At 60.9% G+C, this 48,879-nt stretch carries 42 protein-coding genes and 1 pseudogene; 24 read left to right on the top strand and 19 right to left on the bottom strand.

Annotated features, from left to right (window positions below):
• Positions 1-184 precede the first annotated feature (184 nt).
• Complete coding sequence (locus BFQ00_RS03585) at positions 185-1,267, bottom strand: sensor domain-containing diguanylate cyclase (protein WP_065932626.1); 1,083 nt, start codon at positions 1,265-1,267, stop codon at positions 185-187.
• A 259-nt stretch (positions 1,268-1,526) separates the two neighbouring features.
• On the opposite strand from BFQ00_RS03585, the gene BFQ00_RS03590 reads away from it, so the two are divergent.
• Entirely contained in the window at positions 1,527-2,819 is a 1,293-nt protein-coding gene (locus BFQ00_RS03590) for an MFS transporter (protein ID WP_065932627.1), read from the top strand.
• 56 nt (positions 2,820-2,875) lie between these two features.
• Here BFQ00_RS03590 and BFQ00_RS03595 read toward each other — a convergent pair.
• From BFQ00_RS03595 to BFQ00_RS03605, 3 genes and pseudogenes are all read right to left on the bottom strand, one after another.
• A pseudogene (locus BFQ00_RS03595) lies at positions 2,876-3,064 on the bottom strand (aldehyde dehydrogenase family protein); the annotation flags it as partial.
• A 26-nt stretch (positions 3,065-3,090) separates the two neighbouring features.
• On the bottom strand, positions 3,091-4,377 hold the full coding sequence (locus BFQ00_RS03600; protein ID WP_139114961.1) for a hypothetical protein: 1,287 nt from the start codon (positions 4,375-4,377) through the stop codon (positions 3,091-3,093).
• A gap of 77 nt (positions 4,378-4,454) precedes the next feature.
• The gene (locus BFQ00_RS03605) at positions 4,455-5,360 is read right to left on the bottom strand and encodes a tetratricopeptide repeat protein (protein WP_170827529.1); all 906 of its coding nucleotides are present in this window, start codon (positions 5,358-5,360) and stop codon (positions 4,455-4,457) included.
• Positions 5,361-5,637: 277 nt separating this feature from the next.
• Here BFQ00_RS03605 and mexE point away from each other — a divergent pair, with 277 nt between their 5' ends.
• The 4 genes from mexE to BFQ00_RS03625 all read left to right on the top strand — a co-directional run bounded on the left by mexE (position 5,638) and on the right by BFQ00_RS03625 (position 12,230).
• A complete protein-coding gene (gene mexE, locus BFQ00_RS03610) occupies positions 5,638-6,879 on the top strand; it encodes a multidrug efflux RND transporter periplasmic adaptor subunit MexE (RefSeq protein ID WP_065893339.1) in 1,242 nt (413 codons plus the stop codon).
• A gap of 15 nt (positions 6,880-6,894) precedes the next feature.
• Positions 6,895-10,074 carry an efflux RND transporter permease subunit gene (locus tag BFQ00_RS03615; protein ID WP_065884623.1) on the top strand — a complete coding sequence of 1,060 codons (3,180 nt, stop codon included), beginning with the start codon at positions 6,895-6,897 and terminating at the stop codon, positions 10,072-10,074.
• The gene (locus tag BFQ00_RS03620; protein WP_065932631.1) at positions 10,071-11,486 is read left to right on the top strand and encodes an efflux transporter outer membrane subunit; all 1,416 of its coding nucleotides are present in this window, start codon (positions 10,071-10,073) and stop codon (positions 11,484-11,486) included. Before BFQ00_RS03615 ends, BFQ00_RS03620 begins: the two co-directional genes overlap by 4 nt.
• Positions 11,487-11,705: 219 nt before the next feature.
• Positions 11,706-12,230: a hypothetical protein gene (locus BFQ00_RS03625; RefSeq protein ID WP_065932632.1), complete on the top strand. Its 525-nt coding sequence runs from the start codon at positions 11,706-11,708 to the stop codon at positions 12,228-12,230.
• Positions 12,231-12,951: 721 nt separating this feature from the next.
• On the opposite strand, the gene BFQ00_RS03630 is transcribed toward BFQ00_RS03625, so the two are convergent.
• On the bottom strand, positions 12,952-13,977 hold the full coding sequence (locus BFQ00_RS03630) for an AraC family transcriptional regulator (RefSeq protein WP_065932633.1): 1,026 nt from the start codon (positions 13,975-13,977) through the stop codon (positions 12,952-12,954).
• Between the two features lie 168 nt (positions 13,978-14,145).
• Between BFQ00_RS03630 and efeU the strand changes: the two genes are divergently transcribed.
• The 4 genes from efeU to efeO (BFQ00_RS03650) are packed head-to-tail and all read left to right on the top strand — an operon-like array spanning position 14,146 to position 18,367.
• Positions 14,146-14,991 (top strand): iron uptake transporter permease EfeU, encoded by an 846-nt coding sequence (gene efeU, locus BFQ00_RS03635; protein ID WP_065884619.1) that lies wholly within the window; start codon positions 14,146-14,148, stop codon positions 14,989-14,991.
• A gap of 10 nt (positions 14,992-15,001) precedes the next feature.
• The gene (gene efeO / locus BFQ00_RS03640; RefSeq protein WP_065932634.1) at positions 15,002-16,204 is read left to right on the top strand and encodes an iron uptake system protein EfeO; all 1,203 of its coding nucleotides are present in this window, start codon (positions 15,002-15,004) and stop codon (positions 16,202-16,204) included.
• A 13-nt stretch (positions 16,205-16,217) separates the two neighbouring features.
• Positions 16,218-17,522, top strand: coding sequence for an iron uptake transporter deferrochelatase/peroxidase subunit (gene efeB, locus BFQ00_RS03645; RefSeq protein WP_065932635.1), 1,305 nt, complete (start codon positions 16,218-16,220; stop codon positions 17,520-17,522).
• 26 nt (positions 17,523-17,548) lie between these two features.
• Positions 17,549-18,367 (top strand): iron uptake system protein EfeO, encoded by an 819-nt coding sequence (gene efeO / locus BFQ00_RS03650; protein WP_065932636.1) that lies wholly within the window; start codon positions 17,549-17,551, stop codon positions 18,365-18,367.
• 83 nt (positions 18,368-18,450) lie between these two features.
• On the opposite strand, the gene pssA is transcribed toward efeO (BFQ00_RS03650), so the two are convergent.
• Positions 18,451-19,794 carry a CDP-diacylglycerol--serine O-phosphatidyltransferase gene (gene pssA, locus BFQ00_RS03655; protein ID WP_065884615.1) on the bottom strand — a complete coding sequence of 448 codons (1,344 nt, stop codon included), beginning with the start codon at positions 19,792-19,794 and terminating at the stop codon, positions 18,451-18,453.
• A 124-nt stretch (positions 19,795-19,918) separates the two neighbouring features.
• Between pssA and BFQ00_RS03660 the strand changes: the two genes are divergently transcribed.
• Together BFQ00_RS03660 and BFQ00_RS03665 are read left to right on the top strand one after the other, a co-directional pair.
• On the top strand, positions 19,919-20,482 hold the full coding sequence (locus BFQ00_RS03660) for a TetR/AcrR family transcriptional regulator (RefSeq protein ID WP_065884614.1): 564 nt from the start codon (positions 19,919-19,921) through the stop codon (positions 20,480-20,482).
• Between the two features lie 52 nt (positions 20,483-20,534).
• Entirely contained in the window at positions 20,535-21,014 is a 480-nt protein-coding gene (locus BFQ00_RS03665; RefSeq protein ID WP_065884613.1) for a nuclear transport factor 2 family protein, read from the top strand.
• Positions 21,015-21,490: 476 nt separating this feature from the next.
• On the opposite strand, the gene BFQ00_RS03670 is transcribed toward BFQ00_RS03665, so the two are convergent.
• On the bottom strand, positions 21,491-22,648 hold the full coding sequence (locus BFQ00_RS03670; RefSeq protein ID WP_065932637.1) for a PQQ-dependent sugar dehydrogenase: 1,158 nt from the start codon (positions 22,646-22,648) through the stop codon (positions 21,491-21,493).
• A gap of 11 nt (positions 22,649-22,659) precedes the next feature.
• Positions 22,660-22,974, bottom strand: a complete 315-nt coding sequence (locus tag BFQ00_RS03675; protein WP_065932638.1) for a hypothetical protein — start codon at positions 22,972-22,974, stop codon at positions 22,660-22,662.
• A 204-nt stretch (positions 22,975-23,178) separates the two neighbouring features.
• Between BFQ00_RS03675 and BFQ00_RS03680 the strand changes: the two genes are divergently transcribed.
• Positions 23,179-24,018, top strand: a complete 840-nt coding sequence (locus tag BFQ00_RS03680; RefSeq protein WP_065893324.1) for a non-homologous end joining protein Ku — start codon at positions 23,179-23,181, stop codon at positions 24,016-24,018.
• Positions 24,019-24,042: 24 nt separating this feature from the next.
• Entirely contained in the window at positions 24,043-26,568 is a 2,526-nt protein-coding gene (gene ligD / locus BFQ00_RS03685) for a DNA ligase D (RefSeq protein WP_065932639.1), read from the top strand.
• A gap of 21 nt (positions 26,569-26,589) precedes the next feature.
• On the opposite strand, the gene lpxO is transcribed toward ligD, so the two are convergent.
• Together lpxO and BFQ00_RS03695 are read right to left on the bottom strand one after the other, a co-directional pair.
• Positions 26,590-27,489 (bottom strand): lipid A hydroxylase LpxO, encoded by a 900-nt coding sequence (gene lpxO / locus BFQ00_RS03690; protein WP_065893326.1) that lies wholly within the window; start codon positions 27,487-27,489, stop codon positions 26,590-26,592.
• A 266-nt stretch (positions 27,490-27,755) separates the two neighbouring features.
• Positions 27,756-29,048 (bottom strand): Wzz/FepE/Etk N-terminal domain-containing protein, encoded by a 1,293-nt coding sequence (locus BFQ00_RS03695; RefSeq protein ID WP_139114962.1) that lies wholly within the window; start codon positions 29,046-29,048, stop codon positions 27,756-27,758.
• A 382-nt stretch (positions 29,049-29,430) separates the two neighbouring features.
• On the opposite strand from BFQ00_RS03695, the gene BFQ00_RS03700 reads away from it, so the two are divergent.
• The 4 genes from BFQ00_RS03700 to BFQ00_RS03715 all read left to right on the top strand — a co-directional run bounded on the left by BFQ00_RS03700 (position 29,431) and on the right by BFQ00_RS03715 (position 34,405).
• Complete coding sequence (locus tag BFQ00_RS03700) at positions 29,431-29,817, top strand: TIGR03067 domain-containing protein (protein WP_065932641.1); 387 nt, start codon at positions 29,431-29,433, stop codon at positions 29,815-29,817.
• Between the two features lie 222 nt (positions 29,818-30,039).
• Positions 30,040-31,278 carry an MFS transporter gene (locus BFQ00_RS03705; RefSeq protein ID WP_065932642.1) on the top strand — a complete coding sequence of 413 codons (1,239 nt, stop codon included), beginning with the start codon at positions 30,040-30,042 and terminating at the stop codon, positions 31,276-31,278.
• 142 nt (positions 31,279-31,420) lie between these two features.
• Positions 31,421-33,007 carry an ABC-F family ATPase gene (locus BFQ00_RS03710; protein ID WP_082632055.1) on the top strand — a complete coding sequence of 529 codons (1,587 nt, stop codon included), beginning with the start codon at positions 31,421-31,423 and terminating at the stop codon, positions 33,005-33,007.
• A 225-nt stretch (positions 33,008-33,232) separates the two neighbouring features.
• A complete protein-coding gene (locus BFQ00_RS03715) occupies positions 33,233-34,405 on the top strand; it encodes an MFS transporter (protein ID WP_065932643.1) in 1,173 nt (390 codons plus the stop codon).
• Here BFQ00_RS03715 and BFQ00_RS03720 read toward each other — a convergent pair.
• Complete coding sequence (locus BFQ00_RS03720; RefSeq protein WP_065932644.1) at positions 34,399-35,436, bottom strand: alpha/beta hydrolase family protein; 1,038 nt, start codon at positions 35,434-35,436, stop codon at positions 34,399-34,401. The genes BFQ00_RS03715 and BFQ00_RS03720 overlap by 7 nt on opposite strands.
• A 192-nt stretch (positions 35,437-35,628) precedes the next feature.
• Positions 35,629-36,240: an FMN-dependent NADH-azoreductase gene (locus BFQ00_RS03725; protein WP_065884581.1), complete on the bottom strand. Its 612-nt coding sequence runs from the start codon at positions 36,238-36,240 to the stop codon at positions 35,629-35,631.
• Positions 36,241-36,365: 125 nt separating this feature from the next.
• On the opposite strand from BFQ00_RS03725, the gene BFQ00_RS03730 reads away from it, so the two are divergent.
• Both BFQ00_RS03730 and BFQ00_RS03735 read left to right on the top strand, forming a co-directional pair.
• Positions 36,366-37,274 (top strand): LysR substrate-binding domain-containing protein, encoded by a 909-nt coding sequence (locus BFQ00_RS03730; RefSeq protein WP_065932645.1) that lies wholly within the window; start codon positions 36,366-36,368, stop codon positions 37,272-37,274.
• A complete protein-coding gene (locus BFQ00_RS03735; protein WP_065932646.1) occupies positions 37,271-37,633 on the top strand; it encodes an MmcQ/YjbR family DNA-binding protein in 363 nt (120 codons plus the stop codon). Before BFQ00_RS03730 ends, BFQ00_RS03735 begins: the two co-directional genes overlap by 4 nt.
• Here the strand turns inward: BFQ00_RS03735 and BFQ00_RS03740 are convergent.
• Both BFQ00_RS03740 and BFQ00_RS03745 read right to left on the bottom strand, forming a co-directional pair.
• The gene (locus tag BFQ00_RS03740) at positions 37,616-37,999 is read right to left on the bottom strand and encodes a DUF1294 domain-containing protein (protein ID WP_065932647.1); all 384 of its coding nucleotides are present in this window, start codon (positions 37,997-37,999) and stop codon (positions 37,616-37,618) included. The genes BFQ00_RS03735 and BFQ00_RS03740 overlap by 18 nt on opposite strands.
• Positions 37,996-38,826: an undecaprenyl-diphosphate phosphatase gene (locus tag BFQ00_RS03745; RefSeq protein WP_065884577.1), complete on the bottom strand. Its 831-nt coding sequence runs from the start codon at positions 38,824-38,826 to the stop codon at positions 37,996-37,998. Before BFQ00_RS03745 ends, BFQ00_RS03740 begins: the two co-directional genes overlap by 4 nt.
• A gap of 228 nt (positions 38,827-39,054) precedes the next feature.
• Here BFQ00_RS03745 and BFQ00_RS03750 point away from each other — a divergent pair, with 228 nt between their 5' ends.
• The 3 genes from BFQ00_RS03750 to BFQ00_RS03760 all read left to right on the top strand — a co-directional run bounded on the left by BFQ00_RS03750 (position 39,055) and on the right by BFQ00_RS03760 (position 42,025).
• Entirely contained in the window at positions 39,055-40,689 is a 1,635-nt protein-coding gene (locus BFQ00_RS03750) for a methyl-accepting chemotaxis protein (protein WP_065932648.1), read from the top strand.
• Between the two features lie 239 nt (positions 40,690-40,928).
• A complete protein-coding gene (gene pnuC, locus BFQ00_RS03755) occupies positions 40,929-41,492 on the top strand; it encodes a nicotinamide riboside transporter PnuC (RefSeq protein ID WP_065932649.1) in 564 nt (187 codons plus the stop codon).
• The gene (locus tag BFQ00_RS03760) at positions 41,489-42,025 is read left to right on the top strand and encodes an AAA family ATPase (protein WP_065932650.1); all 537 of its coding nucleotides are present in this window, start codon (positions 41,489-41,491) and stop codon (positions 42,023-42,025) included. The genes pnuC and BFQ00_RS03760 overlap by 4 nt, the downstream gene beginning before the upstream one ends.
• Here the strand turns inward: BFQ00_RS03760 and xth are convergent.
• The gene (gene xth, locus BFQ00_RS03765) at positions 42,022-42,816 is read right to left on the bottom strand and encodes an exodeoxyribonuclease III (RefSeq protein WP_065932651.1); all 795 of its coding nucleotides are present in this window, start codon (positions 42,814-42,816) and stop codon (positions 42,022-42,024) included. The genes BFQ00_RS03760 and xth overlap by 4 nt on opposite strands.
• Before the next feature lie 76 nt (positions 42,817-42,892).
• Positions 42,893-44,617 (bottom strand): gamma-glutamyltransferase, encoded by a 1,725-nt coding sequence (ggt, locus tag BFQ00_RS03770; protein WP_065932652.1) that lies wholly within the window; start codon positions 44,615-44,617, stop codon positions 42,893-42,895.
• Positions 44,618-44,806: 189 nt separating this feature from the next.
• Here ggt and BFQ00_RS03775 point away from each other — a divergent pair, with 189 nt between their 5' ends.
• A complete protein-coding gene (locus tag BFQ00_RS03775; RefSeq protein WP_065932653.1) occupies positions 44,807-45,952 on the top strand; it encodes a MalY/PatB family protein in 1,146 nt (381 codons plus the stop codon).
• A gap of 47 nt (positions 45,953-45,999) precedes the next feature.
• On the opposite strand, the gene BFQ00_RS03780 is transcribed toward BFQ00_RS03775, so the two are convergent.
• The 3 genes from BFQ00_RS03780 to BFQ00_RS03790 all read right to left on the bottom strand — a co-directional run bounded on the left by BFQ00_RS03780 (position 46,000) and on the right by BFQ00_RS03790 (position 47,781).
• Positions 46,000-46,215, bottom strand: coding sequence for a TOBE domain-containing protein (locus BFQ00_RS03780; RefSeq protein ID WP_057725249.1), 216 nt, complete (start codon positions 46,213-46,215; stop codon positions 46,000-46,002).
• A gap of 142 nt (positions 46,216-46,357) precedes the next feature.
• Positions 46,358-47,266, bottom strand: a complete 909-nt coding sequence (locus BFQ00_RS03785; protein ID WP_065932654.1) for a FecR domain-containing protein — start codon at positions 47,264-47,266, stop codon at positions 46,358-46,360.
• A complete protein-coding gene (locus BFQ00_RS03790) occupies positions 47,263-47,781 on the bottom strand; it encodes a sigma-70 family RNA polymerase sigma factor (RefSeq protein WP_065932655.1) in 519 nt (172 codons plus the stop codon). Before BFQ00_RS03790 ends, BFQ00_RS03785 begins: the two co-directional genes overlap by 4 nt.
• Before the next feature lie 301 nt (positions 47,782-48,082).
• Between BFQ00_RS03790 and BFQ00_RS03795 the strand changes: the two genes are divergently transcribed.
• The coding region (locus tag BFQ00_RS03795; RefSeq protein ID WP_139114963.1) for a ribonucleotide-diphosphate reductase subunit beta at positions 48,083-48,879 on the top strand (797 nt) is incomplete at its 3' end.

A 48,879-nucleotide genomic window follows, 5' to 3' on the forward strand; every position in this document is an offset into this window, starting at 1 on the left:
GAACCACTAGCAGCCGTTACCGCAGAAACGGATATGTACTCGATCCGATCCAACATCCTGGCCAGCCCAGAGGCCGCCATCGGGGGCAAGCCCCCTCCCACATTTGGATTTGTGGGGTATCAGTAAGATAGTCGTAGGCGGCCAGGCCCAACGGGGGAGCAAGCTCGGCGTCTCGCCAAGATACCTATGTCCCGATAGCCGAAACACACCGCATCGGACAAAACGCCAAACGGTTACCCCCGGCCTTTTTCGACAGATACATCGCCTGGTCCGCCTTGCTGATCAGCCCATCGATCTGCGCCCCATGCTCCGGATAAAACGCCACGCCGATACTCGCGGCAATCTCCACCGTCTGCGTGCCAATCAAAATCGGCGCATTGGCCGCCTGCAACATTCGCTGGAGCAAAGGCTCGCTGTCTTGCGCAGCCTGCAACCCCACCAGCCCGGCCACAAACTCATCGCCACCGAGCCGCGCCAGGGTATCGCCTTCACGCAACGTCGCGTTGATCCGCGCCGCGACAATCTGCAACACCCGATCGCCCCAATCATGGCCGTAACTGTCGTTAAGCGCCTTGAACCCATCAAGGTCAATGAACGCGATCGCCACCTTGTGCTGGTCAACCTTCGCCTTGCCCAACGCCTGGCGCATCCGCTCGGCCAACAGCAACCGATTGGGCAACTGGGTAAGCGCGTCATACCGGGCATCACGTTCCAGCAACTGCAGGCGCTGCTTCATCTGTGTCATGTCGCTGAACAGCGCCACATAGTGCTGGACGTTCCCGTGACGGTCATGCACCGCGCTGACGCTGATCCGCGAAGTCATCTGCCGTCCATCCTTGTGGCCGCTCTGGATCTCACCGGACCAGTGCCCGTGGAAGTCCAGCGCGTTCTTCATCGGCGCATAAAACGTCGCCAACCGACGCACCATGGGATGGGCATTCAACGCTCGCCCCAGCACTTCATCCCGCCCGTAGCCGGTGAGCCGGCTGAAGGCCTCGTTCACGGCGATGACGCGGCCGAACGGGTCGACCAGGATGATCCCGTCGCGGGCGTGGCTGAACACGGTGACGGCCAACTCCGGGCACAGGGTACTGAGGCGACGATCAAGGGCGGCCACGTCACGGGTGGCCGGAGAGGATCGGGAGTCGAAGCCTCGCCGGGCCAAATGGGCGGCCAGGAAAGACAGCGACTTATGCAGTCGGGTCAGTGCCTTCGTAGCGAGCACGGAGTTGAGGCAGTGACGACGGATGAGGGTGCGCAGGTTCATGGCGGGACGCGGTGCTCGTTGCTGCGGTGGAGTTGAGTGCAGGGATTATCAAGACGCAGGCCTGCCGGGGTCTTTGCTCGACCGGACGCAAGCTTTGCGGGAGGGGATGGATGGAAAAATTTTCTTGCGCTTTATGCAATCAACCCTGCGACCTAACGTCGCAGCAAACAGCCCTTGGAAAATCATGCGCAAGCCGTAGAATCCCGCGCTCGTTTGCAGGCGACCGCCTGTTTCGCCGTTCGATTTTCCAGAGGTCTTTATGTCTGCGCGTTTGCTGGCCATGGCGCTGGCGCCCTTGCTGGGGCTGTTCATTGTTGCGCTGGGCAACGGCTTTCTTTCATCCCTGACGACCCTTCGACTCGACGCAGCCGGCGCATCGGCCACGATGATCGGGATCGTGTCATCGGCCTACTTCATCGGCCTGACGCTGGGCGCCGTCTTCAATGACCGGCTGATTCTGCGTATCGGGCATATCCGCGCCTACGGCAGCTTTGCCTCGTTGATCGCGGTGACCATCCTGCTCCAGGGCTTGTTCTACGACACCTGGGGTTGGTTCGCGTTGCGCCTGGTCAACGGCTGGGCCACGGTCGGGGTGTTTCTGGTGATCGAAAGCTGGCTGCTGCTGGCCGGCGATGCCAAGATTCGCGGGCGTTTGCTCGCGCTGTACATGATCGTTTTGTATGGCGCAGGCGTGCTGGGCCAGGCGGCGCTGGGCAGGATCGCCGGCCTGAGCGAGAGCGCACCGTTCATGGTGGCCGGCATGCTCGCGTCGTTGTCGGTATTGCCGATTGTGATCCTGCCCCGGGTATCGCCCCTGCTGGATCAGGTTGAACCGCTCAAGCCACGGCAACTGCTGGGCGTGACGCCGACCGGGCTGGTCGGGTGTTTCGGCTCGGGGGTCAGCATCGCGGCGATCTACACCTTGCTGCCGCTGTACCTGCAACGCGCCGGCCTGAATGTTGGCGACGTCGGCAGCATGATGGCCTGGACGATCCTCGGCGCCATGCTGTTGCAATACCCGGTCGGACGCTGGTCCGACCACAAGGATCGCTTGCAGGTGCTGACCATCTTGGCGGTGGCCTGCACCCTGTTGTCACTGCTGATCGTACTGTTGCCGCTGTCGTCGATGCTGCTTGCGGTGCTGTTGTTCCTGCTCGGCGGCGCAGTGTTCGCGCTGTACCCGGTCGCCGTCAGCCATGCCGCCGACCGCGCGCCTGCCGACGCGTTGGTACCGATGATCCAGGGCCTGTTGCTGATCAACTCGCTGGGCTCGGCCATCAGTCCGATGATGATCTCGCCGGTGATGAACTCGTTCGGCGCCAACGGCCTGTTCTGGGTATTTGCGCTGGTGAACCTGTGCATGGTCACCTTCTTCCTGTGGCGACGCGGCAAGCGCCCCGTTCCGGCCAACCCCGCGCCGTTTGCGGCAGCGGCAACGTTCTCGCCGACGGGCGCTGAACTGCGGGTCACCGAGGATCTGCGCCAGGCGGTGCAGGAACACCCACCCATGATGGATGCATTGAGCGGTGAGCCCGCTCACCCCCAGTCCTGATGTCCTCCGGTTGTCCCGGCCCGCGCGACCGGGACAATCCACGGCTTGAGCAGTGTTCAGGAAGCATCGATCCAGATGGTTTTCAGCTCCGTGTACTGGTCGTGCGCCCAGATGGACTTGTCCCGCCCACCGAAGCCTGACTCTTTGTAACCGCCGAAGGGCGTGGACGCGTCCCCCTCGCCGAAGCAGTTCACCGTCACAATGCCGGCTCGAATGCCCGGTGACAGCTTCAGTGCATTGCGCAGCACGATGAATCTAAGCACGTCAGTACCTACCGATAGGGATCGCCATATTTAAACGCAAACAATTCATCCATGCATTGGGTATACAAAGAAAATTCCGAAACACTGTACTTCTCAAAAAGACTCATGTCATTTTTATCATGAAAACCGTAGCGCCCTGCCAATATATAAAGTGATATCTCGCGGGCATTTAACTTAACCACGTCGGCGTAATCTCGCCCACCCATTTCGATATGCCCGAATTTATTCAACTGCGAATCCAATCCGAAATAATCACTAACCCCCAGCAACCTGGCTTTAAAGGACAGCATTTTGAAATCGTCTAAAGTGTAGAGAATGTCAATCACACAAACAACGTTCGGATCAATCGGAAGTTTTTCTTCGATAAATGCTAAAAAGCGCCTTTTAAGTGCAGCTTTAAACTCAATAAATGCATCCAGCAACCCATCACGACGTAGCGCATCAACCATTGAACGATGAATTCTACAAGCGTCAAAAAAATCCTGCGGATATAGATCATCCGGCAGCGGTATGCTCCATGTACCTAGGCCATCACGGCACTCATACTCCAGCTCCTTTATGATTCCCTCCACTACCAAAGGATCACTTTCTTCCGCAATCTGTACCAGTCTTCCATGGGCGCCTTCAATCACCGCTATGGCGTCAAGCACATTCCCTTTTAATTCCTTGAAACCTTTCGGAATGTCTCCCCACCAATTATTAATAGGTTCATTAAACACAGGAAGAATTGTATCGGACACGCGATCCGCTGCAGACAGCGCCCAAGAAACAAATCGCCTGTTTTTCTCAAAGTCAGCTTGTTTTAATGCCGAATCCATTCTGTTCAAAGCCAGCCTTTTACTGGAAATCAAGTATTCTTTTCTAGACAGCAGATACGAATAAGACACCCGGTATTTCAACCGCCCATTGACGTCCACTAAGTCAAAGAACTCGAACAGCTCCGTGGCAGACACGACGTAAATGGCGGACTCCTCGTCATTACCAGAAAAACAGAGGAGAAAAAATTCCACGCGCGGCTTTCCGTTATTGCCTACCACGTAATCTTTATTGACAAAATGGACCGTATTGGGATTTCCGAAAAATTTAGCCTGAACGACGCCCAGCGCAGGCGCATCTCTATCAAACAAGCTACGTTCGGTAAGACGCCTTTGAATAATTAAATCGGCGCCTTCAATATCGACGGACCGCTCCAATACCCAAAAACGATCCAATAAAAATGCCTTAGCCCGCGCTTCACCAATTCCACCATTTTGCATAGCTTTCAACCAGGCGGGGGGGTCCATATCCATTGCCATACTTCAATAACTCCACAGCTTGATAACCATCCAGCCTTTGTCCTTGATTGGCCTTCCCAGGCGCCCCAACAGCATCCTCAACGACAAGGCTTTCTACCACACATTCCCATCATGCGCTGCGTGTCTTGAGGAGCGAAAACAAGTGGCGCCACTATCTCCTGCACGCCAGAACTGCCGGTCAGCGGCGCGGCTTCGCCCATTGTGATTCGTGACGCGGCTTTCATGATCCAGGTATCCACATTGGCATCACCCGAGCCTTTGATCATCGTCACCTGCGGTGTACCGCTGCCTGACATAAAGCGATAGGAAAGTCGCACGTTCTTTGTCTCGCCCGTGGCATTGACGGCCTCGAACACTTCACGAACCGCCATCCGGCGGGATTGCAGCTTGAGAAAATCCGTCAGCCAGATTTGTTGGTAACGCTTCATTTGTTCTTCTGTAAGCGGTTGCCCTGCCAGCCGAAGACGGTTCATGGCCTGCCACGCTTCGTCGCCACAGTACCGGGTTGCGCCTAAGTAGAGTGCCAACGCGCCAGGCAAATCTTGCGGCCCGCCCTTGCCCTTTTCCATCAAACGCCCCAGCGCCAGCGCGGCATTGTTGCCCGACAGGCGATAGAAGTGGCGTGCCTTGGCGTAGTCCACGGGCTCACCCTCGCCGCGCTCGGCCATTTGGCCCAACAGAACATTCGTGGCCGGTTTTTTCTTGGCGGATGCCACGAACAAGGCGCGGGCCTTGCCAAAGTCTTGATCGACGCCATGCCCGCCCTCCTGATACAACTTGCCCAACATTGCCATGCATGTGGTGTTGCCATAGGCGGCGAAGCGTTCGATGTAACGCAGGTTGTCTGGTTCGAAGGTTTTTTGACCGGCAAGCCACATGCAGCGAAAGCCAACCAGGGAAGAGTCGTAATCACTAGGCCGAACCAGGCTCTGACAGCCCGCGAGGGCTGCGACAAACAATAGAAGAGAAACAGTTTTCAACATGATGTGCATGCGTCCTTGCCGCAAAAACACGCATTATGCCAGCTATCGCCCGCAACCCTATCTCTCGCTCCAAGGTGCTAAGCTTCCTTGCACAGGCCACAACAGTGTTTTCCCATCAAGCACATTGATAGCTCCCTAACTAAAGCCGCAGACTAGGGGGCTGTCTCCGCCGCTTATATCATTCCGAATGATAGTCACCTTTGCTTCATTCGATTCGTGACATACCGCCTCCCCGCGCATGATCCGCCCATCTCAAATACATTGGCGGATGCACCTCATGGAACAGTCACTCAAACATTTGCGCTTGCCCCTGGCGATATTGGCCGTGGTGGTGATGAGCGCGTGCGGCAAGACCCCGGACCAAGCGGCCGCCATGCCTGCCGCCAAGGTCAGCGTGGCCAAGGTGCTGGAACAGCCGGTCAACGAGTGGGATGAATTCACCGGGCGCCTGGAAGCCCCGGAAACCGTACAGATTCGCCCACGGGTTTCTGGCCAGATTGACCAAGTCGCTTTCACCGAAGGCGCTTTGGTCAAGAAAGGCGACCTGCTGTTCCAGATCGACCCGCGCCCGTTCCAGGCCGAAGTGCGCCGCCTTGAAGCTCAGCTCGCGCAGACCAAGGCCGCCGCCACCCGCAGTGAAAACGAAGCACAACGCGGCGAACGCCTGCGCCAGAGCAATGCGATCTCGGCCGAACTCGCCGACTCGCGCGCCACCGCCGCCCAGGAAGCCCGCGCCGCCATGGCCGGGATCCAGGCGCAGTTGGACCTGGCCAAGTTGAACCTGAGCTTTACCCGCGTCACCTCGCCCATCAGCGGCCGCGTCAGCCGTGCCGAAATCACCGCCGGCAACCTGGTGACCGCCGACACCACCGCGCTGACCAGCGTGGTGTCCACTGACAAGGTCTACGCCTACTTCGATGCCGATGAGCGTGTGTTCCTCAAGTACACCGAGCTGGCCCGCCAAGGCCGTCGCGGCGCGACCACGCCGGTGTACCTGGGCCTGTCGAACGAAACCGGCAACCCGCACCTGGGCCAGATGAATTTCGTCGACAACCAGGTCAACCCGGCCACCGGCACCATCCGCGGACGTGCGGTGTTTGATAACAGCAAGGGCGAATACACCCCTGGCCTGTATGCACGCCTGAAGCTGGTGGGCAGCGGCACCTACTCCGCCGTGCTGATCAACGACGAAGCCGTGGGCACCGACCTGGGCAAGAAGTTCGTACTGGTGATGGAAGGCGACAAGCCGGCCTATCGCGCCGTGGAACTGGGCCCGAAGATCGAAGGCTTGCGCATCGTGCGCAGCGGCTTGAACAAGGACGACACCATTATCGTCAAGGGCCTGCAGCGCGTGCGTCCGGGCTCGCCGGTGGCGCCGGAAACCATTCCGATGGCCAGCCAGGAAACCCTCGCCGCCCTGGCCCAACAACGACAAGCGCTTGAAGCCAGCAACCTGGAGCAGGTGGCGCCGGAAAAAACCGCGCCCAAGCTTGCCAGCAGTGCGACTCCACGCGGTTAAGGGATACGACTCAAGATGAATTTTTCCAAGTTCTTCATATCGCGGCCGATCTTCGCAGCGGTGCTGTCGCTGTTGATCCTGATCGCCGGCGCCATCTCGCTGTTTCAACTGCCGATCAGTGAATACCCGGAAGTGGTGCCGCCGACCGTGGTGGTACGCGCCAACTTCCCGGGTGCGAACCCCAAAGTCATCGGCGAAACCGTGGCAGCGCCGCTGGAGCAAGCCATTACCGGCGTCGAGAACATGCTGTACATGTCTTCGCAGTCGACCGCCGACGGCAAGCTGACCCTGACCATCACCTTCGCGCTGGGCACTGACCTGGACAACGCGCAGGTGCAGGTACAAAACCGGGTGACGCGTACCCAGCCAAAACTGCCCGAGGAAGTGACACGCATCGGTATCACCGTGGACAAGGCCTCTCCCGACCTGACCATGGTGGTGCACTTGACCTCCCCGGATCAGCGTTACGACATGCTGTACCTGTCCAACTACGCGATCCTCAATATCAAGGATGAGCTGGCCCGCCTCGGCGGCGTCGGCGACGTGCAGTTGTTCGGCATGGGCGACTATTCCCTGCGCGTGTGGCTGGACCCGAACAAGACCGCTTCGCGCAACCTGACCGCGACCGATGTGGTCACGGCGATTCGCGAGCAGAACCGTCAAGTGGCCGCCGGTGCCCTGGGCGCGCAGCCTGCGCCGAGTGCCACCAGCTTCCAGTTGTCGGTCAATACCCAAGGCCGCCTGGTCACCGAGGAAGAGTTCGAGAACATTGTGATTCGCGCCGGCGCCAACGGTGAAATCACGCGGCTCAAGGACATCGCTCGGGTCGAGTTGGGCTCCAGCCAATACGCGCTGCGCTCGTTGATCGATAACCAGCCGGCCGTGGCGATTCCGATTTTCCAGCGACCCGGTTCCAACGCCATCGACATCTCCAACGATGTACGCGCGAAAATGGCCGAGCTGAAAAAGAGCTTTCCGGCGGGGATGGACTACCGCATCGCCTATGACCCGACGATCTTTGTGCGCGGCTCCATCGAAGCGGTGGTGCATACCCTGTTCGAAGCACTGATCCTGGTCGTGCTGGTGGTGATCCTGTTCCTGCAGACCTGGCGCGCCTCGATCATTCCCCTGGTGGCGGTGCCGGTCTCCCTGATCGGTACGTTTGCGGTGATGCACCTGTTCGGCTTCTCGCTCAACGCGCTGTCCCTGTTCGGCCTGGTACTGGCCATCGGGATCGTGGTGGACGACGCCATCGTGGTGGTGGAGAACGTCGAGCGTAATATCGAACTGGGCCTGGAGCCGTTCCCGGCCACTGAAAAGGCCATGAGCGAAGTGACCGGCCCGATCATCGCCACGGCGCTGGTGTTGTGCGCGGTGTTCATCCCGGCCGCCTTTATCAGCGGCTTGACCGGACAGTTCTACAAACAGTTCGCCTTGACCATTGCCATCTCGACAGTGATCTCGGCGTTCAACTCGTTGACGCTGTCCCCTGCCCTCGCCGCCGTGTTGCTGCGGGCTCATGATGCACCGAAGGATCGTTTCTCCAGGTTCCTCGACAAGATTTTCGGCGGCTGGTTGTTCCGTCCGTTCAACCGCTTCTTCGAAAAGGCCAGCCATGGCTACGTGGGGACCGTCCGCCGAGTGATTCGCGGCAGCGGCATTGCCCTGTTCGTGTACGCCGGCCTGATGGTGCTGACGTTCTTCGGTTTTGCCCACACCCCGACCGGTTTCGTCCCGGCCCAGGACAAGCAATACCTGGTGGCCTTCGCCCAACTGCCCGACGCCGCGAGCCTTGATCGCACCGAAAGCGTGATGAAGCGCATGTCGGAGATCGCCCTGAAACAACCTGGCGTGGAAGCCGCGATTGCCTTCCCCGGCCTGTCGATCAACGGCTTCACCAACAGCCCCAACAGCGGCATCGTGTTCGTGACCTTGAAACCCTTCGACGAGCGTAAGGACGCGAGCATGTCCGCCGGTGCGATTGCCGGTGCACTGAACGGTCAATACGCCAATATCGAAGAAGCCTACATGGCGATCTTCCCGCCGCCGCCGGTACAAGGCCTGGGCACCATCGGCGGGTTCCGCCTGCAGATCGAAGACCGTGGCAACCTCGGCTATGACGAGCTGTACAAAGAAGTGCAGAACATCATCGCCAAGAGCCACAACGTGCCCGAGCTGTTCGGCCTGTTCACCAGCTACACGGTGAACGTGCCGCAAGTCGACGCGGCCATCGACCGTGAAAAGGCCAAGACCCATGGCGTGGCGATCAGCGACATCTTCGACACGCTGCAGGTCTACCTGGGCTCGTTGTATGCCAACGACTTCAACCGCTTCGGACGCACCTATCAGGTCAACGTGCAGGCCGAGCAGCAGTTCCGCCAGGACGCCGACCAGATCGGCCAGTTGAAAGTGCGCAACAACAAGGGCGAGATGATCCCGCTGGCGACCTTTATCAAGGTCAGCGACACCTCGGGCCCCGACCGCGTGATGCACTACAACGGCTTTATCACCGCTGAAATCAACGGCAACGCCGCACCGGGCTACAGCTCCGGCCAGGCCCAGATAGCCATTGAAAAGCTGTTGAAAGATGAACTGCCCAACGGCATGACCTATGAGTGGACCGACCTGACCTATCAGCAAATCCTCTCGGGCAATACCGCGCTGTTCGTGTTCCCGCTCTGCGTACTGCTGGCGTTCCTGGTACTGGCCGCCCAATACGAAAGCTGGAGCCTGCCGCTGGCGGTGATCCTGATCGTACCGATGACACTGCTGTCGGCCATCACCGGGGTGATTCTCTCGGGCAGCGACAACAACATCTTCACCCAGATCGGCCTGATCGTACTGGTGGGCCTGGCCTGCAAGAACGCGATCCTGATCGTCGAGTTTGCCAAGGATAAACAGCAGGAAGGCCTCGACCCGCTGGCGGCGGTACTGGAAGCCTGCCGCCTGCGTCTGCGGCCGATCCTGATGACTTCCTTCGCCTTCATCATGGGTGTGGTGCCGCTGGTGCTGTCCAGCGGTGCCGGTGCCGAGATGCGCCATGCCATGGGTGTGGCAGTGTTCTCCGGGATGATCGGGGTGACCTTCTTCGGTCTGTTGCTGACGCCCGTGTTCTACGTACTGATCCGGCGTTATGTGGAGCGCCAGGAAGCGCGCAAAGCGGCCAAGGCCTTGAAGCTGGAGACACAGCAATGAGTGTGAAAATATTCCTGCCGAGCTTGCTGGTACTGGCGCTCGCCGCCTGTGCCGTAGGCCCGGACTACAAGACCCAACAGCTGGAGGCGGCCAATATCACGGCCGCCGCCGACAGCAAAAGCTACGACCACGCCAAATACGAAGGCATCTGGTGGCAGCAGTTCGAAGACCCGACGCTTAACCAGCTGGTGACCCAGTCACTGAGCGGCAACCGTGATTTACGCGTAGCGTTTGCCCGCCTGCGGGCGGCACGGGCGATTCGCGATGACGCGGCCAACGACATCATGCCGGTAGTCACCTCCCGCGCCAGCAGTGAAGTGGGCAAAGGCCAGATTCCGGGCCAGACCACCAAGCGTGTCAACAGCGAGCGCTATGACCTGGGCCTGGACATGGCCTGGGAAGTCGACCTGTTCGGGCGCATCCGCCGCAACCTGGAAGCCAGCGACGCCGACCAGCAAGTGGCCGAAGCCGACCTGTACCAACTGCAAGTCACCATGATTGCCGAACTGGTGGACGCCTACGGCCAACTGCGCGGTGCGCAACTGCGAGAACGCATTGCCCTGGACAACCTGAAGAACCAGCAGGACTCGCGCTCCATCACCGTGAGCCTGCGCGATGCCGGTGTGGGTGATCAGCTTGACGTGGAACGTGCCGATGCGCGTCTGGCGGCGGTGGAAGCCAGCGTGCCGCAACTGCAGGCCGAGCAAGTGCGCGAGCGTAACCGCATCGCCACCCTCCTCGGCCAGCGCCCGGACAAACTGAGCGTGGACCTGAGCCCCAAAGACCTGCCGGCGATTGCCAAGGCATTACCGATCGGCGATCCGGGGCAACTGCTGCAACGACGCCCGGACATTCTCAGCGCCGAACGCAAACTGGCCGCCGCCACCGCGCGGATCGGCGTAGCCAAGGCCGACCTGTTTCCACGGGTCAGCCTCAGCGGCTTCCTCGGCTTCACCGCCGGGCGCGGCTCGCAGATCGGTTCGGCCGCCGCGAATGCCTGGTCCCTGGGCCCGAGCATCACCTGGGCCGCATTCGACCTGGGCAGCGTGCGCGCCCGCTTGCGCGGTGCGAATGCCGAAGCCGAAGGCGCCCTGGCAACCTATGAGCAGCAAGTGCTGCTGGCCCTGGAAGAATCCGAAAACGCTTTCAGCGACTACGGCAAGCGCCAGCAACGCCTGGTCTCGCTGATCCGCCAAAGCGAATCCAGCCGCGCCGCCGCCGACCTCGCGGCGATCCGCTACCGCGAAGGCACCGTGGACTTCCTGGTGTTGCTCGACGCCCAGCGCGAACGCCTGGCCGCCGAAGACGCCCAGGCCCAGGCCGAAGTGGACCTGTATCGCGGCATAGTGGCGATCTACAAAGCGTTGGGTGGTGGCTGGCAGCCGGACACGGTGGTCGCCGGCAACCAGTGATGTAAAGAGCTCCTTTGGTTGGTCGCATCCAGCCAATTTTTAGCCCTGCGATCCATTCGGTCGCGGGGCTTTTTTTTGCACGGTTATCAGTGAGTCAAACAGTTTTCGCCTGTTGGTAATCCTTATCCGTCAGACACTTCCCAAATTTCCAAATGACTTAAATATCATTCAAAAGAGGTCGATAACGGGACGTACCCTTCATCCTATAAGGAGACGAACATGGACATGAGAGTGACAATACCTAATGTACTTTCCAAACAGACGGATGCGGTCGTCATCAAGAACCCGGAAAAGGTCACGAATGCGTTCACCATTACGGAGGAGTCAAACGCCGTTGACGAACTGCGAATGTGGCAGCAAGACGAACTGGCGGATTTGAAAGCGTTTTTGAAGAAGTATGATATGACGTCTATCAGCACCGATGAGCTTAAGCAGGTGGGGCGGCGGTTGTTCGATAGCAAGATAATCGATGAAAACGCTTTTGGTATGTTCACAATGGGAGACGGCGCATTTGACGTCGACGGGCGTCAAACAAATACCCATGTAAAGTTCAATGCGATCGCCTTGTTTGATGAGAAGCTGGATGACTACCTGAATTTTGTTAAGAGCAACCCGTATGTTGGTCGCTCGCAGGGCATCCCTGAGTATATACAAGGCATGGTGGACGCTAACCGCGCACTTAATGCGCTAGCGTATTTCGTGAACTCTTCAAAGAGTGATCTCTCGGTCGAGGAGCGTGCCTGAATTGGATTCAGCAGACACCCGCCGTAGTGTGCCAGAGATCCTGGCACACTGCGATTTGCCAGGGATCAGCGGCCGTATCTGACAGTGCCAGCGTAGGACTTTGGCACCTCATCAGGATTATGGAGCCTAACTCGATAAGTACCAAGGGCTCCCAGCCAAGATGCACTTGCTGATAAGGGATTACCCGCTACTACTTTCCATGAATTCCCTATTTGTTGATCAATGTAGATTTGAGGCGCCCTTCCGACACCGCCGGCAGAGACCATCGCATCTATATTTGCATTGGAACAGCCATTAGCTCCCGTTATCTGGAAGGGTCCATTAGCGACTCCATGCTCTCCAGGCTCTATTGTTCCGCTAAAACTCTCCGAGATATTCAAGCACAGTGCCGACGCCTGAACCGAGGCCAGCATCAACGCGGCAAAGGGTAACGCAACGAAACGATTCATAAGTTCACCATCAAGTTATTGATTGGAGACGTCACATATGAAGGTCATCACACCACGCTTTAATGGGTATCCAGCAAAACCCTCACAGTTAACAACGCGACCCGTACGGCCTGAATCGTCCGACTTCACCCATCTACCGAGTAGGATCACGGTTAAAACTGTGCACGATTTTCTATTCCGGATATGCCAGCCGCTTCCTAAAAACAATAAGGAAGGCTCTGTCATACCCAAGTGAAAGAAACTGTAAGTTGCTTCCTAGTCCCGCGCCGGCGCTACATTCCAGGCGTTATCTCATTCAGAATCAAACTCCGATAATGCCCCGGATTCGAGCCCGACCATTTACGAAATGCCTTATAGAAAGAACTGGCATCGGCAAACCCCAGTCGCTCGGCAATCTCGGCAAAGCTGATCTGCGGCTCCGCCAGCCATACAACTGCCAGCTCCTTGCGCACGCTGTCCTTGAGGCCCTGATAAGTCTGCCCTTCTTCCGCCAGGCGGCGGCGCAAGGTGGAGGCGGAGATGCACAAGGTGGCTGCCAGGCCCTCCGTTTCCGGCCAAGTGTCGGGAGGCATCTGCCGAAGGTCGTGCTTGATGCGCGTGGCGAGGCTTTCGGGATCGCGGTATTTGACCAGGATGTTAGCCGGCGCATGGGCGAGAAAACGTTGGAGCTCCTGCGGACTGCGCTTGATCGGCAGGTCCAGGCAGTCGGCAGAAAAAATCATGCGGGTGCGTGGGCGATCAAAACGCAGGTTGTCGGAAAACATCACCTGGTAATCATCACAAAAATCCGGACGGGCGCAGCGCAGTTCGATGGCCAGGATCGGAATGCGCCGCCCGGCCAGCCAGCAGGCAACGCCGTGCACGATCATCCAATAGGTGAAATAGGTGAACGCGCGCTTGGGCTCAGGCTCGGGTTCAAGCAGAACGATCTCCGCCAGGCTCTGTTGACGCACCAACTGGGCAGGCATGCGCTCGAGCATCAGCGACAGAAAACCCAACCCGGTTTCCAGGCCGGCCATCAGGCTCGGTTGTGCCATGGCGGCGCGACACAGAAACGCCAGGCTGCCGCTTTTGAGCTTGCGCGGGTCCATGCCAAAAAACTCGTCATCCCTGCGCCGCGCCAGCAAACGCCACAGGCGTGCATAGGCCGTGGCCGGCACACGGGCATTGGGCTGCTCAAGCAACGCAGGATCAATCCCGACTTTGCTCAATGCCTCGACAGTGGCCGCACCAGGCGCACAGCTTTGCAGCAAGGCTTCGCGCACAAGGTGGATGGAGATGGTGTCTTTTTCCGACATGGGATGTTGAGTTGTCCGACTGCAAACCAGGTGGCCTGCATCATAAGGGCGGTTGCGCTTCGCCACCACCGTTCAGCCGAGGTTCAGCAAAGGTCAATATTTCTTGTTTAGCAATGAGTATCATTATGTTACAACTTAGCTTCCTATCTAGTTACGCCGTGGTGCCCGATGCTCGTTCCTTTTTTAATCATGCTGCGCGAAGGCATTGAGGCGGCGTTGATCGTTGGCATCATCGCCAGTTACCTGCAACAGACCGGGCGCGGCCAGTGGATGCCCGCCGTGTGGATCGGTGTATTTCTCGCTGCTGCCCTGTCCTTGCTGGTGGGCGGTGGGCTGGAACTGGTCAGCGCCGAATTCCCGCAGAAACAGCAGGAATTGTTCGAAGGCATCGTCGGACTGGTCGCGGTGGGCATCCTCAGTTCCATGGTGTTCTGGATGCGCAAGGTGGCGCGCTCCATCAAGCATTCGCTGCATGAGTCCCTTGACCATGCCTTGGCCGGCTCCCGGCATCAAGTGTTTGCGCTGATCGCCATGGTGTTTTTCGCGGTGGCCCGCGAAGGCCTGGAAACGGTGTTCTTTCTGCTCGCCGTGTTCCAGCAGAGCGAAGGCCCCGGCGCGCCGATGGGCGCCCTGCTCGGCCTGATCCTCGCGATTGTCGTGGGCTTTTTGATCTATTCCGGCAGCATGCGCCTGAACCTCGGCGCGTTTTTCCGCTGGACCGGGCTGTTCATTCTCGTGGTGGCGGCCGGCATTCTCGCCAACTCGGTGCAGGCCCTGCATGAAGCGGGCGTGTGGAATCACCTGCAAACCGTGCTGTTCGATTTCAGCGCCGCGCTGCCGATGGACAGCCCGCTCGGCTCAGTGCTCGCCGGTATGTTCGGCTATCAGGAAGCACCGACCGTCAGCACGCTCGGCGCTTATCTGATCTATCTGGTGGTGGCGCTGGTGATGTTCTTCCTGCCCGCGCCGTCCGCCAAGCCTGTCACGCCCACTTCTTCCGTCTCCAGCCAGTAAGGACCGTCCCTTGTCCAGCCCAACTCCTCAACCGGCCCCGCCGTCCCGCGCGCTGCGCTGGGCCCTGGCCGGCTCGGTGGTCGTGATGATCGCCGCCGGTGGCCTGTTCTATTACGCCTCGCAGCTGGCCGCCGGCAAGCGCCTGGCCAATCACAATGAAATCGCGGTGACCATCCACGGCCACGCCTGCGAGCCCAACGCACTAACGGTGCCGGCCGGGCGAGCGAGCTTTCGCATCATCAACCGTTCCGATCGCGCGGTGGAATGGGAAATCCTCGACGGCGTGCTGGTGGTCGAAGAGCGGGAGAATATTGCCCCAGGCTTGAGCCAGGTGATCAACGCCAACCTGCTGCCCGGCGACTACGCCATCACCTGCGGCCTGCTGAGTAACCCGCGCGGCACCTTGCATGTGACGCCCACGGCTGAATCCGACGCCCAGGCCAGGGCCAAGCCGTCGATGGTGGCGTTTATCGGGCCGCTGTCGGAATTTCGTGTGTACCTGAGCGGCCAAGGCAGTGCACTGGTCAAGGCTGTGACGGCGCTGCAGCAGGCGATTGCTGCGGGCGACCTCGCCCAGGCCCAGGCCTTGTACGTACCGGCCCGCGAGGCCTACCAACGCCTGGCGCCGGCCTCGCAACGTTTGGCCGAGCTGGACAACGCGATCAACGCCCGCGCCGACTATTTCGAAAAGCGCGAGCAGGACCCGGCCTTCAGCGGCTTCCACCGCCTGGAATACAGCCTGTTCCAGCAGCGCAGCCTCGATGGCCTGGCGCCCGTTGCGCAGCGTTTGGTCGACGATGTCACCACGCTCAAGCAACAGCTGCTCGCGCAATCGCTGCCGCCGGAGCAACTGGTGAGCATTGTGGTGCGCAACCTCAACAGCCTCGCCGATGTCCGTGCCGCCAGCGGTGAAGAAGAACGCTACAGCCATATCGACCTCAACGGTTTCGCGGCCAACCTGCAGGTGGCGCACAAAGTGGTCGACCTGATGCGCCCACTGTTGACCCAGTCGGCGGCCGACCTGCTGCCGACCATCGACAGCGCACTGGCGCAATTGGATGCCGAACTGGCCGGTTTCAAAGTCGGCAGCCGCTACAGCACGTACGACAGCGTCACGGCCGATCAGCGCAAGCAGATCGCCGACAAGGCCAAGGCACTGGCCGCCGCACTCGATGGAATCGACCCCGCCCTCGGCCTTTCCGGCCTGCAGTGAGACGAACGCACACATGAGTGATCCACAACAATTCAACCTTCAGCGTCGCCGTGTCCTGCTCGGCATGGCGGCCACCGGCGCGGCCATTGCCGGCAGCACCCTGACCTGCCCGGCCATGGCTGCGGCCGCCGAACAAGTCACCACCGCGCCGCGCAGCGACAAGACCCAGGACCACCACGCGTTCTTCGGCCGGCACCAGAGCGGTATTGTCACCCCGCGCCCGGCCTGCGGCATGGTAGTGGCCTTCGACGTGCTGGCCAGCGACCGCGAAGACCTGGAGCGTCTGTTTCGCACCTTGAACGAGCGCATCGCGTTCCTGATGAGCGGCGGCACCGTGCCGCAGGTCGATCCGAAACTGCCGCCCACCGACTCCGGCATCCTCGGCCCGGTGGTCACCCCGGATAACTTGACCATCACGGTTTCCGTCGGCGAGTCGTTGTTCGATGAGCGCTTCGGCCTCGCTGCGGCCAAACCCAAGCGCCTGATTCGCATGGTCGGCTTTCCCAACGATGCGCTGGAGCCGGCACAGTGTCACGGCGACCTGAGCCTGCAGTTCAGCTCAAATACACCGGACACCAATATCCACGCCCTGCGCGACATCGTGAAGAACCTGCCGGACCTGTTGCTGGTGCGCTGGAAACAGGAAGGCAGCGTACCGCCCCAGGCGCCGGCCAAACCCGGCGAGCCTGCGCAAAGCGCGCGCAACTTCCTGGGCTTTCGTGACGGTTCGGCCAACCCCGACTCCAACGACGCCAAGGCCATGGACCGCATCGTCTGGGTCCAGCCCGGCAGCGACGAACCGGCCTGGGCCGCCCATGGCAGCTACCAGGCGGTGCGCATCATCCGCAACTTCGTCGAGCGCTGGGACCGTACCCCGCTGCAGGAACAGGAAAGCATCATTGGCCGCGTCAAACCCACCGGCGCGCCGATCGGAGGCGACAAAGAGTCCCAGGTGCCCGATTACAGCAAGGACCCGGAAGGCAAGTTGACCAAGCTCGATGCGCACATTCGCCTGGCCAACCCGCGCACGCCCCAGACCCAGGCCAACCTGATCCTGCGCCGGCCGTTCAACTACTCCAACGGCGTGAATAAAAACGGTCAGCTGGACATGGGGCTGTTGTTCATCTGCTACCAGGCTGACCTGGAGCAAGGCTTTATCAGCGTGCAAACCCGGCTCAACGGCGAGCCCCTGGAGGAGTACCTCAAGCCGGTCGGCGGCGGTTATTTCTTCACCTTGCCGGGCGTCACGGGCGCTGAGGATTTCATCGGGCGCACGTTGCTCGCGGCAACGCCCCTTCAAACTACTGCCAACACTTAAAACAAACTCAGAGCGGATACCGTCCCATGAAAAAGTCGACCCTCGCGTTGTCGTTGCTGATCACCCTTTCGCCACTGGCCGCGTTCGCCGCCACGGCGCCACTGGACCTGGTAGGGCCGGTGTCCGACTACAAGATCTACGTCACCGAAGAGATCGGTGAACTGGTCACCCAGACCCAGGCCTTCACCGCCGCCGTGAAAAAAGGCGACCTGGCCACCGCGAAAAAACTCTACGCGCCGACCCGGGTGCACTATGAGTCCATCGAGCCGATTGCCGAGCTGTTCAGCGACCTCGACGCCTCCATCGACTCACGGGTCGACGACCACGAAAAAGGCGTAAAGGCTGAAGACTTCACCGGCTTTCACCGCATCGAATACAGCCTGTTTTCCGAGAACACTACCGAGGGCCTCGACGCCCTCAGCGACAAGCTCAACAGCGACGTGCTGGACCTCAAGACCCGCGTGGACGGCCTGACCTTCCCACCGGAAAAAGTCGTCGGCGGTGCGGCAGCGCTGCTTGAAGAAGTGGCCGCCACCAAGATCTCCGGCGAAGAAGACCGCTACAGCCACACCGACCTGTATGACTTCCAGGGCAATATCGACGGTGCGAAGAAAATCGTTGACCTGTTCCGTGGCCAGATCGAAAAGCAAGACAAGGCATTCCTGGCCAAGGTCGACAAGAACTTTGCCACCGTGGACAAGATCCTCGCCAAGTACAAGACCCCGGACGGCGGGTTTCAGACCTACGACAAGGTCAAGGATAACGACCGCAAGGCCCTGGTGGGTCCGGTCAATACCCTGGCCGAAGACCTGTCGATGCTGCGCGGCAAGTTGGGCCTGAACTAATCGGGCCTCAGTCAGGCCGCCCGCGCAAAAAAACACCCGGGCCCCGTGGGGAGCCTGGGTGTTTTTTTATGGGCCGGGTGAGTTTACAGAATCCGGTACAGCAACCGCTCGATACGCACCCTGCTCACCCGCCGCAGGAACTTGCCCACCGCCGCCGGATAATCCACCAGCGTCTGCAATTGCTGGTAACCGGCAATGCGCGTGGCGTGCTGGAAAATATGCGCCAGCTCCTGCGCTCGCGGCGCCAGCCATTCGCCCTTGGGGTCGTCGATCAGCAAGGCGTTTTCCAGGTCGAGTCGGAAAGCCCTGGGGTTGAGGTTGTTGCCGGTCAGCAAGGTATAACGCTCGTCGACCCACATGCCCTTGAGGTGGTAGCTGTGCTCACCGTCACGCCACAGGTGCAGGTTCAACTGGCCGCTGTCGATCATCGGCTGGTGGCGCTTGGCAAAGCGACGCAGGCTGATCTCATACAGATAAGGCAAGGCTGCGATCACCTTGAAAGGTTCGCTGGGCGGAATGTAGAAGTCGTTGGCGGTCTTGTCGCCGACGATGATGTCGATCTTCACGCCGCGCGCCAGGGCCCGGTTGATCTCCCGAGTCACCGGCAGCGGCAGGTTGAAATACGGCGTGCAGATCGTCAGTTGCTGCTGGGCGCTGGCGATCAGTTCCAGGATCACCCGGCTGAGCGGGTTGTTCTTGCCCACACCGAGCAGCGGGCTGACCTGCAAGTGCCCGTTGGGCAACTGCCCGGCGCTGGTGTCGTACGTCGCATGCTTGAGGCGGCTGCGCAGGTCACCGATGTCGTTGCGCAGGCTGCGGGTGGTGGGCGGGTTGGGCAGGTCGAGGCGATGCACCGCCTTGGACGCCACCAGGCCATGCTCCACCAGGTGCTGCATGGAATCGGCCAGCGGCTGGCTGTGGATCAGGTGATAACGGTCGAAGCGGTACTTGTCGAACTTGTGCAGGTACACATTGTTCAGGCTGGCGCCGCTGTACAACACCGTGTCGTCGATCACAAAGCCCTTGAGGTGCAATACGCCGAACAATTCGCGGGTTTGCACCGGCACGCCGTACACCGGCACTTCAGTGGCATGGCTCTGGGTCATGGCCTGGTACCAGGCGCTGTTGCCCGGCTGCTTGCCGGCGCCAATCAGCCCACGCTGGGCGCGCAGCCAGTCGACCATCACCACGATGTCCAGCTCCGGCCGTGCGGCCTTGGCGGCGTGCAGTGCGTCGTAGATCTCCTGCCCCGCTTCATCCTGCTGCAAGTACAAAGCAACGATGTAGATGCGCCGGGTGGCCTGCGGGATTTTCTCCAGCAGGCAACGCCGATAGGCATCGGCGCCGGACAGCACCTCGATGGCCTCGGTGGACACAGGGAAACCGCGCAGCTTGGGCAACAGGGAGCGTTTGAAGAACGACGGCATAAGGCTCGCAAAGGGTCGAATCCGAAGAGGCCCAAAGCTTACACCATGAAGATGCTCAGGTCTCGTCAGCGCTATCCGAAAAACCCCCTTGACCAAGAAGAACGATCGTTCTACTGTTTAAGTCATGAACGATATGACCTCTAATGAAACACGCGACATCATTCTCGACGTTACCGAGAAGCTGATTTATCGCCATGGCATCGCGGCCACCGGTATGGACTTGCTGGTGAAAACGGCCGGCGTCTCGAGAAAAAGCATCTACCGCTATTTCGCCAACAAGGATGAACTGGTGATTGCCGCCCTGCAGCGTCGCGACGAACGCTGGATGCACTGGCTGCGCACGCACGTGGAGCGCAGCAACGACAGTGGCGAGCGCCTGCTGGCGCTGTTCAGCGCGTTGAAAAGCTGGTTCGGCTCGGCGGATTTCCGCGGCTGCGCCTTTATCAATACCAGTGGCGAGACCGGCAACCCGCAAGACCCGGTACGCCTGTTGGCCAAGGCCCACAAACGCAAACTGTTCGAGTACGCACTCAAGTTATGTCACGCACACGGCACCCCCGACCCGGAGCGGCAGGCCGCACAACTGCTGATCCTGATCGATGGCGCCATTACCGTTGCCCTGGTGATGGGTGATTCAACGGCTGCCGATAATGCGCAGGATATGGCACGAACATTATTGGCACTTTGAACCACATGCCTGGCAACTTTCGATCCACTGTATTGCTTTCAGGAGTTGCTCTATGTCCACTGACGCAGAAGTACGCCCGCCACTGCCGCCCTTTACCCGCGAATCGGCCATGGAAAAAGTGCGCCTGGCCGAAGACGGCTGGAATTCCCGCGACCCGCATCGGGTTTCACTGGCGTATACGCTGGACACCCAATGGCGCAACCGCGCCGAGTTTGTCCACAACCGCGAACAAGCCAAGGGTTTTCTCACGCGCAAATGGGCCAGGGAACTGGACTATCGACTGATCAAAGAGTTATGGGCGTTTACCGACAATCGCATTGCCGTGCGCTACGCCTACGAATGGCACGATGACTCCGGCAACTGGTTTCGCTCATACGGTAACGAGAATTGGGAATTCGATGAGAACGGCCTGATGGCCAACCGCTTTGCGTGCATCAACGACCTGCCGATCAAAGCAAGCGAACGCAAGTTCCACTGGCCGTTGGGGCGGCGTCCGGATGATCATCCGGGTTTGTCGGAATTGGGCCTGTAACCTGTGGGAGGGGGCTTGCTCCCGATGAGCATAGGCATCTACACAACGCTATAGCGCCAAACGTAACTGCGATGCGAAGCGAGCCGCTCTTGATTTTGATCTTGATCTCAGGCGCCCCGTTAAACCACGCTGGCCGAACGCAGGCTTGAATCCGTGGGTAACCCGGCAGGACGCCGGGTTAGCCGCCCCGCGCCATGGATGGCGCGTGGCGGCGGCCCACGGATTCAAGCCGGAGAGAGGGCACACCGAGCCCAGGCGAGGTGCCGAGTGGTGGGGCAAGAGCGTTTTGCTTACTTTTGCGCTTTTCAAAAGTGAGCCGCCGTCAGGGCGGAACCCTAAGTGGCCGTTACCGCAGAAACGGATATGTACTCGATCTGATCCAACATCCTGGTCGGCCCAGAGGCCGCCATCGGGGGCAAGCCCCCTCCCACATTTTGATCTCGGAACGTCAGCTATATCTGCCTAGTCCTGATTCCCTAGTCCTGATTCAGCCCGACGCGGTACAGCACGCCATCATCTTCATCCGTCAGCACATACAGAAAGCCATCCGGCCCTTGCCGCACGTCACGAATGCGCGCTTTCAAATCACCGAGCAAACGCTCCTCATGGACAACCTTGTCACCCTCGAACTGCAATCGAATCAGCTCCTGGCTGGCCAATGCGCCGATAAACACGTTGTGCTGCCAGGCCTTGAACCGATCGGCGTCGTAGAACGCCATGCCACTGATCCCCGGTGACTTCTCCCACACATGGTGCGGCGCTACGGTGCCTTCGGCGGTCTTGCCCTTGGCCTCGGGAATCGGCGCAAGCGAATAGTTGATGCCATGCGTGGCCAACGGCCAACCGTAGTTCTTGCCGCGCTCGATGATGTTGATTTCATCCCCGCCACGTGGCCCGTGTTCGTTATCCCAGATCGTCCCGCTCCACGGGTTCAGCGCGAGGCCCTGCGGGTTGCGCTGGCCGTAGGACCAGATTTCGGGGCGTACACCGGGCTGGCCGACAAACGGGTTGTCGTCGGGTACGCGGCCGTCCGGGTAGATGCGCACGACCTTGCCTTGCAGCTTGTCCAGGTCCTGGGCAGTGGGCCGGTCGTTGTTTTCGCCCAGGGTCACGAACAGGTAGCCATCACGGTCGAACGCCAGGCGCGAACCAAAGTGATTGCCGGTCGACAGCTTGGGCTCCTGGCGCAGAATCACCGTAAAGTCCTTCAAGCCACTCAAGTCATCGGCCAGGCGCCCTCGCCCCACGGCGGTCCCGGCCTTGCCATCCTTGCCGCCCCCTTCGGCGTACGACAGGTAGACCAGGCGGTCTTGCTTGAAGTCGGGCGACAGCACCACGTCAAGCAAACCGCCCTGCCCCTTGGCCCACACCTGCGGCACGCCCGTCAACGGCGCGGAAAGCTTGCCGTCCTGGCTGACGAAACGCAGCTGGCCGGGAAGCTCGGTCACCAGGAAGCCTTGCCTGTCCGGCAGGAAAGCCACCGCCCAGGGATGATGCAGGCCCTTGGCGACCGGCGTCGCGGTGATGCTGCCTTGCTCACTGGGAAACTGTCGGCCCTCGGCGGCTTGAGCCGCGGCCAATGGCAGCAGCGTGGTTGCGCACAGGGCGGCTAGCAGGGTTTTGCGTAGAAACATAAGACGAGTCCTTACCGGCGATTGCCGTTGGCATCATAGGTGGGCGCTTGGGTTTCGGTGGTCGGGCGACTGGGCGCGGGGTCGCGCTTGGGATAGCGATTGCCGATCCCGCCGTTTTCCACCGTAGGCCGAGGGTTGCTCGGGGCGGTCTGGATACCGCGAACGACCGGCGCATTGGGCTGGGTGCCCTGCATGCTGTTGGGGTTGGCCCGATGAATGGGGCTGTTGTTGGAATCGTATTGGCCCGGCAGGGTTTGCGCCTGGACCACGGGCGCCAGGACCAGCCCCAATGCCAGCACGGCCAGATAACGCCTACAACTGTTCATGACGATGCCTCTCTATGTCGAGTAGTGCTATGTCGAGTAGTGCTCGTGCTTTCGATAACACGCTACCCCAGGGGTTCGGCTGGCGACATTAAATTGTTTCTCATCAGGTGTAACAGGATCTGTCCGAGCATCCAGCCGCCGAAACTTTTGCCCGGCCCCATGAGTCACCAGAACACAGGCTTATTCTTTGAAGGAGAGGTATCTATGCCCCGGGCAATCTGGAAAGGCGCCATCAGCTTCGGTCTGGTTCACATCCCGGTCTCGCTGGTGTCGGCGACATCCTCCCAAGGCGTTGATTTCGACTGGCTGGATAAACGCAGCATGGACCCGGTGGGCTACAAGCGCATCAACAAGGCGACCGGCAAAGAGATCAACAAGGAGAATATCGTCAAGGGCGTGGCGTATGAAAAGGGCCGCTACGTGGTGCTCAGCGAAGAGGAAATCCGCTCGGCCCACCCGAAGTCGACCCAGACCATCGAAATCATCGCCTTTGTCGCCAGCGACCAGATTCCCCTGCAGAACATCGACACGCCCTACTTCCTGGCCCCGGACAAGCGCGGCGGCAAGGTCTATGCGCTGCTGCGCGAGACCTTGAAAAAAACCGGCAAAGTCGCCCTGGCCAATGTGGTGTTGCACACCAAGCAACACCTGGCCGCACTGATGCCGCTGGAGTCGGCGCTGGTGCTGGTGATGCTGCGCTGGCCCGCCGAAGTGCGCAGCCTGGATGAACTGGAATTGGGCAGCGACGTGATCAAGCCGACCCTGGCCAAGGGTGAGTTGGACATGGCCAAGCGTCTGGTGCAAGACATGAGCGCAGACTGGCAGCCTGAGGAATACCGCGACAGCTTCCAGGAAAAGATCATGGCGCTGGTGGAGAAGAAGGCCAAGGCCGGCAAGATCGAAGACGTCGAATCGACCGAGGGCAGCGAGGAGCGCAAATCCGCCGATGTGATCGACCTGACCGAACTGCTCAAGCGCAGCCTGGCGGGCAAACCTGCGGCGAAAAAACCCGCAGCGAAAAAGTCCAACAAAAAGGCCTCTTGAGCCTGCCATTGGCTGGAGAACGACATGGCAAAGCCCCTGGGCGAGTACAACCGCAAACGCGACTTCGGGATTACCGCCGAGCCGGCCGGCGAGTCACCGGCCGGCAAGCGCAACGCGTCGGCGCTGAGCTTTGTGATCCAGAAGCATGCTGCGCGCAACCTGCACTACGATTTTCGCCTGGAACTTGACGGTGTGCTGTTGAGCTGGGCCGTGCCCAAGGGCCCGAGCCTGGACCCGAGCCAGAAACGCCTGGCGGTGCACGTCGAGGACCATCCCCTGAGTTATGGCGGCTTTGAAGGCAGCATTCCCGCCGGGCAATATGGCGCAGGCGATGTCATCGTGTGGGACCGCGGCATCTGGCAACCCCACGACGATCCGCACAAGGCCTACGCCGCCGGCAAACTGAAATTCAGCCTGGTCGGCGAAAAACTCACGGGCGATTGGACCTTGGTGCGCACCCGGCTCAAAGGCAGCGGTGATAAGGAACAATGGCTGCTGATCAAGGAAAAGGACCAACAGGCGCGTCCCTCGGCTGAGTACGATATCGTCGCGGCCCAACCCGCCAGCGTGCTCAGCGATGCGGTGGTCGGTAAACCCAAGGCCAAGACCAAAACGCCAGCCAAACCCAAAGCGGCGCCCAAGGCGAGCACGCGCAAGGCGGCAACCGCCGTGCCCGAGGCATTCTCCCCGCAACTGGCAACCCTGGTCGATCGGGCCCCCGAAGGTGACTGGCACTACGAGATCAAATTCGACGGTTACCGCATCCTGGCGCGCATCCTCAAAGGTGAGGTACGCCTGTTCACCCGCAACGGCCATGACTGGACCGAGCGCCTGCCGCGCCAGGCCAAAGCCTTGCAAGCGCTCAAACTCAAGGACAGTTGGCTGGATGGCGAAGTGGTCAGTCTCAACGACGACGGCTTGCCGGATTTCCAGGCCTTGCAGAATGCCTTCGACATCGGTCGCAGCCTCGACATCGTTTACTACCTGTTCGATGCGCCGTTTCTTGACGGTCGCGATCAGCGCGAGGAACCGCTCGAAACCCGCCGCGCGGCACTTGAATCCGCCCTGTCCGCCAGCAAGAGCAAGCTGCTGCGCTTCTCCGAAGCCTTTGCCGCCGACCACCGCGATATTTTCCAAAGCGCCTGCGACCTGGCCCTGGAGGGTGTGATCGGCAAGCGCGCCGGCAGCCCTTATGTGTCCAGCCGCAGTGTCGACTGGATCAAGCTCAAATGCCGGTTGCGCCAGGAGTTCGTGATTGTCGGCTATACCCGCCCCCAAGGCTCGCGCACCGGGTTTGGTGCGCTGCTCCTGGCGGTCAACGACGATGCCGGGCTGGTGTATGCCGGGCGTGTGGGCACCGGTTTCGACCAGGCGTCGCTCAACGCCATCTACGCCCAACTCACCGCGTTGGAGCGCACGGACTCGCCGCTGCAAAAACCGTTGACCAGCGCCCAGGCGCGCGGCGTGCACTGGGTCGAGCCGCGCCTGGTCGGTGAAGTGCAATTTGCGCAATGGACCCGGGAAGGCCTGGTGCGCCAGGCTGCATTTGTGGGCATGCGCACCGACAAGCCCGCTGAGCAGATCATTCATGAACAGCCGCGTACGGCCACATCGGTGACGGCGCCAAAGGCGAAAAAACCCGAGAAGGCGGTGAAAACCGTGAAAGCCATGAAAATCACCCACCCTGATCGTGTCATCGACCCCCAGAGCGGCACGCAAAAGCAGGCACTGGCGCAGTTCTACGCCGATATCAGCGCATGCATCCTGCCCTTCCTGCGCAACCGGCCCGTCTCGCTGCTCAGGGCGCCGGAGGGCATCGCAGGCGAACAGTTCTTCCAGAAGCATTCCGAGCGCATGACCATCCCGCACATCAAGCAGTTGGACCAGGCACTGGACCCCGGCCACGCCCGCCTGATGGAAATAGACAGCGTCGATGCCCTGATCGGCGCGGTGCAAATGGGCACGGTTGAGCTGCACACCTGGGGCGCAACCACGGACAAGATCGAAACCCCCGACCTGTTCGTCCTTGACCTCGACCCGGACCCCGCCCTGCCCTGGAAGTCCATGCTGGAAGCTGCGCAGTTGACGCTGTCGGTACTGGATGAAATAGGTTTGCAGGCCTTCGTCAAAACCAGCGGTGGCAAAGGTTTTCACCTGATCGTACCGTTGGCGCGACGGGATAATTGGGACACCGTCAAAGCGTTCGCCAAAGCCATCGCCCAATTCATGACCCGGCAACTGCCGGAGCGCTTTACCGCCACCAGCGGCCCGAAGAACCGCGTGGGCAAAATCTTCATCGATTACCTGCGCAACGCCCGCGGCGCGAGCACCGTGGCGGCTTACTCCGTGCGAGCACGTCCGGGCCTGCCGGTGTCGGTGCCCGTCAGTCGGGATGAACTCAATGACTTGCGCGGCGCCCAGCAATGGACAGTGGCCAATCTGCACGAACGGTTGCGCGATTTGAAGGATGACCCTTGGGCCGGCTATGCCAATCGTCAGAAGATCAGCAAGCGGATGTGGGACAAGCTGGGCGCGAAGCCACCGAAGTGATTCGCGCCCGCTCAGATCAGATCAGATCAGGATGAAGATCAGCGCCAACGCGGCAAAGATCGCCCATTTTTCCAGGTAATAGCGCGTGCGATTGCGCTTTTTGAGTTCCTTGCCACGCAATCTGATTTTGTACAAGCGGGTAAAGGCACGATTGAGTGCGCCGGTCTTGTCGCCCTCGTCATTGGGCGACCCCGCAGCGGCCATCACATTGCGGCTGAACCAGCGGTTGAATGCGGCCGCCCAGCGGTATTTCATCGGCCGTTCGATGTCGCAGAACAGAATGATGCGGTTATGCGACGTGGTGTTCTCGGCATAATGAATGTAGGTCTCGTCAAACATCACCGCCTCGCCGTCGCGCCAGTAATAGCTTTCACCATCCACATTGATATAGCAGCCCGGATCGTTCGGCGTATCCAGCCCCAGGTGATAACGATAGGACCCCGCGTAAGGGTCACGGTGACGCACGAGCTTGGAGCCCGGCGGCAGCTCGGCGAACATCGCGGCCTTGATCGAGCCGATGCTTTGCACCAGTTCGGTGGTGCGCGGGCACAGTTTCATCGCTGAGGGGTGACTGTCGCCGTACCATTTGAGATAGAAGCGCTTCCAGCCGGACTTGAAGAACGAATTGAAACCCACATCGTTGTACTGCTGCGAACGCTTGATTTCCCCGGCGCGCATCAGGTTCTGGCCTTCCTGGCGGATCTCCTCCCAGTGCTCCTGCAACGGGCTCAGGTCTGCAAAGTCGCTGGGCGACAGAAACGGGCGGCTGGGCTGCTTGGAGAACAGGTACAGGAAGCAGTTGATCGGCGCCAGGAATGTCGAATGATCGCTGAGCTGGCGGCCCAGCTTGTGTCGCACCCGGCCACGCAGATGTACATACGCGATGGAGGCAACGTAGAGAGCAACAATGATGAGTTTCAAGGGATTCGTCACACGTCAGGGAGAGAACAGGCTGCTCCTGCGTGCCCACAACGGCCGAGGATGGATAAGCAGCACCTGAAATCACAATTCACATACAGGTGACACGACCGGGTGGAGGACCATGCGATGTGTGACCATTGGCGGTTATTTAGCCATACTTTGTAACCAAAGGTTAACTAAGAATTGTGAAAAGCTGTCTATGAAGTGTGCTGGGGGGATGAGCGGGCGGGCCTCAAGACCCGCCCACTGGAGGGCGGTGCGACCGCTTACAGTTGATCGTCCTTACGCTCACGGCGGGAAAAACTGCTGTCTTCCAATGCCGAGAACGGCACGACTTCGCGTCGGGTCAGCACCAGGTGGCGGACCAGCGCGATCATCAGGCCCAGCAGCAAACCGCCCACCAGGCTCAATGCAATGACCAGGGCTTTTTTCGGTTTGACCGGTGACAGCGGCTCCTGGGCGCGGCGGTCGATCGTCACCAGTTTCAGGTTGCTCATGTCGATGTTCAAACCACGCAGCCTGGCGATTTCGGCGCGCAGCGGCTCTACGTCCTGCAGGAAAATGTCTTCATTGCCACGTTTGCGCAGCACTTCAACTTCGCGGTTGGCGTCCAGCAACCGCAGTTCCTTGCCAATTTCGGCAATACGCGGGTTGGTGAAGTCATCGCTGGTGCGCTTTTGCAGCGAGGCACGCTCGGCCTCCAGCGCCTCGGTACCCATGAAGTACAGCGGAATCTTCTGATTGTTGACCTCGGTGCGCATCACCTGGCTTGAGCCGGTTCGCGTGGCATCGGCCATCGAGGATGGCGTGGTCGGAGTCCTGATGCCCATGGACTGGGCGATGCCGATGGCTTCAGCCAATTCCGCCAGGCGGTTGGTCCGTTCCATTTTCATCTGCAGGCGCAGGGCGCTGAGCTCATCTTCCAGCTGGGCGCGCTTGAGCCGGTCGGCTTCGAGCAGCTTGGCGATCTTCGATTCCTTGTCGGTGTCGTAGTTGGCACGGGCCGCGTCGATCTTGCCCTTGAGCTCATTGAGGCGGTTGTTCACGATCACCTTGAGGTCGGCCCCCACCTGCTGACGCTCTGCGGCAATGGCGTAATCAACAAAGCCGTTGAGGATTTTCACCCCGTCGACATCGGTCGGATACTGCAATTCCAGGCGAATGTAGTTGCTCAGCGAATCGGCCTTCTTCGGGTCCGGCAGAATCAGATTGACCGAGTTGCGATTGAAGTCTTCAAAACTCTGCTCCAGGGTTTGCCCTGGCTTCTTGAACGCCTTGAACAACTCCTCATGGTCCTTGAAGAAGCCCAGGCGCGCCTCGTAGGAGTCCAACTGCGCGCCTACTTTGAGCAACGCATCAGCGGGCGGCAACTTATACACTTCGGAGCGGTTCAGTGCGTCCAGTTCATTGATCGCCGCAGGCCGCAGCACACTGCTGACTTCAAAGGTCTTGGGTGCCAGAAAGGCATAACCCGCACCCAGGATCCCCGCCAGAACCGTACACCCCACGATCAGCTTCTTCTGCCGCCATATGGCATTGAACAATTCAAACAGATCCATTTCATCAGACGCTACAGCGGGCGTGAGCGAGGAACTTCGATTCAAAATAAGAACACCTTAAATTAATACTAAAAGGCCATCACTTAGCGGAAGCCTTAGCGGCTTCAAGTCAGGGACAACGCCCTGAGCACGGCCGACCAATGGCAGTCTGACCACTTAGGCTGACGAAAAATCCCACGGCTTTAGGGATAATTTCTGCTTTATGCCGACGTGTAGTCACGACGATATTTTTATGTGGGACTTATCACGCTATAAGCGTAGTCAATACAACATGAAAAAGCTGTCAAATGGCTGTCCCATAAAGAAAAAAATCTCGTTATCCGCAGTGTTGTTACATTGCCGATACAATTGCCCGCCTCTCCCCTCAGCAAAAGGAAGTTGCATGCCATCCTCTTCAGCCACGGACTATCGCGCCCTGCAAGGTGCCTGGGAGCAAATCGCTCTGGAAGACAATGGCGTGCTCAACCCGCCAGATGCACATAGCGCGCCAGGTGCAATTACCACCGTCAGTGCCGATACATTCAAAGTCGTCACCGTCGAGGGGGAAACCCTGCTGGCGGGCCGTTTTGTGCTGGACGCCGACACCACGCCTAAAAGCATTACCTGGGTGGACGCCATCGGCGCGGACGCCGGCAAGTCGTTACCGGCCAGCTATCACCTGGACGGCGATCATTTTGTGTTTATCGCCGCCGATGCAGGCATGCCCCGGCCCACCGTATTCAGCACGGGCCCGGGGCAGACCATGCGCACCTTCGTGCGTCGGGCATGAACGGCCTGCTTTCGCGGTTTGATCACAGCATTTTCACAAGGCCTTCACTTTGCGACCTATAGGGTGAAGCCTACCTACTCCAGTGAATCCCTTGGCCCGCCTCTGCTTGCGGGCTTTTTTTTGCGCCTGAAATTGCCTGGCGACCGCGAACTAATTACCCGGCGTGCAGGTCATTACCCCAACGCGTGTCCAGCCCCGGACTGCGCTCTGGAAGATAGCATCGTGGCCCATCACTCAGACCTGCGCACTGCCTTGTCCCTGGACAGCCTGAATTTCTTCCTCGCGGATGTGCGCGACGGCCTGGGGCCGTACCTGGCGATTTATCTGCTGGCGGTACACCAATGGGACCCGGCCAGTATCGGCGTGGTCATGACCCTGGCCGGGGTCGCCGGGTTGATCACCCAGGGCCCGGCGGGTGCGCTGATCGACCGCACCCGCAGCAAACGCGCGGTGATTGCGATTGCCGCGCTGCTGGTCACGCTCAGTTGCCTGATGCTGCCCTTCGTCAGTTCATTTGGCTGGGTGGCGCTGACCCAGGCCGCCAGCGCCATCGCCGCCTCGGTGTTCGCCCCGGCGATTTCCGCGATTTCCCTGGGCATCACCGGCCCGCGCGCGTTTACCCGGCGCACCGGGCGCAACGAAACCTTCAATCACGCCGGCAACGCCGTCGCGGCATTGCTGGCCGGCGGCCTGGCGTATCTGTTCGGGCCGGTGGTGGTGTTCTACCTGATGGCGTTTATGGCCGTCGCCAGTGTCGTCGCCGTCAGTTGCGTACCGGCCAGGGCGATCGACCACGAAGTGGCCCGTGGCTTCGACCCGGCTCACCACACCGACCATGAGCAGCCCTCGGGCCTGCGCGTCCTGCTCGCCAACCGTCCGTTGCTGCTGTTCGCCATTTGCTGCGCGCTGTTTCACCTGGCCAATGCCGCGATGCTGCCGCTGGTCAGCCAGAAGCTGTCGCAGATCAACCTGCAGATGGCCACGCCGTTGACCTCGGCCTGCATCGTCGCGGCGCAGTTGGTGATGGTGCCGACGGCGATGCTGGTGGGGATCAAGGCCGATGTGTGGGGGCGCAAGCCGCTGCTGCTGGCCGGGTTCATGATCCTGCCCCTGCGCGGCGTGCTCTATACCTTGTCCAACGACCCCTACTGGCTGGTTGCCGTGCAGATGCTCGATGGCATCGGCGCGGGCATTTTCGGCGCGCTGTTCCCGGTGATCGTCAAGGACCTGACCCAAGGCACCGGCCGCTTCAACGTCAGCCTCGGCGCGCTGTCGACCGTATTCGGCCTGGGCGCGGCACTGAGCAGCAGCCTGGCCGGCTTTGTGGTGCAAATGGCCGGCTACAACGCCGCCTTCCTGACCCTGGCCGGGGTGGCCGCCGCCGCATTGCTGCTGCTGTGGCTGGCCATGCCGGAGACATTGGCTAAACCAACCTTCGCTGGCCATACAACTGTCGCCTGACATATGCGACAATGCGCGCCAAATTCCAACACACATCCCAAATTTTCCGTTCAGCGACCGGGTTTCGCGCCTTGATGTCGCTGTTGACGCATGCCTGAAGGCACCTGCCGTCACGCTCGCAACCCATTGATAGGTAAAGTAATTGATCTCCACAGCTAACATCACCATGCAGTTCGGCGCCAAGCCGCTCTTCGAGAACGTCTCGGTCAAGTTCGGCGCCGGCAACCGCTATGGTTTGATCGGTGCCAACGGTTGCGGCAAGTCGACCTTCATGAAAATCCTCGGCGGCGACCTTGAGCCGTCCGGCGGCCAGGTCATGCTGGAGCCGAATGTGCGCCTGGGCAAGCTGCGCCAGGACCAGTTCGCCTATGAACAATTCACCGTACTCGACACCGTGATCATGGGCCACGAAGAGCTGTGGAGGGTCAAGGCCGAGCGTGACCGCATCTACTCGCTGCCGGAAATGAGCGAAGAAGACGGCATGGCCGTGGCCGAGCTGGAAACCGAGTTCGCCGAGATGGACGGTTACACCGCCGAATCCCGCGCCGGCGAGCTGCTGCTGGGCCTGGGTATTCCACTGGAACAGCATTTCGGCCCGATGAGCGAAGTGTCGCCCGGCTGGAAGCTGCGCGTATTGCTGGCACAGGCGCTGTTCTCCGATCCGGAAGTGCTGTTGCTCGACGAACCGACCAACCACCTGGACATCAACACCATTCGCTGGCTGGAAAACATCCTCACCCAGCGCTCCAGCCTGATGATCATCATCTCTCACGACCGTCACTTCCTGAACAGCGTGTGCACCCACATGGCTGACCTGGACTACGGCGAGCTGCGCCTGTTCCCGGGCAACTACGACGAATACATGACCGTGGCGACCCAGTCCCGCGAGCAACTGCTGTCGGACAACGCCAAGAAGAAGGCGCAGATCTCCGAGCTGCAATCCTTCGTCAGCCGCTTCTCGGCCAACGCCTCGAAAGCCAAGCAGGCCACTTCCCGTGCCAAGGCGATCGACAAGATCCAGCTGGCCGAGGTCAAGCCGTCAAGCCGCGTGAGCCCGTTCATCCGTTTCGAACAGAACAAAAAGCTGCACCGTCAGGCGGTCATGGTCGAGAAGATGGCCAAGGGTTTTGACGGCAAGCCGTTGTTCAAGGACTTCAGCTTCCAGGTTGAAGCCGGCGAGCGCGTGGCGATCATCGGCCCGAACGGTATCGGCAAGACCACCCTGCTGCGCACCCTGGTCAACGAACTGACGCCGGACGCCGGCAGCATCAAGTGGACCGACGCCGCGGAACTGGGTTACTACGCCCAGGACCACGCCCATGACTTCGAAGACGACGTCACCCTGTTCGACTGGATGGGCCAGTGGACCCAGGGCGAGCAGATGATTCGCGGCACATTGGGCCGCATGCTGTTCTCCAACGACGAAATCCAGAAGTCGGTAAAAGTGATCTCCGGTGGTGAACAAGGCCGCATGCTGTTCGGCAAGCTGATCCTGCAAAAGCCGAACGTGCTGATCATGGACGAACCGACCAACCACTTGGACATGGAATCCATCGAAGCGCTGAACCTGGCGCTGGAGAACTATCCGGGTACGCTGATCTTCGTCAGCCATGACCGTGAGTTCGTATCGTCCCTGGCCACCCGCATCATCGAGTTGAGCGCCAGCGGCGTGATCGACTTCAGCGGCACCTATGACGACTACCTGCGCAGCCAGGGTGTGGTGTTCTAAGAGCAGCACTCAGCTGCAAGCTGCAAGAAAAAGCCCTGTCCCTGTGACAGGGCTTTTTTGCATGCACACGCCTGTAGGAGCGAGCTTGCTCGCGAAAAACCTCAGAGCACCGCGCAGAATCAGGCAACCCGCGTTATCGTTGACGTTCTTCGCGAGCAAGCTCGCTCCTACAGTCGTGCAGGATATGCCATGATGCTTCTACCGCCCCCCAGCGATTGACTATTCATGCCCGCCGCCCCCTCCTCCCTGTCGATCACCCTGCAGATCGTCTCCATCGTCTTCTATACCTTTATCGCGTTTATCTGCATCGGCCTGCCGATTGCGGTGATTCCAGGCTATGTGCACGAGCATCTGGGCTACAGCGCAGTCGTTGCCGGTGTGACCATCGGATCGCAGTACCTGGCCACCCTGCTCAGTCGGCCAATGGCCGGGCGCATGTCGGACAATGTCGGCACCAAGCGTGCGATTGTGCTGGGCCTGGCCGGTATCCTGATCAGTGGCGTGCTGACGTTCATCGCCGTCCTGCTTGAGCACTTGCCGGCGCTGAGCCTGGGTATCCTGATCGCCGGTCGGCTGCTGCTGGGTGTGGCCCAGGGTTTGATTGGCGTCGGCACCATCAGTTGGTGCATGGGCGCGGTCGGTTCCGAGCATACGGCCCGCTCGATCTCCTGGAACGGCATCGCCTCCTACGGCGCAATTGCCATTGGCGCGCCGCTGGGGGTGGTAATGGTGGCGAATTACGGCTTCGCCAGCCTGGGCCTGGCGCTGGCGGGGTTGGCAGCGCTGGGCCTGGTGCTGATCCGCAATAAACCTTCGGTACCGGTGGTGCGCGGCAAGCGCCTGCCGTTCTGGGCGGTGTTCGGCCATATCGCACCGTATGGCGCCAGCCTGTGCCTGGCCTCGATTGGCTACGGCACGCTGACCACGTTTATCACCCTGTATTACCTGAATCGCGGCTGGACCGGCGCGGCGTACTGCCTGACGGTGTTCGGCGCGTGTTTCATTCTGTCGCGCCTGGTGTTTATTTCCGCCATCAGCCGCGTCGGTGGTTTTACCGCCGCCATCGCCTGCATGGTCATCGAAACCCTGGGCCTCGCGCTGCTGTGGTTGGCGCCGTCGACCGGCGTGGCGTTGATTGGCGCAGGGTTGGCCGGCGTTGGTTTGTCACTGGTCTACCCGGCGCTTGGCGTGGAAGCCATCAAGCGCGTGCCGGACAGCAGCCGGGGCGCCGGGCTGAGTGCGTTTGCGGTGTTTTTCGACCTGTCCCTGGCGATTGCCGGGCCGTTGATGGGCGCCGTGGCACTGAACCTCGGCTACGACTGGATCTTCTTCTGCGCGGCGCTGCTGTCAGTGACCGCGCTGGTACTGACCGTGCAGCTCAAGCGTCGCGCTTACTGATCAGCGGTCTGCAGTCCGGCGCGGGTCGCCTCGCCGAGGGTGTGACTGAAAAAGCGCCCGGCCTCGGAGACCAGGTCGCGGTGGATGCCCTCACGGTCGACGCCATCGGCATCGGTACAGATGGCCGGCATCGTCGCCAATTGATCGCTGTCACACGGCGCCATGAACACGAAGTGCCCTGCCCCGGCCAGCAGTTTGAAGTCCGGCGGCTGCGGCAGTTTGCGCGCCAGGGCGGCCGCGTTCTTGTCCACGGCCACCAACTGGTCGCCATCGCCGCTGTAGAGCAGCACCGGTACGTGCACGTCGGCCAGGGTATGGCGACCGAACATCAGGCTCAGCGGCGCCATCAGCATCAGCGCATGGATACGTGGATCGGCCTGGGGCTGCAAATCCTCACGGTCGACCACCAGCTCGCCTTTGGTGGTGCAGGCGTCACGGTCCTCCGGGCGCTGCTGGCAATAGCGGCGCAGGCGCTCGAAATCCGGTTTGGCACCCGCCAGGATCAACGCGGTTTCGCCACCGGCCGAATAGCCGATCACACCCACCTGGTCGATGTCGACGAAGGGCGACAGCATCGGGTCGTTCAACGCCGCAGTGATGGCCTGTGAAATCTGGATCGGGCGACCATACAAATTGCTCACGGTGCCCAGGCGGCTGTGGTCCTGGTAGTTGTCGCCGGGGTGCAGCACTGCCACCACCACAAAGCCCTTGCGCGCCAGCGAGGTGGCCAGGTCATGCAGGGCCAGCGGTGTGCCGGTATTGCCGTGAGACAACATCAGCATCGGGAAACGGCCGATGGCAACCTTCGCGTCTTCGCCAGCCGCCACGTGGTAGGGGCCCAGCGCCGTGGTGTGTTCGGCATCGGTGGAAGGGTAAAACGCAATGGCCTTCATCGGCTGCGAATCCAGCGGGTCGAGAATGCTCATACGATGAAAGCCCACACTCCAATGCGGGTGCGGCGCAGGCGCGGCGTGCACTGAAAGCAGGCCGCCGCACAGGGAAAGAACCAAAACAGCACAGAGACGCATCATGGGATGTCCACCTTTGCTGCATGAGAACCGGCAGGCCGTCTAAAAATTCCCGGGTAGTGAAGCCACGTTTGCATAACCTGGGCCATAACGGCGAAAAACTCCATACTCCGCTCGCGCTCAGGCGATCAGAATACAGAGTTTAGGCGCCCGGCTTCAGATTGACACCGGGCGAGGCGAACATTTACACAAGTCTTACGCGGCGGCGAACAATTGCTCGCTGATCTGCACGTTGGCGTCGCTCATCGCTTTGCTGCGCACGTCGTCGCCGTAGGCCAGGCCTTCGGCGCGTACGATTTCGATATCGGTGATGCCGAGGAAGCCAAACAGCAGCTTCAGATAGCCTTCATGGGCGGCACCGGATGCCTGGCCGGCATGCAGGCCGCCGGCGGTGGAGACGATGATGACTTTCTTGTTGCCGCACAGGCCTTCAGGACCGGCTTCGGTGTAGTGGAAGGTCTGGCCGGCGACGGCGATACGGTCGATCCAGGCTTTGAGTTGGGTCGGGATGGTGAAGTTGTACATCGGCGCACCCACCACCACGGCATCGGCGGCGAGGAACTCAGCCAGCGACGATGCACTCAGTTCGGCTTCATGCTTTTGCGCGGCATCGCGCAGTTCGGCGGCGGTGCCCAAGGCGCCCAGGGTCGCACCGGAAAAATGATTGATGCCTTCGCTGGCGAGGTCACGGTAGGTCACTTCCACGCCCGGCTCGGCGGCTTGCCATGCCTTGACCACGCCAGCGCTGAGCTGACGGGAAGCCGAGTTGTCGCCGAGGATGCTGGAATCGATATGCAACAGTTTCATGATGGATCTCCGAGGTGGGATCGACAGGGGCGATCAGATGGTGGTGATGCTACGCACCTAACCAATGTTCGATAAGCCACCTGGAATGCGATAGATTGTCCCACTGACAGGACAATAGGCCCAGCATGCAAGACCTTAACGACCTCTATTACTTTGCCAAAGTCGTCGAAGCCGGTGGTTTCGCCGCCGCCGGGCGGCTACTGGGGATTCCCAAGTCGCGGCTGTCGCGGCGCATTGCCGAGCTGGAGGAGCGCCTGGGCGCACGCCTGCTGCAACGCACCACGCGGCAACTGACCCTGACCGCCGTCGGCGAACGCTACCTGCGCCACTGCCAGGCGATGCTGCTGGAGGCGGAGATGGCCGATGAGGCCGTGGCCAGCATGTCCACCGAGCCCCGGGGGCGCCTGCGGGTCACGTGCCCGGTCGGGCTGGCCCAGCAGATCCTGCCGGAACTGGTGGCCGGGTTTCTCGCCGCGCACCCGCTGGTGCAGTTGGACATGACCCTGGTCAACCGTCGCGTCGACCTGGTGGCCGAAGGTATCGACGTGGCGTTGCGGGTACGCGAGTTGGGCGACGAAGACCCGCTGTTGGTCACCAAACGCCTGCGCCAGGCGCAAACGGTGCTGGTGGCCAGCCCGGTACTCCTGCGTGACCGCCGGGTAGAGACCCTGGAAGACCTCAAGCAATTGCCGATCATGGGCGCACTGGAGGCGGACCGCATGGTGCACCAGCGCATCATCGACCCTCAGGGCAACGCCCATGAGCTGGTCATGGAGGCTCGCCTGGGCATCGAAGACTTTATCGTACGCAAAACCAGCGCACTCATGGGCGTGGGCTTCACGGTGCTGCCGATGATGGATTGCGAAGAAGAACTGGCCAACGGCCGGCTGGTGCAGCTGTTGCCGCAATGGTCGTTACCCGGTGGCTGGCTGCAGGCCGTGTACCCGCACCGGCGCGGCGTGCTGCCGGCAATTCGCGCCTGGATCGACTATATGGAAGAAGGCTTCAAAGGCTGCGGAGACCGTCTGTTATGAGCATGAGCGAAGCACAAGTCGCGGCGTTCTGCCTGAGCCTGCCGGGGGCGCGCGAGGACTACAAATGGGGCGGCGTGCGGGTGTTCTCGATTGCCGGCAACAAGATGTTCGCGTTGCAGAACCTGCGCGGCGACTCCCTGGCGTTCAAGGTCGACAAGGCGCTGTTCCTCGGCCACGTTGATCGCCCGGGCATCCACCCGGCGCCGTACCTGGCACGTGCGCAGTGGATCATCATGAACACGCCCTACCCGCTCGGTTCCGAGGAACTGCGTGGCTTGTTGCAGCGCTCGCACCAGTTGGTGGTGAGCAAGTTGCCCAAGCGCACACAGGTCGGGTTGGTGCTAGAGGATCGACAGTAGCGTGCCGCCGAGAAACAGCTGGTCCAGCCAGAACACCTGGTGCAGCAGCACGATCATCCAGAACAGCACCTGGTAGGACACCTTGCGCGTCTTGTGCCGGAATACCTGCTGCGCGATCAATGCTCCCGGCCAGCCGCCCGCCAGCTCGACGGCGTGCAGGATGTTTTCCGGGATGCGCCGGCCCTCGGTCTGCGCCTTGCGCTTGTCGCTCCAGTACAGGAAAAACGCCATCACGCTGACCACGCCGTAGGCTACCAGCGGGGTCACGGTCTCGCCGCGCTGCCACAGCAGCGCCGAGCCCAGCAGCGGCGCGGCGCACAGCAGCACCAGGAGCAACGCTTTCAGGCGTGGGTGCTGGATGTTCATGGCTTGACGGCGGTCCAGTCGATCCAGCCGAATTGCCAGGTCGCCAGGATCACCAGGCCGAACGCGATGCGGTACCAGGCAAAGGCCGCATAGCTGTGGTTGGCGATAAATTTGAGCAGTCCCTTGACCGCAATCATCGCGAAGATGAACGAGGTGACAAAGCCAATGGCGAAGACCGGCAGGTCCGCCGGCTGGAACAGGTCACGGTATTTGTAGCCCGAGTACAGCGCAGCACCGACCATGGTCGGCATGGCCAGGAAGAACGAAAACTCGGTAGCGGTCTTGCGTGACAGGCCGAACAACAGGCCGCCGATGATCGTCGCGCCGGAGCGTGAAGTGCCCGGGATCATCGCCAGGCACTGCGCCACGCCGACCTTGAGCGCGTCCTTCCAGGTGATCTCGTCGACAGTTTGCGCATGCACCGCATGTTGGCGACGTTCAGCCCACAACATGATCACACCACCCACCACCAGGGCCGTGGCCACGGTGATCGGGTTGAACAGGTAATGCTTGATCAGGTCAGCGAAAATCACCCCCAGCACCACCGCCGGCAACACCGCGATGATCAGGTTCACGGTGAAACGCTGGGCGTTGCGCTGGGTGGGCAAGCCGATGACCACGTCGAGGATCTTGCGCCGGAATTCCCAGACCACGGCGAGGATCGCGCCCAGCTGGATAATGATATTGAATGCCTCGAAACGCTCGCCGCCGAAGTTGATCAGGTCGGCGACGATGATCTGGTGGCCGGTGCTGGAGATCGGCAGAAACTCCGTCAGCCCCTCGACCACGCCAAGAATCAGTGCCTGTATGGCGGTCCAAAAATCCATGCTTTCTCCAAAGGTCACGCGCCTGGCGTGCCTCCTAGTGTTTTTTAAAGTTCACTGACAACGAGCGCACTGCAGCGCCCGGCGTTGATTCTCAATGCCGGAATGCAAAAATTCCGTGAAAAATCAGGCAGTACTCAGGTTTTTCGATTACGGGCCGAAAGCCTATCAGACAAGCCGCAAAAGTCGATGCAGCACCCACAATTATAAAAGGCTCGGAGTGACAGGACGATGAACAGTTTGCGCAATATGTCGATCAGCCGGCGCCTCTGGCTGATCCTGATAGTCGCCGTGCTGATGCTGCTGACTTTGGGCGCCTTGATGCTCAAACAGATCCATGATGACCTCTACCAGGCCAAGCGCCAACAGACCCAGCACGTGGTGCAAACCGCGAGCGGCGTGCTCGGCTACTACCAGAACCTGGAAAAGACCGGCGCACTCACCCGTCAAGCGGCGCAGCAACAAGCTCTTAGCACAGTGCGCAGCCTGCGGTACGACCACGATGACTACTTCTGGATCAACGACCTCACCCCCGTGATGATCATGCACGCGGCCAACCCCAAGCTGGACGGCCAGAACCTCTCGGCGATCCGCGATCCGGACGGGTTTGCCGTGTTCAATGAATTCGTGAGCCTGGCCAAGGCCAAGGGCGCCGGCATCGTCAATTACCGCTGGCCCAAGCCTGGGGCCGATGCGCCGGTGCAGAAAACCTCATACATCCAACTGTTCGAGCCCTGGGGCTGGATCATCGGCTCGGGCGTCTACGTGGACGACGTGCAGGCCGAGTTCAGCGTCCAGGTGTGGAAAGCCTCTGCTATCGGCCTGGCCATTGCGCTGGTCATAGCCCTGCTGGTGCTGTTGATCGCGCGCAGTATCGTGCAGCCGTTGCAGGCGGCGGTGACTGCGATGGCCAACATCGCCAGCGGCGAAAGCGACCTGACCCGCAGCCTCGACACTCACGGGCGTGACGAGGTCACCCAGCTGTCCCGGCACTTCAATACCTTCACCGCCAAGTTGCGCCAGGTGGTCGGCCAATTGCAGGTGTGCGCCAACGCCTTGGGCGAGTCGTCCACCGAGTTGGGCCACAACGCCAGCCAGGCCCACGACCGCAGCCAGCAGCAGTCGCAACAGATGGAACTGGTGGCCACCGCCATCAATGAAGTCACCTACGGCGTGCAGGACGTGGCCAAGAATGCCGAGCACGCCGCCAGCGAAATGCGCGATGCCCAGGCCCAGGCGCAACAGGGCCAGGTCAACATCGACGGCAGTCTGCAGCAGATCGACCAGCTCTCGAGCACCATCAGCCAGGCCGTGGAGGTGATCCGTACCCTGTCCAGCGAAAGCACCCAGATCGGCGGCGTGCTGGAAGTGATTCGTTCGATTGCCGACCAGACCAACCTGCTCGCCCTCAACGCCGCCATCGAAGCCGCACGCGCCGGCGAACAGGGCCGTGGATTTGCCGTGGTAGCCGATGAGGTACGCCTGCTCGCCCAGCGCACGCAAAAATCCACGGCTGAAATCCAGGCGATGATCGAGCGCCTGCAAGGGCATTCGGAAGCGGCGGTCAAGGTGATCAGCGACAGCCACAGCGCCTCGCAACTGACCATCGAGCAAGCCGGCCTGGCCGGGGCGAGCCTCAATGCGATCGGCCAGGCGCTGCATAATCTCAACGGTCTGAATGCCTCGATTGCCAGTGCCACCCTGCAACAGGCGCATGTGGTGGAGGACATCAATCAGAACGTCACCCAGGCGGCCGGGCTGTCCCACAGCACTGCGCTGGCGGCTGAGCAGTCGAGCGTGGCCAGTGCGCAGTTGCGTGGCTTGAGCGAGCAGCTTGACGGGTTGTTGCGCCAGTTCCGAATCTAGCCCTGGGTTAAATTGTGGGAGGGGGCAAGCCCTAACCTGTAGGAGCGAGCTTGCTCGCGAAAAACGTCAACGATAACGCGTGCTTCCTGAATGAACGCGGTGCCTGTGAGTTTTTCGCGAGCAAGCTCGCTCCTACAAAAAGCCAAGGCTTGCCCCCTCGCACATTTACCTGCTGTGTTTTGAGGATCGTCCACCTCTGGGTACAATCACCGCCCTCTCCCACTCCCCAAGGAACCGCCATGTCCGGGCTTGAACTGTTCGCCGCCGCACTGGGGGTGATCGCCGTCTGGCTGACGGTCAAGCAGAACCCCTGGTGCTGGCCCATCGGCCTGGTGATGGTGCTGCTCTATACCTGGGTGTTCTACGACGTAAAACTCTACTCCGACATGTTGCTGCAAGTGGTATATGCCGTCCTGCAACTCTATGGCTGGTGGCAATGGACTCGCGCCGGCGCGGTCAGGCAGGGACGCCAGGTCACTCGCCTGGGCATGCCGGCGGTCATGACCGGCCTGTTGGTGGGCGCCGTCGGCAGCGTGTTGCTTGGCGCCGCCATGGCTCACTGGACCGACGCCGCCCAGCCCTGGCTCGACGCGGCGCTGACCGGCTTCAGCCTGGTGGCGCAGTTGTGGATGGCGCAAAAACGCGTGCAGTGCTGGCCGTTGTGGATCGTGCTGGATGTGATTTTCGTCGGGTTGTTCCTCTACAAAGGCCTCTACCTCACCGCCGCGCTGTATGCGCTGTTTACCGTGATTGCCGTGCAGGGCTGGCGTGAATGGCGCGCCGACCCGGCGTTGCACGTATGAAAGTGGTGGTGCTGGCAGGCCCGGAATCGAGCGGCAAGAGCTGGCTGGCCGCAGAGCTGCATGCGCACTTCGGCGGGCTGATGGTGGGTGAATACGTGCGCCATTTCATCGACGAACATCAACGCGATACCTGCCTGGCGGATATCCCGGCAATCGCCCGGGGCCAGTTGGCCTGGGAGGATGCGGCGCGCGTCCGGCGCCCGGCGCTGCTGATCCTCGACACCCACCTGCTGACCAACCGGCTCTGGAGCCAGACGCTGTTTGGCGATTACCCAGGCTGGCTCGACAGCGAACTGCTGGCCCGTCATTACGATCTGCATCTGCTGCTGTCGCCCGAAGACGTGGAATGGAGCGCCGACGGCCAGCGCTGCCAGCCGCAACTGGCGGACCGCCGGGCGTTCTTCCAGGCCAGCCTGGACTGGATGCACGCGCACCATCAGCCGGTGACGGTGATCAGGGGAGACTGGCAAGCGCGCCGGGCGGCGGCGTTTGCTGCCGTGGAGCGCTTGCTCGCGTCTGCAACGAGCGATTAACGCTTCTTGCGTGTGCCGAGTTCAATCCAGGTCGGCGCATGGTCGCTGGCATGCGCCTCGTTGCGCACCCAGGCATCGACGCCGGCATTCTTGAGATAGGGCTTGAGCGCGGGGTTGAGCAACAGATGGTCGATGCGCAGGCCTGAATTCTTCTGCCAGTGCTGGCGAAAATAGTCCCAGAACGTATACACCCGCTCTTCGGGGTACAAATGCCGCAGTGAATCCGTCCAGCCCTGTTCCAGCAGGCGTTGATAGCAGGCCCGACTCTCGGGTTGCAACAATGCATCCTTGAGCCAGGAGCGCGGGTTGTAGATGTCCAGGTCAGTGGGCACCACATTGAAATCCCCGGCCAGCAGCACCGGATGCTCACTGGCCTGCAACGCCCGGGCGTAGTCGATCAGGCGTTCGAACCAGGCCAGTTTGTAATCGAATTTCGGCCCCGGTTGCGGGTTGCCGTTAGGCAGGTACAGGCAGCCAACCAGCACCCCATGCACGGCCGCTTCGATATAGCGGCTTTGATCGTCGCCGTCGTCACCGGGCAGGCCACGCCGGCTTTCCAGCGGTTGCGCGTCCCTGGCCAGGATCGCCACCCCGTTCCACGAGGCCTGGCCCAGGCAAATCGCGCCGTAGCCGGCCGCCTCGAAATCGGCAAAGGGAAACAGGCTCTCCGGCGCCTTCAGCTCCTGCAGGCAAACGATGTCCGGCTGCTCGCGCGCCAGCCAGTGCAGCAGGTTAGGCAGGCGGGCACGAATACCGTTGATGTTGAAGGTGGCGATTTTCAGCGCTTTCATGGCTGGGGTCCTTTCGGGGCTCCTGGGGTAGAGCCCGGAAAGGCCGCAGATGTTCCATGCGCGAGCGAGTCGGGTGTCAGTACCCCAACGACAGCCCGGTATTGCGACGCGGGTCATTCGCGCCATAGAAGCGGTTGTTGCCCACCGGCTTGGCATCCAGGGCCGGAGCGCCCACCAAAATGGCGGCCACGTGATTGGCATCCTGCGGCCCGGCGAACGTATGGCCCCAGCTTTCGAGGAGCTTGCGGGTATCCGGGCTGACCGCAAAGGTTTCAAGGTTGGTGGCCTGCGGCATCCACTGCTGGTGGAAACGCGGCGCGTCCACGGCCTCCTGGAGGTTCATCTTGTAGTCGATGACATTCAGGATGGTCAGCAAGGTGGCGGTGATGATGCGGCTGCCGCCCGGCGTCCCCACCACCATGACCGCCTTGCCATCCTTGGTCACGATGGTCGGGCTCATTGACGACAATGGCGCCTTGCCTGGCGCAATGGCATTGGCTTCACCCTGGACCAGCCCGTACATGTTCGGCACGCCGACCTTGACGGTGAAGTCGTCCATTTCATCATTGAGGATCACCCCGGTCTTGCTTGCCATCACGCCCGCGCCGAACCAGTCGTTGAGGGTGTAGGTGACGGAAACCGCGTTGCCCCAGGTATCGACGATGGAGTAGTGGGTGGTGTTATTGCCTTCATGGGGCGATACCCCCGGCTTGATCGCCTGGGAATCCCCGGCCTTGTGCGGCTCGATCGCGTCGCGCAGTTTCGCCGCGTAGTTTTTATCCAGCAGATGCGCGATCGGGTTCTTCACGAAATCCGGGTCGCCGAGGTAGCTGTTGCGGTCCACATACGCGTGGCGCATCGCTTCGATCTGATAGTGCAGACCCTGGGCCGAGTGATAGCCCAGGTCCGCCATCGGGTAGCCTTCAAGGATATTCATGATCTGGCAGATCACCACGCCACCGGAGCTTGGCGGCGGCGCCGAGACCACATGGTAGCCACGGTAGTCGCACTCGATGGGCGCCAGTTCGCGGGTTTTGTACCGGTCCAGGTCAGCCTGGGTGATCAACCCCTTGCCTGCCTGGCTGGAGTCGACCAGGGCCTTGGCGACCCAACCTTTATAGAAGCCGTCGCTGCCCTTGGCGGACACTTCCTTGAGGGTCCTGGCCAGGTCCTTCTGCACCAGCGTCTGGCCGACCTGCAGCGGTTGCCCGTTGTGCAGGAAGATCGCGCGCAGGTCCTGATCTTTTTCAAACTCCGCGGTGGCGGTGTGCAGCAGGTCGATGTCGCCCTGCTCCAGGGCAAAACCGTTTTCTGCCAGCTTGATCGCCGGCGCAATCACCTGGGCGCGCTTCAACGTGCCGTATTTGTTCAGGGCCAGCTCCATGCCGGAAACAGTGCCAGGCACGCCGACGGCCAGGTGACCCTTGGCGCTCAGGCCCTCGATGACGTTGCCGTCTTTATCCAGGTACATATCGGCCGTCGCCGCCAGCGGGGCTTTTTCGCGGAAATCGAGGAACGTCTTGCGCCCGTCCGCCAGTTGCACGGTCATGAAACCGCCGCCGCCCAGGTTGCCCGCCGCCGGGTACACCACGGCCAGGGCGTAACCGACCGCAACGGCCGCATCCACCGCATTGCCACCGGCCTTGAGCACATCCACGCCCACCTGCGTTGCCAAATGCTGGGCGGTGACCACCATGCCATTTTCCCCGGCCACCGGAGCCTGGGAAGCGGCCTGCACACCACTGACCGTCAACACCAGGACAGTGGCAATCAAGGTGCGGTTGAAGGCTTGGTATTTCATCCGTGACTACTCGAGTGATTGAGATGCACCAAAATAGCCCTTCCCTGATTCGATCCCCAGCACCATGGCGTTTTTATGACAGAGCTTGTCGGTGATGGAACGGTGGCCCGACATATTCAGCGCTGGCCTATAAAACGAATGGCGCTAGAATCAGCGCCACTCTTTATCCCCCCCTGATACGAGCGCCCCATGAGCTTTGATTTCGACACGATCCACCCACGCCTCGGCACCGGCAGCACCAAGTGGAACCGCTACCCGCAAGACGTGTTGCCGATGTGGATCGCCGACATGGACATCGCCGCCCCGCCCGCCGTGCTCGAGGCCCTGCATGCGCGCCTCGACCAGCAGGTGCTCGGCTACAGTGTCGCCGGCCCGGATGTGCGCGAGGCGATCATCGCCGACCTGTGGGCCAAGTACGCCTGGCGTGTGGAACCGGATGAGCTGTTGTTCCTGCCCGGCGTCGAACCGGGTTTCAACATGGCGCTGCACGCGTTCGTCCAGCCGGGCCAGCCGGTGGTGCTGCAAACCCCCAACTATCGGCCGATTCGCCTGGCGCCCGGCCACTGGAACCTGCCGCGCATCGAAGTGCCGTTCGAGCTGATCGATGGCCAATACCGCACGCCACTGGCGGCCATGCGCGATGCCTTGAGCGGTGCCGGTGCGCTGCTGCTGAGCAACCCGCACAACCCGATCGGCAAGGTCTTCCCCCGCGAGGAGCTGCTGGCGATTGCACAGGCGTGCATGGAAAACGACGCGCTGATCATCTCCGATGAAATCCACGCCGAGCTGTGCTTTGACGGCCGTCGCCATATTCCCATCGCCAGCCTCAGCCCCGAGATCGCGCAACGCACCATCACACTGATGTCGGCCAGCAAGGCCTATAACGTCGCCGGCCTGAAGACCTGTTTTGCGGTGATCCAGAATGCCGCGATTCGCGAGCGTTTCAACCAGGCCCGCTGCGGCATGGTCGACAGCGTCAGCCCCCTCGGCCTGGAAGCCACCCGCGCCGCCTACAGCGCATGCGGCGACTGGCTAGAGGCACTGTTGCACTACCTGCAAGGCAACCGTGACTACCTGCTCGACGCCGTGCAAAACCGCCTGCCCGGCGTGGTCATGCACGCGCCGGAAGGTACATTCCTGGCCTGGCTCGATTGCAGCGCCCTGGGCCTGGAAGACCCGCAACGGTTTTTCCTTGAACAGGCCAAGGTTGGGTTGAGTGCCGGGATCGAGTTTGGCGATGACAGCCAACAGTTCGTGCGCCTGAACTTCGGCTGCCCACGGGCGATGCTGGAAGAAGGCGTGCAACGCATGGAGCGCGCCCTGCGCCAGCTGTAGGTGGCGAGGGACCGGGGCAGCGCGGCGGCCCCGTTCTCATGCGCTTCTCAGAGTTTGGCGATCGACACTTCGGTGGACTTCACGAAGGCAATCACTTCACTGCCCACTTTCAACTCCAGATCACGCACCGAACGGGTGGTGATGACCGAAGTGACGATGCCGGACGCAGTCTGCACGTCGATTTCCGACACCACTTCCCCGAGCAGGATTTCCTTGATGGTGCCCTTGAACTGGTTGCGCACGTTGATCGCTTTGATGGTCATGTCGGCTTTCCTTTTGGCTGTTGGGTCAATCCGCACGAATGCGCAGGCCCTCAAAATGCGCCATCGAGAAAAATAACAAAAGGAATATATAACTCTTTATTTATTCGATATGGATATATAAAGCGTTGCCCATCCCAGCGCTTCAGGACAGCGTGACCCAATACCGGGTCCGCGCCTGTACATGCAACCCCAGGCTGGACGCCAGCAGGTCGAGGATACGGTCGGTGTCGTCCAGACGAAAACTGCCGGTGACCCGCAACTGTTCCAGGCGCGGGTCCCAGCGCAGCACGCCTGGCCGATAACGCGCCAATTCCCGCAGGAAATCCCCCAGCGCCTGGTTCTGCGCGGTCAGTACACCGTCGCGCCAGCCCAGTTGCAACGCATCGAACGCGACCCAGGCGCCGAGCCCGGTGCTTTTCAACGGCGCTTGCTGCCCCCCTTGCAAGGTTGCCGTGCGCCCGTCCAGGTCGCGTACCCGCACGGAGCCCTTGAGCACGGACACCAGGCAAGCGGTGTCCAATTGCCGAACACACACTTCAGCCTGGCTGACCGTCAGCTCGCCGTAACGCGTCTGTACGCTCATCGCCGTCGCTGCGGGTACATTCAACGCCAGCTCACCCTCGACCAGGGTGATGCGTCGCTGCGCCAGGTCCACGTCCACCGCCGTCGCGGTATTGAGTTGCACGCTGGCGCCGTCAGCCAATGCCATGCGCGTGCGCTCCCCCGTGGCCGTGTGCAGGTCGGCGCGCCAGGTCTGGATGGGCAATTGCCGGCTGAGCAGCCAGGCCGTCGGCAGCAGTGCCGCTATGCCCAGCGCGCGCTTGAGCACAGCACGCCGTCCGGGTTGCGGGCGATCGAGGCTGGCCATCGCCAGGGCCTGGGGCAAGTCGCTGAAACGCTGGCGCAGGGCCTGCGCGCTTTGCCAGGTCTGTTCGTGCTGGGGATGGCTGTCACGCCAGCGCTGCAACGCGGCGTGGTCGCGCTCGGTGGCCGCGCCGGACTCCAACAGCGCCAGCCACTGGGCGGCGGCGCGGGCAACGGCGCGGTTCACAGGTTCACCAGCAGGCAGTGTTCATAGGCCTGGGCCATGTAGCGTTTTACCGTGCGTTCGCAGACGTTGAGGCGTGCGGCGATCTCCCGATAACCCAGGCCTTCCAGCTGGCTCCATAGAAAAGCGCGGCGCACCTGCACCGGTAAACCCTCAAGCAGGTCGTCCAGGGCGTGCAAGGTTTCCAGCAACAACCAGCGGTGTTCCGGCGAAGGCACGCAAGCCTGCGGCAGGCTGGCCAAGGCATTCAGGTAAGCCTGCTCGAGGCTGCGCCGCTGATGGAAATTCACCAGCAGGCGCTTGCCGACGGTCACCAGATAGGCGCGCGGCTCCTGCATCTGCTCGATCGGCTGCGCGCTGGCAAGCACGCGCAGGAAGGTATCCTGGCTCAGGTCAGCGGCGTCCCAGGCATTGCCCAAACGCCGGCGCAGCCAGCTTTCCAGCCAGCTGTGATGGTCGCGGTACAGGCTCGACACGGTCGGTTCGGGGGCATGGGTCGGTACAACAGCATCATTCATGGCAAGCGACCTGCGCGGCGCGACTGAGTCTCAAATGAGATTCATTCTATTTAATGTTGCGTCGCTATACCACGATCTTTTCAACGCGACGTTTGACGTACAGACGATCTTCTTGCGCGTTGACCTCCCCTGTTACACACCATATAGTGTGCCCACAAACAGAACAGACCACTACATAGTGTGCAGTATCGGTATTTTCCGACCACACTCTGCGCAGTATTTCAATGCCTGAAGCCTGCAAACCGCCTATTTTTTGGACGGGTCCACACACCGTCAGAACAGATCTGGAAGGAGTATTTCAATGCTGAGTTGGGATGAAGTCGACAACGAAGACAGCGTTGCAGCGGTAGTCAGAGGCGCCAACGCCGGCCACGCCACCGAAGCCAACATGGACCGCCTCGACGGTGCCGGCGCCGCCGCCGCCATCGAAGCCCGCGCCGTCACCGCCAGTGATTCGGCCGCCATCGCGCGCGCCAAGGCCGAACTGGACAAACTCGACGTCGCCGAAGGCCTCGCCGAACTCGAAGGCGCCTCCGCCCGCGTCGCCGTTGACGAAAAGCGCATGATCAACTGCCGCGCCGACCTCAACCAACTCGTGCCTTTCAAGTACGACTGGGCCTGGCAGAAATACCTCGACGGCTGCGCCAACCACTGGATGCCGCAAGAGGTCAACATGACCGCCGACATCGCCCTGTGGAAAAACCCCGAAGGCCTGACCGACGACGAACGCCGCATCGTCATGCGCAACCTCGGCTTCTTCTCCACCGCCGACTCCCTGGTTGCCAACAACCTGGTGCTGGCCGTGTACCGCCTGATCACCAACCCCGAATGCCGCCAGTACATCCTGCGCCAGGCCTTCGAAGAAGCGATCCACACCCACGCCTACCAGTACTGCATCGAATCGTTGGCCATGGATGAAGGCGAGATCTTCAACATGTACCACGAGATCCCATCGGTCGCTAAAAAAGCCGCCTGGGGTCTGAAGTACACCCGCTCGATCTCCGATCCGAAGTTCGAAACCGGCACCGTCGACACCGACAAAGAGCTGCTGCGCAACCTGGTCGCCTACTACTGCGTGCTGGAAGGCATCTTCTTCTA

This window comes from Pseudomonas sp. 28 E 9 (assembly GCF_900004785.1).
GTDB classification, from domain to species: domain Bacteria; phylum Pseudomonadota; class Gammaproteobacteria; order Pseudomonadales; family Pseudomonadaceae; genus Aquipseudomonas; species Aquipseudomonas orientalis_A.

Bases quoted from the DNA above. Each gene is read 5' to 3' on its own strand.
- pssA (WP_065884615.1), bottom strand. From the start codon at position 19,794: ATGCCGTCGTTCTTCAAACGCTCCCTGTTGCCCAAGCTGCGCGGTTTC.
- BFQ00_RS03695 (WP_139114962.1), bottom strand. From the start codon at position 29,048: ATGGATCTGTTTGAATTGTTCAATGCCATATGGCGGCAGAAGAAGCTG.
- BFQ00_RS03700 (WP_065932641.1), top strand. From the start codon at position 29,431: ATGCCATCCTCTTCAGCCACGGACTATCGCGCCCTGCAAGGTGCCTGG.
- BFQ00_RS03725 (WP_065884581.1), bottom strand. From the start codon at position 36,240: ATGAAACTGTTGCATATCGATTCCAGCATCCTCGGCGACAACTCGGCT.
- BFQ00_RS03590 (WP_065932627.1), top strand. From the start codon at position 1,527: ATGTCTGCGCGTTTGCTGGCCATGGCGCTGGCGCCCTTGCTGGGGCTG.
- BFQ00_RS03730 (WP_065932645.1), top strand. From the start codon at position 36,366: ATGCAAGACCTTAACGACCTCTATTACTTTGCCAAAGTCGTCGAAGCC.
- BFQ00_RS03680 (WP_065893324.1), top strand. From the start codon at position 23,179: ATGCCCCGGGCAATCTGGAAAGGCGCCATCAGCTTCGGTCTGGTTCAC.
- BFQ00_RS03620 (WP_065932631.1), top strand. From the start codon at position 10,071: ATGAGTGTGAAAATATTCCTGCCGAGCTTGCTGGTACTGGCGCTCGCC.
- BFQ00_RS03745 (WP_065884577.1), bottom strand. From the start codon at position 38,826: ATGGATTTTTGGACCGCCATACAGGCACTGATTCTTGGCGTGGTCGAG.
- mexE (WP_065893339.1), top strand. From the start codon at position 5,638: ATGGAACAGTCACTCAAACATTTGCGCTTGCCCCTGGCGATATTGGCC.
- BFQ00_RS03600 (WP_139114961.1), bottom strand. From the start codon at position 4,377: ATGGCAATGGATATGGACCCCCCCGCCTGGTTGAAAGCTATGCAAAAT.
- BFQ00_RS03625 (WP_065932632.1), top strand. From the start codon at position 11,706: ATGGACATGAGAGTGACAATACCTAATGTACTTTCCAAACAGACGGAT.
- ligD (WP_065932639.1), top strand. From the start codon at position 24,043: ATGGCAAAGCCCCTGGGCGAGTACAACCGCAAACGCGACTTCGGGATT.
- BFQ00_RS03670 (WP_065932637.1), bottom strand. From the start codon at position 22,648: ATGTTTCTACGCAAAACCCTGCTAGCCGCCCTGTGCGCAACCACGCTG.
- BFQ00_RS03790 (WP_065932655.1), bottom strand. From the start codon at position 47,781: ATGAATGATGCTGTTGTACCGACCCATGCCCCCGAACCGACCGTGTCG.
- BFQ00_RS03735 (WP_065932646.1), top strand. From the start codon at position 37,271: ATGAGCATGAGCGAAGCACAAGTCGCGGCGTTCTGCCTGAGCCTGCCG.
- BFQ00_RS03720 (WP_065932644.1), bottom strand. From the start codon at position 35,436: ATGATGCGTCTCTGTGCTGTTTTGGTTCTTTCCCTGTGCGGCGGCCTG.
- BFQ00_RS03605 (WP_170827529.1), bottom strand. From the start codon at position 5,360: ATGTTGAAAACTGTTTCTCTTCTATTGTTTGTCGCAGCCCTCGCGGGC.
- BFQ00_RS03630 (WP_065932633.1), bottom strand. From the start codon at position 13,977: ATGTCGGAAAAAGACACCATCTCCATCCACCTTGTGCGCGAAGCCTTG.
- BFQ00_RS03775 (WP_065932653.1), top strand. From the start codon at position 44,807: ATGAGCTTTGATTTCGACACGATCCACCCACGCCTCGGCACCGGCAGC.
- BFQ00_RS03780 (WP_057725249.1), bottom strand. From the start codon at position 46,215: ATGACCATCAAAGCGATCAACGTGCGCAACCAGTTCAAGGGCACCATC.
- BFQ00_RS03750 (WP_065932648.1), top strand. From the start codon at position 39,055: ATGAACAGTTTGCGCAATATGTCGATCAGCCGGCGCCTCTGGCTGATC.
- BFQ00_RS03615 (WP_065884623.1), top strand. From the start codon at position 6,895: ATGAATTTTTCCAAGTTCTTCATATCGCGGCCGATCTTCGCAGCGGTG.
- BFQ00_RS03740 (WP_065932647.1), bottom strand. From the start codon at position 37,999: ATGAACATCCAGCACCCACGCCTGAAAGCGTTGCTCCTGGTGCTGCTG.
- BFQ00_RS03715 (WP_065932643.1), top strand. From the start codon at position 33,233: ATGCCCGCCGCCCCCTCCTCCCTGTCGATCACCCTGCAGATCGTCTCC.
- efeU (WP_065884619.1), top strand. From the start codon at position 14,146: ATGCTCGTTCCTTTTTTAATCATGCTGCGCGAAGGCATTGAGGCGGCG.
- BFQ00_RS03660 (WP_065884614.1), top strand. From the start codon at position 19,919: ATGAACGATATGACCTCTAATGAAACACGCGACATCATTCTCGACGTT.
- efeO (WP_065932636.1), top strand. From the start codon at position 17,549: ATGAAAAAGTCGACCCTCGCGTTGTCGTTGCTGATCACCCTTTCGCCA.
- efeB (WP_065932635.1), top strand. From the start codon at position 16,218: ATGAGTGATCCACAACAATTCAACCTTCAGCGTCGCCGTGTCCTGCTC.
- ggt (WP_065932652.1), bottom strand. From the start codon at position 44,617: ATGAAATACCAAGCCTTCAACCGCACCTTGATTGCCACTGTCCTGGTG.
- BFQ00_RS03585 (WP_065932626.1), bottom strand. From the start codon at position 1,267: ATGAACCTGCGCACCCTCATCCGTCGTCACTGCCTCAACTCCGTGCTC.
- BFQ00_RS03675 (WP_065932638.1), bottom strand. From the start codon at position 22,974: ATGAACAGTTGTAGGCGTTATCTGGCCGTGCTGGCATTGGGGCTGGTC.
- pnuC (WP_065932649.1), top strand. From the start codon at position 40,929: ATGTCCGGGCTTGAACTGTTCGCCGCCGCACTGGGGGTGATCGCCGTC.
- xth (WP_065932651.1), bottom strand. From the start codon at position 42,816: ATGAAAGCGCTGAAAATCGCCACCTTCAACATCAACGGTATTCGTGCC.
- BFQ00_RS03760 (WP_065932650.1), top strand. From the start codon at position 41,489: ATGAAAGTGGTGGTGCTGGCAGGCCCGGAATCGAGCGGCAAGAGCTGG.
- BFQ00_RS03665 (WP_065884613.1), top strand. From the start codon at position 20,535: ATGTCCACTGACGCAGAAGTACGCCCGCCACTGCCGCCCTTTACCCGC.